Genomic DNA, 56,191 nt, shown 5'->3' with positions numbered 1-56,191 from the left:
GAAGTTGAACTTGGCCAGGCCGTAGCCGCCCAGAGCTGCGAGGAAGGTGGCGCCACCGGCGCCGACCACCACGTAGAGAACGGTGTTGCCGAACCAGCGCACGAAGACGCCGTCGTTGTAGGTGAGGGTGGCGACGATGTTGTCCCAGAGGGCGAAGTCACCCGAGAACCAGAGGCCGAACGAGTTGAGCAGCTCGGCCTGGGTCTTGGTGGAGTTCACGAACAGCCAGAACAGCGGCAGCAGGCTGTAGATCAGCAGGGCGCCCATCACGATGGTAAGGATGATGGACTTCTTGGTGTGCAGGCCCTGGTTGGACTTGCCGGCCTTCTTCTCGCTGGTGTAGCGGGACATCCGCGGGGCCTTGGCCTTTTCGGCGGTTGTCTGGGTCTGGTCAGTCGTCGACATGTCAGGCCTCCTTCCTGGAACCGGAGTTCTGCACGATGTAGGCGATGACGGCGGTGATGAGACCGACGATGATCGCGATGGTGGCCGAGTAGTTGTACTGCTGACCCGAGAACGACAGGTTGTAGGCGTACATGTTCGGCGAGAAGTAGGTAGAGATGGTGTTGGGCGCGAGCGACTGCAGGATGCTCGGCTCGTTGAAGAGCTGGAAGCTGCCGATCACGCTGAATATGCCGCCGATGACGATGGCGGGCCGCAGCGCCGGCATCTTGATGCTGCGGATGATGCGGAACGCGCCGGCGCCGTCGAGCGATGCGGCCTCGTAGAGGTCGGTGGGGATCACGCGGAGGGCGGCGTAGAACAGGATCATGTTGTAGCCGATGAACTCCCAGGTGACGATGTTGCCGATCGCGGCGAGCACCCAGGTGTTGCCCAGCGGGTTGGGGATCGCGATGGAGAAGAACTCGTTGAGGTTGCCGACTAGGCCGAACTTGGTGCCGTACATGAAGCCCCACATGAGGGTGGCGACCACGGCGGGCACCGCGTAGGGCAGGAAGATCGCGATGCGGAAGAAGCTGGACAGGTGCAGGCGCGCGCTGTCGATGGCGAGGGCGGCGAAGAGCGCGATGCCGAGCATGATCGGCACCTGCACGACGAAGAACAGGGTGACCCGGCCCATCGACTCCCAGAACTTCGGGTCGGTGAGCGCCTGGCCGTAGTTCTCGAAGCCGACGAAGGAGTTGCCGCCGACCAGCTGGTCCTTGAAGAAGCTGAGGTAGATCGAGTACAGCACCGGGGCGATCAGCACGAGGGCGAAGACGATCATGAACGGGCCGACGAACTTCCAGCCGGTCCAGTCGCGCTTTTGCACGTGCGGCTTGCGGGGCCTCGGCTGCGCTTGGGAACTGCGTGTCTGGCCACTAGGGGGGAGTGTTGACAGCGTCGTCATGCCTGTTTCTCTGGCTCTGTAGTGTGAAGCGATGGATGGTTAATCTTCAGCGTCATGTTTACGTAAACATGACGTGTAAGCACGCTAGCATGTTTACGTAAACATCCTGAAATCTTTTTTCTGGGACCCGGGAGGGCCACGTGGCACCGAACAGCCCGACCGATGGCGCACCGGCCGCTCCCCCGGCCCGCGCGCAACGCCAGCCGTCGATGGCGGATGTCGCCGCGCTCGCCGGGGTCTCGTCGCAGACCGTCTCCCGGGTGGTGAACGGTCGCAGCAACGTGGACACCCTCACCCGCGACCGGGTGCTCGCCGCTATGGACGAGATCGGCTACCGGCCCAACAGTGCCGCCCGGGCGTTGAAGTCCGGCCGGTTCAGCACCATCGGCGTGATCATGTTCGGCCTGTCCAGCTTCGGCAACATGCGCACCCTCGACGCCGTGGCCACCGCCTCCGCCCAGGCCGGCTACTCGATCACCCTGATCCCGGTGGCGCTGCCCACCCAGGGAGCTGTCGCCGGCGCCGTGAACCGGCTCGCCGAGCAGGCCGTTGACGGCATCGTGATCATCATGGAAGCGCACATCCTGGACCGGATCGACGTGACCGTGCCGACCGGGCTGCCCGTGGTGATCGTCGACTCCGACGCCGGCGCCCGGTACACGGTGGTCGACACCGACCAGACCGAGGGCGCCCGGCTGGCCACCCAGCATCTGCTCGACCTCGGGCACAAGACGGTGTGGCACATCGCCGGACCGGAGTCGTCGTTCTCGGCCGGGCGCCGCACGGCATCCTGGCGCGCCACCCTCAAGGCGGCCGGCGCCCCGGTGCCGCCCGTGCTCGAGGGCGACTGGAGCGCGCAGAGCGGCTACGTGCACGGGGTGGCGCTGGCCGCCGACCCAGCGGTGACCGCGATCTTCGCCTCGAACGACCAGATGGCCCTCGGCGTGATGCGCGCCATGCACGAGGCCGGCCGCTCGGTGCCGGCCTCCTGCAGCGTGGTGGGCTTCGACGATATGCGCGAGGCGGATGCCTTCTGGCCGCCGCTGACCACCGTGCACCAGGACTTCGGCCAGGTGGGCCGGCTCTGCATTGAGAAGCTGCTGCGCCAGATCGACTCGCCCGGCGCATCCGTGCCCGGCACCACCATCGTGCCCACGCACCTCGTGCTGCGCGCCAGCACCGCGCCGCCGCCCCGGTAGCCGGGTCGACGGCACCGCTCAGGCCCGCTGCCCCAACTCGGCCAGGAGCACGGGAAGCTCCGGCAGGAGTTCTCGCGCCAGGTACCCCGTCGGCCCCACTCGCGCGTTGAGCCGCTCTCCCGCGGCGGCGTGCAGGTAGGTGCCCCAGCACGCGGCTTGCTCGGGAGGGGCACCGCGGGCGAGGAGCCCGCCGATGGCCCCGGCCAGCACGTCACCGCTTCCCGAGGTTCCCAGACCACCCTGGCCGGTGCCCACCAGCCACCGCTGGCCGTCAGGTGCGGCGATCACCCCCTGGCAGCTCACCGTTGCCCCGAACCGGGCGGCGATGCTCAGCAGGTCCCGCTCGAGGTCCTCGATCTCGCGACCGAGCAGTATCGCCGCCTCCGCCGGATTGGGCGTGAGGACGAGTTTGTCGGCAGGGCTGAAGTCATCGCCCAGCCCCGGCAGGGCGCCGAGCGCGAAGGCGCCGAGCAGAAGCGACGTCGACGAGCCCAGTAGAGCGGGCAGCGCGGCCACCATGACCCCTGCCTGGTCGGCGTCGTCGAGGCCACTGCCGAGCACGACGGCATCGGCGTCGGCGAGTTCGCCGGCCAGCCTGTCGAGTTCGTCACCCCGCACGGCGCCTGCGGGCGTCTCGGCCAGCCCGACCACGCCGGCTTCCGGCACGGCAACGGCCAGCGGAACGGCCACCGACTCCCCCACGCCCATGGTGAGCCGCCCGGCCCCGACGCGCAGGGCCGCGGTTCCGGCCAGGAGGGCGCCGCCCGGTGCCAGGCGAGCGCCGCCGATCACGATGACCTGACCCCTGGCGTACTTGGAGTCTGCTCCGGAGGGAAGCGGCCACGCTCGCAGCTCTCCCGGAGTCAGGGTGATGGGGTCTCTACTCGGCTGCGGCATGGGGATCCTTCGCTGACGTGTGGGCGGTGACGCCGACTCCAGCCGAGACCAGATGGGACACGTCGTTATAGGTGTGCACCCGCCAGGGCGAGTGCCTGTCGTCCCGCACCAGGCGGGTGATCGAGGCGTTCAGCAGGGGCTCCGTGCCCGCCAGGCGCAGGGTCTCTGGCTCGGTGAGCCCCTCCGCGATCATTCGGAACAGCATGATCACCGCGTCGTGCGACACCACCAGAGCCGAGGGACCGACGCTGTCGGCGTCGAGTTCGGCCAAGAACGAGCGCAGGCGCAGGGCCACATCCGCCCAGGATTCGCCCCCAGGGGGGCGGTAGTAGAACTTGCCCAGGCGGTCGCGGCGGGCCGCCTCGCTCGGCAACCGGGCCCGGACTCCGCGGGTGGTCAGCAGGTCGAGGATGCCGAGTTCCCGGTCGCGCAGCCTCTCGTCGTGAACCTGGCGGGGACCGTTCGGCCGGCTCCCGAGCGCGATGCGGGCGGTCTCCGCCGCCCGCAGATAGGGCGACGCCCACACCGAGTCCGGGTAGGCCTGGTCCGGTTGGGCGTCGAGCCACCGACGGACGGCGTGTGCCTGCTCGGTCCCGGTCTCGGTGAGCGGAACATCCGCGTCGCGCAGAGGCATCACCACCACTTCGGCGGCGGCGGCCTCAGCCGCAGTGGCCGCAACGTTCGCCGCACTCTCCCCGTGGCGCACGAGAAGGATCGATATGACCCCTCCACCATGCCCCTGGCGCTGCTGCTGCCCGAGACCGGCCTCAGAAGCCACGGCCACCGGTGACGGGCACGACAGCGCCCGAGATGTACGACGCCTCCGGGGAGGCGAGGAACACGTACGCGGGCGCCAGCTCGGCCGGCTGACCCGCCCTGCCCAACGGTGTGTCCTGCCCGAAGGACGGCAGCTTGTCTGGCCACGAGGTCGCCGGGATCAGCGGAGTCCAGATGGGACCGGGCGCAACCGCGTTGACCCGCACGCCGGTGGAACCGAGCTGCTGGGCGAGCGCCTGCGTGAACGCCACCAGGGCGGCCTTGGTCATCGCGTAGTCGATGAGCTGCGGGGAGGGGCTTGAGGCCTGGATGGATGTGGTGGAGATGATCGACGATCCCGGTTGCAGGTGCGGGATGGCGGCCCTGGCAATCCAGAGCGTGGCATAGAGGTTGGTCTTGAAGACCCTGTCGAACTCCTTGGTGGAGACGTTCTCCAGGCCGTCGCGGTTCTCCTGGTAGGCCGCATTCAGTACCAGGATGTCCAGCCCGCCGAGTTCGCCGACGGTCTGGTTCACCAGCGAGATACAGTGTCCCTCCTCGGTGATGTCGCCCGGCAGCAGCAGAGCGGTGCGACCGGCGGCGCGCACCAGCGCCGCGGTCTCCTCGGCGTCCTCCTGCTCCTCGGACAGATACGAGAGTGCGACGTCTGCGCCCTCCCTGGCGTAGGCGATGGCGACTGCGCGGCCGATGCCGGAGTCGCCACCGGTGACGAGGGCGCGCTTGCCGGTGAGCTTGCCGCTGCCCTGGTAGGTGTCTTCGCCGTGGTCCGGGCGGGGCTCGGTGGCACCGGTGAGACCGGGCTGGTCCTGCTCCTGCTTGGGAAAGCCATCGGAGTGATACTTGGTCGTGGGGTCTTCGCTCTGGTTGCTCATGCGGGTTCTCCTTGAGGTTGTGGACCGTCGGATGCGGCTCTAAACGGAGTCGTCGCGCTCACGCGGGCGCTTTTCGTCGATTCCCGACTCGTCGAAGTCGATTTCTTCTTTGCGCACGTCTTCGGAGACCCGCTGGTCCTCGGTCACCGTCTCGGTTCCGAGGCGAACCCGCTCCACCGGAACTGTCTCCTTGTCCACCACGACGCGCTCCTCGGTGAGCTGGACTTCGTGCTCGTCCTCGGTGAGATCGGGGCCGGAGGTGGCGCTGCGGCGATTGGCGTCCGTGATGGGTTCGCGCTCGAGGGTGACCTCTTCGCGACTCACCGGCACCGTGACGGTCTGGTTCTCCGTCACCACGTGCTTGCGCAGCCGGGCGCGGCCGGCGGACACCCGCTCCGTGCCGACGTGCAGCTGCTCCTCGGAGCGGGTCATCGCGTCGTCCGTGCCGGCTCCGGCGGTGTCGTAGCCAGCGGTGCCGGTGCGGGCAGCGTCGGTTCCGGCAGTGTCGGTGCGGGCAGTGTCGGTGCTGGCAGTGTCGTACTCGTCCGAGCGACGGTCGCCGGCGCCGGTATCCATGCGGGTGTCAGCGGACGTGCCTGCGGAGCCGGCGCCTGGGCCGGCGTTCGACCCGGCGAGCCCGTAATACCTGTAGAGCGCGTCTTCATCGGCGCTCTCCAGCGAGCCGTCGGTGTCGATGCGGGGGGCATCCTTCACAAAATCCTTCTCGAAGCCGATGCGGAGTTCCTCGCCGGTCCAATCGGCGCTGTCGAGCGGAGCGAAGGATTCGCTGGTGCCGAACAGTCCGGTCTTGACCGTGACCCAGCTGGGCTGGTTGGTGGTCGAGTCCAGGTACACCTGGCCGACGGTGCCGACCTTGCGGCCTTCGGTGTCGACGACGTTGGCACCGATGAGGGAATCGATGTTGTTGGTGTTGATCATTGTCAGTTCTCTCTTCCTACTTCGCACGCCGAACGAGGTGCCCGGCGATGGTGGGGCGGTGGATCGAATTGAGGACCACGCTGGTGAGGGTCTGGTGAGGGTGCTGTGCGGGATCGCTAACGGCCGAGCCCGGCCTTGTCGACCTTGCGGTGGTAGCGCATGCCGGCGAGACCGCCGAGGATCGCGCCGCCGAGGCTGACGAGGGCGATCGCGATGGCGGTGATGATGCTTCCCAGGGCGAGATCGCCCTCGTTGATGGGAATGCGGGGGAAGCTGTTCAGGTCGGCCAGCGCGTTGAACTGGCTGCCCGCTATCGCGCCAACGATAGCCAGCACCACGGCGACGATCAATGCCCAGAGCCACACGGCGATCCCCTGCTTGGCACCGCTGAACCGGGCCATCCGGCCGGCGACGTAGCCGCCGCAGAAGTACGCCACGAAAACCACCACGCCCAGGGCGATCGCGCCGATCAGACCGACCGTCGCCGCGTTCTCGGCCGCGGCTTGGGTGGTCTGTTCAGGGTCGGCCTGATTTCCGAGTCCCACGGCAGCCCCGGCGCCGGCGACCAGCGCGGTGAGCAGCACCGCTGCCCCTGTGGCAGTGAGCCAGCCGAAGAAGGCTGTGAAGAACTGCATTCCGCCGAACTGGCTCTTCTCCCTGGCGACGACATCCTCGCGAACGGTGTGACCGCTGGTGGCCGCGTGGGCGACAGGTTCGGTGCCGTCCGCGACAGGGCGGGGGCTCTGAACTGGTTCGTTCTGCGCTGACGTCATGAGGTTCTCCTTCAAACGATGGTGCCGGGTTGGAACGATGGCGTGCAGCCGATCTGCGCGTCGGATACGACGTCCGGCCTACCTCGTAGACGAGGGAATCCGAGACAACGTCACGCTGTTCGTTGAACTTTTCTGCCGGAGTCGGCGGCGCAAAATACCCTCAATCCGGGGCTACCGCTACCCCCTCCGACGGCTCCGGGGCGATACCCCGAAAGCCTTAATAGACGGCGGAATCGCCTTTTCGTCACGAAAAAAAGCAATGTTCGCGGGTTCTCTCAGAGTGCTTGAAATTGGGCTATCGCCGCCAGAAGATATTTCCATCACGGCACAGACGTCGATGGTCGGCGTCTCACACACATCGATTTCTCAAGGAGAGTCATGTCGAACACCTATCCAACCTCCACACCCGGCACCCCAGATCTCGAGTCCGGCGCGTCGTCCGGCTCTGGCTCAGGCACCGCGTCCGGGACCGTGCCGTCGGAGCGCGCCGCCGAGGTCAAAGACACCTCCGTCGCCGCCGGCCAGCACGTTGCCGGCGTTGCCAAGGACGAGATTCACCGCGTGGGCAGCGAGACCAAGCAGCAAGCCAAGGATCTGTACCGGCAGACACAGGGCGAACTCGCCGACCAGGCGGCAACACAACAGAAGCGCGTCGCATCCGGCCTTCGCACACTCGGCGACGAGTTGGGCTCGATGGCAGATTCGTCCGAGACCCAGGGCGTGGCCAGCGATCTGGCCCACCAGGCGGCCTCTCGGGCCGCGGGAGTCGCAGACTGGCTCGACCAGCGCGATCCTGGATCACTCCTCGATGAGGTGAAGGGCTTCGCCCGTCGTCGTCCTGGCACGTTCATCGCCGTCGCGGCCGTTGCCGGGGTGCTGGCCGGGCGCCTGACCCGTTCAGTGGTCGCCGAGAGCAAGGAGTCCTCCGATGGCGGCGCATCCACGGGCAGCGGCGCTCCGACCGGGGTCGGTACCCCGACCGGCGGAGGCGCCCAGAGCGGCGTAGGCACTCCGACCGGCACCGGAATTCCGACGACCACCGGGATCCCGCCCGCTGCACCGACCGGCGTGGGGACCCCGCTCGCGGCGGACTACCCCGAATACCAGGAGAACCGCAATGAGTGACCTGCCCACCCCATCTGAACGCAAGGCGGCAGACACCTCGCTCGGCGACCTTCTCAGCGAGGTCACCCGCGATGTCTCCGTGCTGATGCGCCAGGAGGTCGAGCTGGCCAAGGCGGAGGTCAGGCAGTCAGCCACCCGCGCCGGCAAGGGCGCCGGGATGCTCGGCGGGGCCGGTTATGCCGGTCACCTCACCGTGCTCTTCCTGTCCTTCGCCGCGTGGTGGGGCCTCGGGCACGTCATCGACATCGCCTGGGCGGCCGTGATCGTCGCCGTCGTCTGGGGCATTGTTGCCGCGGTGCTCTTTGTTCTCGGCCGCAAGGAGATGAAGGCCATCAAGGGCGCGCCCGAGACCGTCGACTCCCTGAAGCACATTCCAGATGCACTGAAACGAAACGAGGAAAACCGATGAGCAACTACGACACCACAAGCTCCGACCCCGAGGTCCTGCGGGAGCAGATCGAACAGACTCGCCGTGGCCTGGGCGCCGACGTAGATGCCTTGGCCGACAAGGTGACGCCGGGCAAGATCATGGACCGCCAGAAAGACAAGGTCAAAGGCGTTTTCAACTCTGCGAAGGACAAGGTCATGGGCACAGCTTCAGACGTCGGCGACTCCATCGGCGGAGCGGCCGACGGCGTGTCGGGCAGCGCGCACAACGCGGTCTCCCAGGTCAAGGGCAACCCGCTTGCGGTGGGCCTGATCGCGTTCGGTGTCGGCTGGCTGGCGTCGTCGCTGCTCCCGGCCAGCACCGTCGAGAAGAAGGTCGCGGCCAACGTGAAGGAGGCCGCGGAGCCGCTGGTGAGCGAGGTCAAGGACGCCGCCAAGGACATGGGCGAGAACCTCAAGCAGCCCCTCGCCGACGCCGCCGACGCCGTCAAGGGCACCGCGACGGATGCCGCCGACACCGTGAAGTCCGAAACCACCTCGTCCGCCGACGAGGTGCGTGACGCGGCCAAGCACGCCGGCCAGGGCACCGTCTAACTGCGGAGCCTGCACCATCCGCACAACGAGAACGAGGAGATGTTCCGGTGGCCCGCAACGACACCCGTGAGAAGGACGCCCACGCTCCCTCGCCCGACGATCCCCGCAAGCCGGATTCGCCGGGCGAGGTGAGCAAGCCGTCCTGGAAGTACGCGCTGAAAAAGACTCAGCGCGAATTCACCGCTGACCAGTGCACCGATATCGCGGCGGCGCTGACCTACTACGCCGTGCTGGCGCTGTTCCCGGCGCTGATCGCGTTGATCTCGCTGCTGGGCGTTTTCGGCCAGGGCGAGCGGTCCGTGGACACCATTCTCAACCTCGTCAACCAGGTGGCTCCCGGCGGCACGGCCGACGTGCTGCGCGAACCACTCGAGCAGTTCAGTTCGTCGCCGTCCGCCGGGTTCGCCCTGATCTTCGGTATCGTGCTGGCCATCTGGTCGGCATCCGGCTACGTCGGCGCGTTCAGCCGGGCCATGAACCGGATCTACGAGATCGAAGAGGGCCGGCCGTTCTGGAAGCTGCGCCCGATGCAGCTGTTCGTGACGATCGTCACCATCCTCCTGATCTTGATCATGCTCGTGATCCTGATCGTGTCCGGTCCCGTCACGGATGCCGTGGGTAGCGCCCTCGGCCTCGGCGAGACCGTGCAGATCGTCTGGTCCATCGCGAAGTGGCCGATCCTGGCGCTGGCCGTAGTGCTGATCATCGCGATCCTCTATTACGCCACCCCGAACGCCAAGCAGCCCAAGTTCCGCTGGATCAGCCTGGGCGCGCTGCTCGCGCTGATCACCCTGGTGATCGCATCGTTCCTGTTCGGGCTCTACATCACCAACTTCTCCAACTACGACAGAACCTATGGGTCGTTGGCCGGCGTCATCGTATTCCTCCTCTGGCTCTGGATCGCCAATCTGGCCCTGCTCTTCGGCGCCGAGTTCGACGCTGAACTCGAGAGGGGCCGGCAGCTCCAGGCCGGCATCGCCGCGGAGGAGGACATCCAGCTGCCCCCGCGGGACACCCGCAAGAGCGACAAGGCCGCCGAAAAGGAACGGGCCGACGTGGCCGACGGACGACGGATCCGCACTCAAGCCGCCGAGAGCTCCACGAAGAAGCGCTAAGAAGCCGCTGAAGCAGCACCGCAATACCGCACAGCATCGACTCGCAACAACGACGAAGGGATCCCCTATGTATTTCCACGTGCAGCGACTCATCCATGACATCGCCCAGGACGAGCCGGACCCGGCAGCGGCCAACGCGTTGCAGGAAGGCCTCGGCGGACAATTCGGCGAGATGCGCACCATGATGCAGTACCTCTTCCAGTCGATGAACTTCCGCGGTCCCGCCGCGAAGCCGTACCGTGACCTGATCCAGGGGATCGGCACGGAGGAAATCAGCCACGTCGAACTCATCGGCACCACGATTTCCCGGCTCCTGGATGGGTCTCCGCGGTACAACGGCAAAGTCACCGATCCGCTCGACAAGGCCGGCTCCGGCGGGGCGATTCCGCTCGAGATCGCCCTCGACCACAGCAACATCCACCACTACCTCGTCGGTGCGCAGGGCGCTCTGCCTGTGGACGCCGTGGGCAACCCGTGGAGCGGCAGCTACGTCTACAATTCCGGCAATCTCGTGCTCGACCTGCTCTACAACCTGATGCTGGAGTCCACGGGCCGGCTGCAGAAGTGCCGCATCTACGAGATGACCGACAACAAGACCGCCCGCTCCACCCTGTCGTACCTGATCGTTCGCGACCAGGCCCACGAGAACGCCTACGCGAAGGCACTGGAGACCCTCGGCGTGCACTGGAACACCCTGCTGCCGATCCCCAAGACCAACGCGGAGAAGTTCCCGGAGGTGAAGAAGCTGCTCGATCTGAACCTGCACAGCAAGCAATACACCTTCGACCTCGCCGGCCAGTCCGAGGCAGGCAAGATCTACCAGGGCATGTCCCCCTCGAAGGACGGCACCAACCTCATCGCCGACGAACAGGCCCCAGAGGGTGTGCCCTCGACGATCGCCGGCGAGCGGATGGAGGAGTTCGCTCCCGGTCTGGACCCGGCCCTGATGGAACTGATCCAGGCCACCGCCGACATGGAGATGGCCGAGGTCGACGTGTCCTACGGGCCTGTCGCACCGAAATGAAGGCCCTCACCTGGCAGGGCAAACGGCGGGTGACCGTCGAGGAAGTGCCCGACCCCGTCATCCAGAAGCCGACCGACGTGGTCATCCGCATCACCTCGACGGCCATCTGCGGCTCCGACCTGCACCTGTACGAGATCTTCGGGCCGTTCCTGAAGCCCGGTGACATCCTCGGCCACGAGTCCATGGGCGTGGTCGAGGAGGTGGGATCTGCGGTGCAGACCCTGCAGCCCGGAGACAGGGTCGTCATCCCCTTCGTGATCGCGTGCGGCGAGTGCTACATGTGCGTGCGGGGCCTGACTACCCAGTGCGAGACCACGCAGAACCGCGCTCACGACAGCGGGGCTTCTCTCTATGGGTATACCGAGCTGTACGGCTCGGTGCCGGGTGGTCAGGCGGAGCGGTTGAGGGTGCCCCTGGCCGACTTCAACGCGCGAAAGGTCGGTCACGACCTGCCCGACGACCGCTACCTGTTCCTCAGCGACATCCTGCCCACTGCCTGGCAGGGAGTCGCCTATGCCAACCTGCCAGAAGACGGCGTTCTCGGCGTTCTCGGGCTGGGGCCCGTGGGTCAGTTCACCAGCAGGATCGGCCGGCACCTCGGCCACCGGGTGATCGCGGTCGACCCGGTCCCAGAGCGCCGCCTGATGGCCGAGCGCTACGGTGTTGAAACACTGGACCTCACGGAGGACGTGCTGGAGCAACTGCGGGAGCGTACCGACGGACGCGGTCCGGACTCCGTGGTGGATGCCGTCGGCCTGGAAGCCCACGGCTCCCCCGGTGCCGGGTTCGCCCAGGCGGCGGTCGGGCTGCTGCCGGATGCCGTGGCGCAGAAGGTCATGAACACCGGAGGGGTCGACCGCCTGAACGCCATGCACCTCGCCTTCGACGCGGTGCGCCGCGGCGGCACGGTGTCTCTGAGCGGCGTCTACGCCGGCGAGGCCGACCCCACACCGATGAAGTCGCTCTTCGACAAACAGGTGAGCATCCGGATGGGCCAGTGCAACGTGCAGCACTGGCTCGACGACCTGGTCCCCCTGGTCGAGGACCCGGCCGATCCGCTCGGCGTCGAGGACCTGGTGACCCACCGGGTGCCACTTCAGCGGGCTTCGGAGATGTACGACCTGTTCCAGAAGAAGGAGAAGGGATGCATCAAGGTGGTCCTGACCCCGTGAGGGAAGGACACCCAGGCGGATGAGTGCGTCGACCGAGGGCGCTCAGCTCCACCCCGGACCGCTTCGTCGGGTGAGCTCAGGAGTCCTTTTCCAGGAGAATGTCCTTGAGATGAGTCAGCGCGCGGAGGGCGCTGAGACCGACGACATCCTCGGGTGAACCTGAAAACGCGTAGGAGAATGTGCGCACAGTGCACCGGGAACCGACGCTGATGAAAACCGTCCCGGCAGGGTACCCCTCCTCGGGTCCCGGGCCACCGACACCGATCACCGACACGCTCACGTCCGCTCCGATGCTCTCCAGCACTCCCTTGGCCATCTGCTCCGCGCATTCACCCGAGATGACCGGCCCTGGATTGACGCCCAAGAGCCGGAACTTCGTGTTGTTCTGATACGCGATCACACCTCCGCCGAACCAGCCCGACGACGCCGGTGCTGCTCCGAGCGCCTGAGCGATCCGACCGGCCGTGAGAGACTCGGCCACGACAACCGTCGAACGATCGGCCGATGCAAGCTGCCCGATCCGTCGTGCCAGCTCGGTGATCTGGTCATCTCGTTCCTGTGCATCCGACATGGTCCGTGCCTCCCGTGTTCTCCACTGTGTTGCTGAGCCCTGACGGGTGGTGACCGAGAGTGTGTTCGTCGCGAACTGATTGGAATTCCCTGACAACCGGTCTCGCCCGGTTCTGTGCACGTCGGCCGCTAAGCGAGTCTCTTCGTTAAGTAAGACGCGTCTTTGCGGGAAACGTCATGGAGAACGGTGAACGATTCTTCTCCGCATCACTGGGAAGGCGTGCGGCGGCGAGCCAGGGTGTCGAGCGCGAAGATCGCTGCACCGACCGCGATGATGATCCCGCCCCGCAGCCATACCTCCGCGCTGAGCTGGGTGAACAGCACGATGCACGACAGCGCCCCGAGGACCGGGAGCACGGTCCACGCCGTGAAGTGTCGGTGTTGCACGCGTTCCCTGCGGAGCACCAGCACGGCGATGTTCGTGCTGAGGAACACGATCAGCAGCAACAGGACCACGGTCTCGGCCAGGGTTGCGATCGACCCGGTGACAGTGAGCACCATCGCGAGGGCGGTGGTCGCAACGATCGCCACCCAGGGAGTGCCGCGTTCGGGGAGGACTCGGCTGAAGACCGGGGGCAGCAGGCCCTGGTTGGCCATTCCGTAGGTCAGACGGCTGGACATGATCATGGTCAGCAGGGCACCGTTGGCCACGGCGACAAGCGCGATGGCGCTGAACAGCCAGTCCGGGATGGCCACCCCGGTGGCCTGGATGACGGTGAGCAGGGGTCCGCTCGAGTCCGCGAGCTCGTCGGCGGGTACCGCAATGGAGGCCGCGGTGCCGACCAACATGTACAGCACCCCAGCGGTGACGAGCGCGCCGAACAGGGCCCTCGGGTAGACCCGTGACGGATCCTTCACCTCTTCGATCACATTCGCACTGGTCTCGAATCCGACGAACGAATAGAACGCCAGCAACGCCGCTCCGAAGATGGCGACGACCGGGCTGTCGAGCTGGTCGAACCGGGCGGCACGGCCGACGTCGCCGCCGCCGTTGCTGAGGAGCACACCGACCGCGATGACCACGATGACGAGCCCGGTCGTCTCGATCATCGTCATCACCAGGTTCGCCCGCACCGACTCCTTGATGCCCCGCGCGTTCAAGGCTCCGATCAGCGCGAGGAAGATCACCGCTCCGAGCACAGGGGGAATGTCGATGAAGGTCCCCAGGTAGTCACCGGCGAATGCGAGGGAGAGGCCGGCGGCGCTCACCACGCCGGCGGAGAGCATGCAGAAGCCCACGAGGAACGAGATCGCCGGGCGCTTGTACGCTCGCTCCGCGAAGACGGCCGAGCCACCCGCCCGCGGATACTTGGTGACGAGCTCGGCGTACGACGCCGCCGTGAGTAGGGCGAGGCCCAGCGCCACGAGCATCGGCACCCAGGTGACACCGCCCACTTCTCCGGCGATCTGCCCCACGAGCGCATAGATTCCCGCGCCGAGCACGTCACCGAGGATGAAGAGAAAGAGCATCTTCCCGGTGATGTTGCGCTTCAGGTTTCCGGTCGTCGTGGCGCTGCCGGCCGGTTCCATCTCGGTGTCCACCTCACGTTTCATGCGACAAGCGTACAGAGTCGAGGCCTTCGTCGCAGGCGTCCAGGGGGATGAAAATAGGAGCCGTTCTGTCATAAAATATTCCTCCATTCTCCGAGGCGACCCGCCTCACGATCTCAGGGGGTAGACACGTGACCAGAGACAGCGACCAGACGAAAAAAGACACCAGCTACAGCCCGGCCAGCGAGGCCGAGACCGAGGCGAAACAGGACGATGCCGTGCCTTCGACGATCGATGCCGACGCCGCGGAACGCGTCAAGGTCGCCCCGGGAACCGGTGGCCCGGACGATTTCGGGGACATGGAGGTCAACGAGGAAGACATCACCCTGCCCCCGTTCGGCGACAACGAGACACCGGACTGAGCAACAGAGCGCCACTTCACCATCGGTCTCGAAGACGGAGGAACGACATGCCGAGCCCTACCGGCAACAGCCTGAAAAATCCCGAACTGTACGAAAAACTCCGCGAGCAGGGCGATTCGAAGCAGAAGGCCGCCCGAATCTCCAATGCCGCCGCCGCCCAAGGTGCCTCGGAGATCGGCCGGAAGGGCGGTGAATCGCCCTCCTACGAGGAGTGGACGGTGCCTGAGCTGAAGAAGCGTGCCAAGGAACTCGGTCTCACCGGGTACTCGTCGAAGACGAAACCGCAGCTGATCTCTGCGTTGCGCAATGGTTGACGGGCCTGCCCAGACCGTGTCGACGATGATGCCGAGTGACGTCGGCCAGCGCCAGCTCGAGGAAGAGAGCGACGGCGCGCTCGTCGACTTCGCCGTCGCGGGCAATCGCGCGGCGTTCGACGTCCTGGTTCGACGCCACAGATCCGCGATGCTCGCCCATGCCGCGCGCACGTTGGGCTCGTCTGCGGATTCCGACGATGTCGTGCAGGAGACACTCATCGTGGCCTGGGAAAAGCTCCCGACGGTCACGGACCCGGCACACGTGAAAGCGTGGTTGATGAGAGTCGTGCACAACAAGAGTGTGGATCGCCTGCGCAGGAGGGGCCCCCGGCCCGCCGTCCTGGACGAAGACACGCTGGCATCGGACGCATCCAGCCCGTTCGCCGTCGTCGAAACGCTGCTGCAGAACGAGGCGGTCGCACGCGCCCTCGCCGAGCTGCCCCATGATCAGCGCCGGGCCTGGCTCATGCGGGAGTTCTCCGGGAGCAGTTATGCGCTCATCGCGAGCGAACTCGGGGTGCCGGTCTCGACAGTTCGCGGCCTGCTCGCCCGGTCGCGCCGCACACTGGCCCAGGAGCTGATGGACTGGCGCTGACGGTGAGGCTGCCCGGGCGGAGCGGCACCACGGATTCGCTCAGGCGCGGCGCGCGCGGGCCTGGTCGAATTCGCCACCGCCCGTGGGAACGATCTCCTTGCCGAGCGGGGCGAGCGAGATGGGCACCATCTTGAAGTCGGCGATACCGAGCGGGATACCGATGATGGTGATGCACAGCGCGATGCCGGAGATGATGTGCGCGAGGGCCAGCCACCACCCGGCAAGGATGACCCAGATGACGTTGCCGAGGAACGAGAATGCGCCGCTGGAGGGCTTGTCGACGACGGTGCGGCCGAACGGCCAGAGCGCGTAGACGCCGATGCGGAACGACGCGATGCCCCAGGGAATGGTGATGATGAGGATGCAGAGTACGACGCCGGCAGCCACGTAGCCCAGGAAGAGCCAGAAGCCCGAGAGGACGAGCCAGATCAGGTTGAGGAGTGTGCGCACGCCAGGATTCTACTCGCGGCCGATGCTGGAGACCTGGGTACGGGGTCTCGACAAGCTCGACCAGCGGGGCTCGAGACCGGGTCGACCCGCTCCCGGACACTGAAATGCGGACATCCGGCCTTCGTTGTTGGGACGAAGGCTGGATGTCCGCAAATGAGCTGCTGCTGCGAGAGAGTCAGATGACCGCGCGGGTTTCGCGGGCGATCTCGAGCTCCTCGTTGGTGGGGATGACGAGCACGGTGACGCGCGAAGCATCCGTCGACACGACGCGGGCGACACGGGAGAACGGGTCGTTGCGAGCCGGGTCGATCTCGATGCCGAGACCCTCGAGGCCGCGCAGGGCGCCCTCGCGGATGATGCCGGAGTTCTCGCCGACACCGGCGGTGAAGACGATCACGTCGAGGCCGCCGAGCTGGGCCATGTAGTTGCCCACATAGCCGCGGATGCGGTGGTAGTAGACGTCGAGAGCGGCCTGCGCCACGGCGTCGCCGGCCACGGCGGCGTCTTCGACGTCGCGCATGTCACCGTTGCCGGTGAGGCCGAGCATGCCGCTCTTCTTGTTCAGCAGGGTGTCGAGCTCTTCGATCGACAGGCCGGCCTTGCGGTGCAGGTGGAACAGCACGGCGGGGTCAATGTCGCCGGAGCGGGTGCCCATGACGAGGCCCTGCAGCGGGGTGAGGCCCATCGAGGTGTCGATGGACTTGCCACCGTCGACGGCCGTGGCCGACGCACCGTTGCCGAGGTGCAGCACAATGGTCTTCAGTTCGGCCAGGGGGCGGCCGAGGAACTCGGCGGCGGCCTCGGAGACGTACTTGTGCGACGTGCCGTGGAAGCCGTACCGGCGGATGCTGTGCTTGGCGGCCAGCTCGGTGTTGATCGCGTAGGTGTACGCGGCCGGCTCCATGGTGAGGTGGAACGAGGTGTCGAACACCGCGACGTGGGGCACGTCGGGGAAGTTCGCGCGGGCGGCGACGATGGCCTGCACGTGGGCCGGGTTGTGCAGCGGGGCGAGGTCGGCGAGGTCGCTGATCTGCTGCTGCACGGCGTCGTCGATCACGGTCGGGCCGGTGAAGATGGCCCCGCCCTGCACGACACGGTGACCCACGGCGACGAGGTTGGCGTCACTGAGCTGCGGACCGTGCTCGGCGAATGCCGCGATCATCACCTCGAAGCCCGCGGTGTGGTCGGGGATCGGCAGGTTCGCCTCCTGGCGACCGGCGTCGGAGGCGGTGTTGGTGTGGCGGGCGTGGCCGCTGGCCTCACCGATGCGCTCGACGAGTCCGCCGGCCAGTTCGGTCTCGGTGTCGATGTCGATCAGCTGGTACTTGAACGACGAGGAACCGCTGTTGATGACGAGGATGGCGGTCATACCGCTGCCTCCACTGCTGCCAGCGATGCGGCCTGGATGGCGGTGATCGCCACGGTGTTCACGATGTCCTGCACGAGGGCTCCTCTGGAAAGGTCGTTGATGGGTTTGCGCAGGCCCTGCAGGACGGGGCCGATCGCCACGGCGCCAGCGCTGCGCTGGACCGCCTTGTAGGTGTTGTTGCCGGTGTTGAGGTCGGGGAAGATGAACACGTTCGCCTTGCCCGCAACGGCGGAGTCCGGCATCTTCGCGGCGGCCACGGCGGCATCCGCGGCGGCGTCGTACTGGATGGGGCCTTCGACGGCGAGGTCGGGGCGACGCTCACGCACGAGCGCGGTGGCCTCCCGCACCTTTTCGACATCCGCGCCGCTGCCGGAGCCGCCGGTGGAGTAGGAGAGCATCGCGATGCGCGGCTCGATGCCGAACTCGATCGCGGTCTCCGACGCCGAGATGGCGATGTCGGCGAGCTGGGCGGCGGTGGGGTCGGGGTTGACCGCGCAGTCGCCGTAGACGAGCACCCGGTCGGCCAGGGCCATCAGGAACACGCTGGAGACCACGGACACGCCGGGGCGGGTCTTGATGATCTCGAAGCTGGGTCGGATGGTGTGCGCGGTGGTGTGCGACGCGCCGGAGACCATGCCGTCGGCCAGGCCGAGCTGCACCATCATGGTGCCGAAGTACGAGACGTCGGTGACGACGTCGCGGGCCTGGTCGATGGTGACGCCCTTGTGGGCGCGGAGGCGGGCGTATTCCTCGGCGAAGCGCATCCGCAGCACGTCGTCGAACGGGCTGACGACGGAGGCCTTGGCGATGTCCAGGCCCAGGCCGATGGCGCGCGAACGCACCTCGAACTCCTCGCCGAGGATGATCAGGTCGGCCACGTCGCGGGCCAGCAGGGTGGCGGCGGCGCGGAGCACCCGGTCGTCGTCGCCCTCGGGCAGCACGATGCGCATGCGGTTCTGGCGGGCGCGCTCGAGCAGCGTGTACTCGAACATCAGCGGGGTTACCACGTCGGCGCGGCTCACCTTGAGCCGGTCGAGCAGGGCGGCACCGTCGACGTGCTGCTCGAACAGCGCCAGCGCGGTGTCGTGCTTGCGCTGCGAGTCGGCGGCCAGACGGCCTCGGGTGTGGGTGATGCGCAGCGCCGCCTCGTAGGAGGCCAGGTCGGTGCGGATGATCGGCACCGACGGGGCGAGGCCCTTCATGAGCTGCTCGATCGACTCGGGCAGCGCGAAGCCACCGACGAGAACGACACCGGCCAGCGACGGGAAGGTGGCTGACGAGTTGGCCATCAGGGCGGCCAGCAGCACCTCGGGGCGGTCGCTGGGGATGACGACGACGGAACCCTCGGTGAGGCGGGGCAGCACGTTGACCATCGACATGGCGGCCACGACCACGCTGAGCGCCTCGCGGGAGAGCAGTTCGGGGTCGCCCTGCACCAGGGTGCCGTGGGTGGCCTCGAGGATGGTCTTCATGCTCGGGGCCACGAGGAACGCGTCTTCGGGGATGGCCCAGACGGGCACGACGGCTGCGTGGGCATCCGACGGGTCGGGGGTGTTGTCGACGCCCTCGCGCACCGCGGCGATGAGGCCGTTGAGGTTGGCGGGGTCGGCGCGGTTGACCACGACGCCGAGCAGCGAGACGTGCTCGGAGGCGAGTTCGGTCAGGGCCACGTCGGTGAGCTGGCGGATGTCGTCACTCGAGCGCGGTTCGCTCTGGCCGAGCTGATCGCTCTGGTTGAGTCCCTCGCCCTGGCCGAAGGCAACCCGGCCGGCCAGCACCAGCAGCACCGGAACACCGAGGTTCGCGGCGATGCGGGCGTTGTAGGCCAGTTCGGTGGGGCTGCCCACGTCAGTGAAGTCACTGCCGATGACCACGACGGCGTCGCACTGCGCTTCGACGGCCTTGTAGCGGGCCACGATGCGGGCCAGTGCGGCATCCGGGTCGGCGTGCACGTCGTCGTAGGTGACGCCGACGCACTCGTCATAGCTGAGCGCGGGCTGGGCGACCGGGTGGTCGCCCACGGGCTTGCGCGCCTGCAGGTGGTTGAGCAGGAGTTCGAGCACATAGTCGGGCTTGTGCTTGGACCGAGCGATGGGGCGGAAGACGCCCACTCGCTCGATGGAGTGCAACAGGGTGTCGAGAACGCCGAGTGCGATAGTAGATTTGCCGGTATTTCCCTCGGCGGAGGTGATGTAAATGCTTCGAGCCACGGTTATACGTTATCCCCGCCGGTGGTGTCCAGTGTGCGCGCGGCGGCTGCCGCGGCATCGTTCCCAGCCCATACCCAGTCGGTCACCTCGGGAATGTCTTCCCCGTGATCGCGGGTGTACTGCCGGGCACGCAGGCGGGCATCCTGCATCTGCTGGCGAAGCAGTCCGGCACGGGCTCCGAGTCCGGGTACCCGGTCGATGACATCCATCACCAGGTGGTACCGGTCGAGGTCGTTGAGCATGACCATGTCGAACGGCGTCGTCGTCGTTCCGTTCTCCTTGTACCCGCGGGCGTGCAGGTTGGAGTGGCCGTGGCGCTTGTAGGTGAGCCGGTGGATCAGCCACGGGTAGCCGTGGTAGGCGAACACGATGGGCTTGTTGGCGGTGAAGTAGGCGTCGAACTCCCGGTCGGAGAGCCCGTGCGGGTGGTCGTCCTCGCTCTGCAGGCGCATCAGGTCGACCACGTTCACCACGCGCACGCTGAGGTCGGGCATGGCCTCGCGGAGGATCTTGGCGGCGGCGAGCACCTCGAGGGTGGGCACCTCGCCGGCGGCGGCGAGCACCACGTCGGGTTCGGTGCCGGGGGTCTCGGTGCCGGCCCACTCGAAGATGCCCAGGCCCCGCTCGCAGTGCGCGACGGCCTGGTCCATGGTGAGCCAGTTCGGTGCCGGCTGCTTGCCGGCGACGACCACGTTGACGTAGTCGACGCTGCGCAGGCAGTGGTCGTAGATGGAGAGCAGGGTGTTGGCGTCGAACGGCAGGTAGACGCGCACGACGTCGGCACTCTTGTTCACGACGTGGTCGATGAAGCCCGGGTCCTGGTGGCTGAAGCCGTTGTGGTCCTGGCGCCAGACGTGTGAGGAGAGCAGGTAGTTCAGGCTCGAGATGGAGCGGCGCCACGGGATCTCGCGGGTGACCTTGAGCCACTTGGCGTGCTGGTTGAACATCGAGTCGATGATGTGGATGAACGCTTCGTAGCAGTTGAATAGGCCGTGACGGCCGGTGAGCAGGTAGCCCTCCAGCCAGCCCTGGCACTGGTGCTCGCTGAGCATCTCCATGACCCGGCCGGCGCGGGCGAGGTTGGTGTCTTCGGGGACGTACTCGGCGTTCCACTGCTTGTCGGTGGCGGCGTAGACGGATGGCGCGAGCCGGTTGGACGCGGTCTCGTCGGGTCCGAAGATGCGGAAGTTGTCCGGGTTGTCGCGGATGACGTCGGCGAGCCAGATGCCGAGCACCTTGGTGGCCTCGTCGATGGTGGCGCCGGGGGACGGCACATCCACCGCGTAGTCGCGGAAGTTGGGCAGTTTGAGCTCGCGGCGCAGCAGGCCGCCGTTGGCGACTGGGTTGGCGCTCATCCGCAGGTCGCCGTGCGGGGCGAGCGCGGTGATGTTCGCGGCCGGGGCGCCGGCCTCGTCGAAGAGCTCCTCCGGACGGTACGAACGCAGCCAGGATTCGAGCACGTCGGTGTGCGACTGGGTGTCGCGGGCGTTGACCAGCGGCACCTGGTGTGAGCGCCAGGAGTCTTCCACCTGCACGCCGTCGATGACGGGCGGGCAGGTCCAGCCCTTGGGGGTCTTGAGGATGATCATCGGCCAGCGCGGCCGGCTGGTGTCGCCGGCGAGGGCGGCGCGCTTGATCGCGGCGATCTCGTTGAGCACCTCGTCCATGGTCTGCGCCATGCGCTGGTGCACGGCCAGGGGGTCTTCGCCGTCGAAGCCGCCGGAGACGATGTGCGGGTTGTGGCCGTAGCCGCGCATCAGCTCGAGCAGTTCGCTCTCGGGGATGCGGGCGAGAATGGTGGGGTTGGCGATCTTGTAGCCGTTGAGGTGCAGGATCGGCAGCACGACACCGTCTTCGAGCGGGTTGACGAACTTGTTGGAGTGCCAGCTGGTGGCCAACGGGCCGGTCTCGGCCTCGCCGTCGCCGATGACGGCCGCCACGAGCAGGTCGGGGTTGTCGAACGCGGCGCCGTAGGCGTGGCTGAGCGCGTAGCCGAGCTCGCCGCCCTCGTGGATCGAGCCGGGGGTCTCGGGTGAGGCGTGGCTGGGGATGCCGCCGGGGAAGGAGAACTGGCGGAACAGGCCCTTGACGCCGTCGACGGTCTGGTCGATGCCTGAGTAGATCTCGGAGTAGGTGCCGTCGAGGTAGGCGTTGGCGACCATGCCGGGCCCGCCGTGGCCGGGGCCGGTGATGTAGAGGGTACTGATCTCGCGTTCGCGGATGACCCGGTTCAGGTGCGCGTAGAGGAAGTTGAGGCCGGGCGTGGTGCCCCAGTGGCCGAGCAGGCGCGGCTTGATGTGCTCACGGGTGAGCGGCTCGCGCAGCAGAGGGTTGTCGAGCAGGTAGATCTGGCCGACCGAGAGATAGTTGGATGCGCGCCACCAGGCGTCGACGCTGGCGAGAGCTTCGGTGCTCAACGCGTGCGGCAGGCGGCTGGGCCAGGTGAATGCGGTGGGAGTTGCGGACGAGTCAGCCATGACCATCTCCAGGGTTTGAGGGCGGCAGTTGCGCCGTTCAAGCTTAGGAGCGGGGTGTGGGCCAGGAAGGGGACGTTAGTCCCTGTGAGCCTCCCGCGACAGGTCTAGGCTTCCGGGTTCGAGGTTTCGCCAGGATCCCCCCGTCAGCGGGGCGAGCGTGACCAGGGCGTACACGACGCCGACGGCCAGCAGAACCGGGACTAGGCCGGCCGCCGTCACCGCCAGTCCGGCGCCGAGACTGCCCAGCGGCAGGCCGAGCGACACCCCGGTGGTCATCGCGCCGAGCACCCGGGCGCGCAGCTGCCGCGGCACCCGCTCGTAGAGCACCGTTGTGATGAGCGGGTTGATCGACCCGGCCGCCAGACCGGCGACGGCGAGCACGGCCAGAAGCACCGGCACGGGTACGGCGGCGGCCATGGCGAGGTAGGGCGGGGCGCCGGCGAGCAGGAAGGAGACGACGAGCACCGGTCGGCGGGGCCACCGCTGGCCGAGCCAGGTGAACAGTCCGGCCCCGGCGAGCGCACCGCCGGAGAACACGGCGACCATGACCCCGAAGATCGCGCCGTCCGCGCCAACGGTGCTGGCGTAGGCGGGCATCAGCACGGTGATGCCCGCGGCGTCGAAGCAGTTGGTGACCACGATCATCAGCACGAGGTTGCGCAGCAGCGGGCGGTGGTAAAGGAACCGGACGCCGGCGGCGAGGTCGGTCCAGTAGGCGTGCCGGGTGGTGGACTCGGCGGGCCGGGTGGCGGACGGGTCGGCGAGATTGGAGGACGTGATCGGAGCGCCGTCCCCGTCAGGGCCCGGGCGGGCATCCGCGTGCCTGGGCACGCCCACCCAGAGCACCAGTGCGGACACCGCGAAGGTGGCCGCGTCGATGACCAGCGCGTTGAGCGGGCCCAGCCAGACCACGCAGACCGCGGCCACCGAGGCGCCGATCATTGCGGCGCTGCGCGACACGGCCGAGTGGATGCCGGTGGCCCTGGCGACGCTGAGACCGGCGCCCTCGGCCAGGTCGGGCACCAGCGCCGACTTGGCGGTGTTGCCGGGGGTGTCGAGCAGTCCGCTGAGGAAGACCAGGGTGAGCAGCACCGGGAACGGCAGACCGGTGGTGGCGGCGAGCACCGGGATGAGCAGGATCGTGGCCCCGCTGGCGAGGTCGGCCACGATGGCGGCGGCGCGGAAGCCGATGCGGTCCACGAGGACGCCGCCGAGGGCTCCCCCGACGATCACGGGCACCGTCGCGAACACCCCGGCGACCCCGGTGGCGAGCACCGAGCCGGTGTCGTGCAGCACATAAAGGGGGACGACGATGACGGTGATGACGTTGCCGAGCAGGGAGAGTCCGTGGCCGCCGAGCAGGGTGATCAGCGCCAGCAGCCCCCTGGTCGAGCGTGTCGAGATCCCGTTGGTCGAGCTCGTCGAGACCCCACTGGTCGCGCTCGTCGAGACCCCACTGGTCGCGCTCGTCGAGGCCCCACTGGTCGCGCTCGTCGAGGCCCCGTGACCCCGCTCGCCTGCGCTCACGGGCGCCGGCTCGCGTGCACGATGAACTGCACGGCCTCCGCGCCCGGCCTGCCGCGATCCCCCGCGGTGTGCCACTTGTGCAGCACGGCCTCGAGTTCGGCGCTGGCTTCGACGAGCTCGGCCACGGTGAGGTAGGCCACGGTGTCGCCGCCGGTGCTCGCGTCCACCCAGTCGCGGGGCTGCACCTGCTGCGCGTCGACCGCGGCGTGCAGCGCGGCCGCGTACACATCGGCCACCTGGTGCAACATCGCGGCGGAGGCCAGGCGCTCCTCGGCGGACGCATCCGCAGCACTCGGGGTGATGCGGGTGGCGTCGTGGGCGGCCCGCCACCAGTGCTCGCGGCGGTCCGTGGCGAGCTCGGGCGCCTCCTCGACGAAGCCGAATTCGGCGAGCTTGCCCAGGTGGTAGCTCAGGGTGCCCGGCGCCTCGTCCACGAGGTCGGCCAGGGCGCCCACGGTGCGCGGACCATTAATGCGCAGTTCGCCGAGAATCCGCAGCCGCAGCGGATGCGCGAGGGCGCGCATCTGCTTGGCGCTCGTGAGCGAGACGACCGAGGAGTCCGGCAGGGCATCGGGGGTGGGCATGCTCTGAGTGTAGATGCACAAGAACTCTTGTGCAATGACTCTTGTGGGATTGCGTCCGGGCAAAGTAAAACTCCTCGCGCACCCACCAGAGCCCAGTTACCCTTGCTACGTTTCCGTCCTGGGGGAGTTGGCTGAGATAGCGCCACGCGAGGAGCCATGTCCAGTTTAGGGCGTGCAGGCCTCGCGCCCAAACCCGGCTCCGGCACACCGTGTCACTTCGCACCCCCAGAAGCAGGTAAGATTTTCTCTGGTCGTTGTCTTCACGAATCGATCGGCTTAGGAGAATTCGCCTAGTGGCCTATGGCGCACGCTTGGAAAGCGTGTTGGGTGAAAGCCCTCGGGGGTTCGAATCCCCCATTCTCCGCCAGTTGTAAGCGTGTTGGGTGAAAGCACAATGCCCACGCGCGGGGTTCGAATCCCCCATTCTCCGCCACTGAAACGCCCGCTCTCATGCGGGCGTTTCCGAGTTAACTCAGTCGCCTGCCTCAGTCATCCCCCGCGTAAGGGCGGACTTTTTGGCGACACGCCGTGTGGGCGGGCCGCCGAGACGGCGTGTCGCGAAAAACTCCGCCTTTAGTCGGGCCGGCGGGAGGTTCTCGTTGACCTCAAGCGCGGTTGAGGTCCTACTATCGCTCTCGTGCCCCTCCCCTCCCCGCCGTCTTCGGCCCCGCCCCGCCCGGCCTCCATCTTCGGCCGGCAGTACGTCTGGGTCACCGTCGGCATCCTCGCGCTGATCTTCCTGGCCGCGTTCGAGGCGTTGGCCGTGACCACCGTGATGCCCATCATCAGCGCGGCGCTTGACGGCGACTCGCTCTACGCGCTCGCGTTCTCCGGTCCGCTCGCCGTGGGCGTGGTGGGGATGGTCGCCGCGGGCAACTGGTCGGACCGTTCCGGGCCGGTGCCGGTGGTGCTGACCGCGGTGGTGCTCTTCGTGGTGGGGCTGGTGATCGCCGGCACCGCCGCATCAATGCCCGCCCTCATCGTGGGCCGCCTGGTGCACGGTCTCGGCGGCGGGGCGCTGAGCGTGTCGCTGTACGTGGTGGTCGCGCGGGTGTACCCGCAGCGGATGCATCCGGCGATCTTCGGCGCCTTCGCCGGGGCCTGGGTGGTGCCGTCGTTGATCGGGCCGTTCATCGCGGGCCTGGTGGCCGAGTACACCAGCTGGCGGTGGGTGTTCCTCGGCGTGGTGGTGCTGGTGCTCGCCGCGATGGGGATGCTGCGGCCCGGGCTGGCGTCGATTGCGGCGGCGGAGCGGGAACGGCCGGTTGGGGTTCGGGAACCGTGGCGGCTGTCGCGCACACTGTGGTCGCTGGGCGCGGCGGCGGCGGTGCTCTGCGCGTCGATGGCGGCGCAGCTGCCGGGGGCCCTGTTGTGGGTGGGCACCGGGGCAGCGTTCGTGCTGGCCGGGGTGGCGCTGCGCCCGCTGTTGCCGGCGGGCACCCTGAGCGGCCGGCGGGGACTGCCCGTGGTGATGACCATTCGCGGGTTGGTCTCGGGGGCGTTCCTCTCCACCGAGGTGTACCTGCCGGCGTTGCTCACCGGCGAGTACCGGCTCTCCCCGGTGCTGGCCGGGCTGGCCTTGAGTTGTGCCGGCATCACCTGGGCTCTGGCGTCCTGGTTGCAGGGGCGCTATGCCACGGTGCTGAGCGATGCGGGAAGCATGCTGCTGGGCAGCGTGTTGCTGCTGATCGCGGTCGCCGCGTCGGCGGCGACCAGCGCGCTGGGGCTGCCGCCCGCGGTCGCGATCGCCGGCTGGGCCGTCGCCGGGGCGGGCATGGGCACTCTCGTGCCACGGCAGAGCGGCCGGGTGCTGCGGCTGTCGGCGCCGGAGCAGCAGGGCTTCAACTCGTCCGCGCTGCTGATCGCCGACTCCATCGGCGCGGCGCTGGCCCTGGCCGCCACGGCCGTGGTGTTCGTGGCTTTCGCGCCGCTGGGCGGCACCGCCACGTACACGGCCTCGTTCACGCTCTCGGCGCTGCTCGCCGTCGGCGGCCTGCTGCTGGTGGGCCGCGTCGGCCACGACGCCCCACCCGCGGCGGCGGCCTGAACCGCGTCACCCGCGGCGCTCAGGTCACCCGCCGACGAACTGTTCCCGAAGCGGACTTCTGCGCCCGGCACGCCGAGCTCAAGTGTGCACACGGGCAACAGTTGCGGCCACGGATGCAGCCGGGATGTCGATTTCGGACTGGCTGGGTCGTCATAGGGGTGTCAGTATCCGATAAACGTGGAAGGACAGATCATGCAATATTCACTTCTCGTCATCAGCCAGGAGTCCGGGGACGCCGGGATCACCGAAGAGGACATGGAATGGGGACGGGCCGCGTTCGACGCCTACGCCAAGTCGCTTGATGCGGCGGGCGTGCTCGTGTCCGCCGACATCCTGCAGCCCGTGGCCACCTCGACGACGGTGTCGCTGCGGGACGGTGCCCTGCAGATCCAGGACGGCCCGTTCGCCGACACCAAGGAACGCCTCAACGGCACCTTCGTGATCAATGTGCCCGACCTCGACGCCGCACTCGAGTGGGCCGGCAAATGCCCCGCCGCCCAGTACGGCGCGATCGAGGTGCGTCCATCGGCGATCATCTTCACCGACGGCCAGTGGCGCCAGGTGGCGTGAGCGCCCGGGCGCGGGCGGAGCTCGCCGCCCGCGCCTCCTACGGGCGCCTGGTCGCCGTGCTCGCCGCGCCCACCGGCGACATTGCAGCCGCCGAAGACTCCCTCTCGGATGCCTTCGAGCGCGCCCTGAGCACCTGGCCGCGCGACGGCGTTCCCGACAATCCGGAGGGATGGCTGCTCACCGTGGCACGCAACCGGCTGAAGGACCTGTGGAAGTCGGCGGCCGTTCGGCTGCGGGCCCCGCTGGACGACAGCAGGCTCACCGGCGACGCGGCCGACCGGCGGGGCAGCACCGACGGTAGCCGAGAGCCGGCGGCCGACGGATGGGACCGCGCCGCGGCCGCCGGCCCGGTGGGACTCGACCCACTGGACGCACTCGACGCCCTCGACGCCGAGGCCATTCCCGACAAGCGCATCGAGTTGCTCTGCGCGTGCGCGCACCCGGCTATCGACCCGGGCATCCGCACCCCGTTGATGTTGCAGACCGTGCTCGGCCTCACGGCGGCGGACATCGCGGCAGCCTATGCCGTGCCGGAGAGCGTCATGGCCCAACGCCTGGTGCGGGCCAAACGGCGCATCCGTGCCACGCGCATCCCGTTTGTAGTGCCATCGCTCGCCGACCTGCCTCAGCGATTGCCCGCGGTGCTCGAGGCCGTGTACGGCGCCTACGCGATCGATTGGGCCGGCGCCGACCCGGATGCCCGCGCCGCGCCGGACTCGCTGGCGGGCGAGGCGCTGTACCTGGCCGAGACCCTTGCCGCACTGCTGCCCGAGGAGCCGGAGGTGCTCGGCCTCGCCGCCCTGCTCGCCCTCTCCATCGCCCGACTGCCGGCCCGCACGAGCAGCGCGGGTGAGCTCGTCGCTCTCGACGACCAGGATCCGGCGCTCTGGGACGCCGTGCTCATCGCACGCGGGGAGCGTTACCTGCGGCGCGCCCGGTCGCTGGGCCGGATCGGCCGGTTCCAGCTGGAGGCGGCGATCCAGTCCGTGCACTGCGATCGGGCCCGCTCCGGTGTCACCGACTGGCGGGCCTTGCAGACCCTGCACACCGCGCTGGTGCGCCTCTGGCCCACCGTGGGCGCCCGGGTGGCGCTGGCGGCGGTCACCGGTGAGGTCGAGGGGCCGGTGGCGGGGCTTGACGCGCTCGATGCACTGGCCGGGGACCGGGCTGCGGCGTTCCAGCCGTACTGGGCCACCCGGGCGCACCTCTGTGCCGAGGCGGGGCGGGTGGCGGATGCCCGCGGCGCGTACGAGCGCGCAGTGGAGCTCGCCGGTGACGAGAGGCTGCGCGCCGCGTTGCGGCGCCAGGCCGGGGCCCTGCCACCCGGCTGAGCCTGGAGGAACCCGCTGGCCGCGCGGTTGAGCGCCAACTGGTGCCGAAGCGGACTTCTGCGCCCGGTACGCCGGACGCAATTGTCCGCACGGGCAACAGTCGCGGCTGGCGGGCCGGCGGACGGGCGAACGGGCGGGCCGGCGGGCCGGGCGCGGCTAGTCGCCGACGTGGCGGCGGGGGCGGGGGGCCGGGGCCGGCGGCACCTCTTTGGCGGCGACGACCTCGGCGAGCGCGAGCTGAACCGTGCCGCGCTTGGTTTCCACTGTGCAGTTCGCGGAGTCGCAGGAGCGCAGGTAGCCGAGGGCATCCGTGTAGCCGCCGGCGATGCGGGTGCGCACCACGACCCGGGTGCCCAGGGCGGCGCCGGTGAGGAACTCGACGGGGCCCGTCACGGCAGCCGGCTGAACGACTCGACGCGCTCGGTCTGGCCGGCGACCAGGACGATGTCGCCCTCGAGGATCACGGTCTCCATGGTGGCGTAGCTCCAGCCCTGGCCGGCCCGGTGATACGCGGTGACGGTGACCCCGTGCACGGTGCGCACCTTGGTCAGGCTCAGCGGCTTGTCCAGGATCTCCCGGGGCGGCGCGGTCTTCACCAGGGCGAAGTCCTCGCCGATGTCGATGTAGTCCTGCATCACGCCGCGCACCAGATGGGCGACACGGCGACCCATGTCCTTCTCCGGGTAGATGACGTGCTTGACGCCCAGCTGGCGCAGGATCTCGCCGTGCGGTTCGCTCACCGCCTTGGCCCAGATGTTGGGGATGCCCAGTTTGATCAGCAGCGACGCCGTGAGGATGTTGGCCTGGATGTCACCGCCGATCGCAACCACCACGCTGCTGAACTCCGGCACCGACAGCTGCCGCAGGGTGTCCTCCTTGGTGGAATCGGCCCGCACCACGTGGGTGAGCAGCCGGTTGTGCGCCTGCACGATCTCCTCGTCACCGTCGATGCCCAGCACCTCGGTGCCGCTCTCCATCAGCTCCAGGGCGAGGGCACTGCCGAAGCGGCCCAGGCCGATCACCACGACGGAGTCCTCCTCGGCCAGGCGGGCGGGCTGCCGTTGACCGAACAGGGAGAACGATGACGACCTGAATTTAGCCAATGATGGGCCTCTCCTTCGGGAGTTCGTACGCGACGGGGTGCTCGCGCAGGGCGAGGGCGGATGCGAAGGTGATCGGTCCGAGCCGGCCGATGAACATCAGCAGGATCAGGATGACCTGGCCGGCCGGCGGCAGGTCGGCCGTGATGCCGGTGGACAGCCCGACGGTGCCGAACGCGGAGATGGTCTCGAAGAGCAGCACATCGAGGGTGAGGTCGGTGAGCACCATCAGGATGGCCGTGGAGACAACGACCACAAAAACGGCCATGAGCACCACCGAGATGGCCTGCCGGTGCACAGCCCTGGACAGTCTCTTGCCGAACACGTTCACCACGCCGTCGCCGCGGACCTCGGCGACGAGGATGAAGTAGAGCACGGCGAAGGTGGTGATCTTGATGCCGCCGGCGGTGCCGGCCGGCCCACCGCCGATGAACATCAGCACATCCATGCCGAGCAGGCTCGCGGAGTCCATCGCCCCGATGTCGACGCTGTTGAAGCCCGCGGTGCGCGTCTGCACCGATTGGAAGAAGCCGGCCAGGATCTTCGCCGGCCAGTCCATCGGGCCCAGCGTGGCCGGGTTGGACCACTCGACGGCGGTGATGTAGACCGTGCCGGCCACCAGCAGGGTGACGGTGCCGGCCAGCACGATGCGGGTGTTCATGCTCCAGAGCAGCGGCGACCGCAGGTGCTTCCGCAGCTGCACGATCACCGGGAAGCCGAGCCCGCCCAGGATCACGGCGGCCGCGATCGGCAGGCAGATGAACGGGTCGACGGCGTAGCCCATCAGGTTGTCGCTGAACAGGGCGAACCCGGCGTTGTTGAATGACGACACCGAATGGAACACACCGAGCCAGATGGCCTGCCCGACCGGCTCGCCGTAGCCGAACAGGAACCGGAGGCTCAGCAGCACCGCCACGACGCCCTCCACGATCAGCGAGATGGTGACGACTCCGAGCACCAGGCCCTTGACGTCTTCCAGGCCCACACTGCGCACTTCGGATGCCGCTGTGACCCGGGAGCGCAAGGACAACCGGCGCACCACGGCCAGGCCGATCACCGACGCGAAGGTCATCACGCCGAACCCGCCGATCTGGATGAGAAGCAGGATGACCACCTGTCCGAACGGGGTCCAGAAGGTGGCCGTGTCGACCACGGTGAGACCAGTCACGCAGACCGCGGACGTGGCCGTGAAGATCGCCTCGGCGAAGGAGGCCCCGCCTGGGCCGACCTTCGCGATCGGCAGCGAGAGCAGCCCGGCACCGAGCAGCACGGTGACGGCGAATCCCGCGGCCACGGCTTGGGCGGGGTGCAGGCGGAATCGCCGCCGGCCCAGCCCCGGCCCCGTCGTTGCCCGCGAGTTCACTTTGACACTCTACGGCCGAGCGGCCCGGAGTCTGGAGTTTCCCGGCCTGTCATTTTGCGTAATGGCCCCCGAAAGGTGTCTACCGAGGGGACTGACCATGCGGCATACTCTGTAATACACCGGGTGAGGGGGACACAGGGGTGGCGAAAATCACGGGCACGGCTCTGCGTGCGCACGTGCTGAGACCGCACGGCCATTTGCTGCGCCAGTCGACGCTGTCGGTTCTGGCGTTCTTCGCGCCAGTCTTCGCTGTGCTCTACTGGCTCACCGTTCCCCTCGACGAGTGGGTTCCGGTGCTTATCGCCCAGCTGATCGTGATGCTCGCGGCCATCCTGGGTATCGTCGGGTTCCTCCGCACCTGCGTCTGGGTGGACGACACCGGCATCTCCGAACGCGGCTTCTTCGGCCAGGTCACCAGCTTCCCGGCCGAACAGGTCGCCAGCGTCGTGGTCCTCGAGCTGTACCAGAGCGGCGCGATCGACACGCATCCGCAGCTCTTCGTGACCGACGCCGACGGTCAGCTGCTGGTGCGGATGCGCGGCCAGTTCTATTCGCGCGGCGCGATGGAGACCGTCGCGGACGAGCTGGGCGCCCCCGTTGTGCGGGTGCCCGACCCGATGACCCTCACCGAGCTCAACCGGCTCCGTCCCGAACTGCTGTACTGGTTCGAACGCCGGATCACCGGCCGGGTCCAGCACGACCCCGAGGCGGACTCGGGCCTCGGTCGCTGACTGCGCCAGTCGCGCGGCCCTAAGACCCAACCTCGGTTAGTTGACGCGGTCGCTGGGGTCGGTCGTGAAAACGTAGTCGTTGCCAGCCGTCAGCTCCGGCCGGAGCCCCCGGCCCAGTGCCGCGGAAAAGACCAGCCGGGATTCCTCCCGGCGGCGGGCGGCGGCCACCGGATCGTCGGCCCGCAGCTGCTCGAAGTCCACATCCAGCGGCCAGCGTGCAAGGTCGGTCCAGGCCGGGGGCGGTTGCCCGGCGAGCGCCCGCAGCACCCGTGGGGACGTCAGGCTCCAGCGCACCTCGAACCTGTCGCTGCGGTCGCTGCCCGAGATCACGTCGTCGAGCCGGCCGTAGAAGTCCGGCAGGAACCCGGTCACTTCCGCACCGAGCTTGGCCAGGTTGAAGTGGGCGTTGCGGCGGATCAGCGGATCGAAGGTCCAGCGCATCTCGGTGATGCCCTGCTCGAGGCAGAGTGCGCGCTGGAAGAGCTTGAGGGCGTGGCCGACACCGCCGCCCCGGTGCCAGGGCACGACGGCCGCCATGTGCGAGTGCAGGTGCACGCCGTCGGTCCAGCCCAGGAACCCGAGCGTCGCGCCGACCGGCTTGCCGTTCTGGGTGGCTAACAGCACGGTGTTGCCCGCGTAGTCGAGCGCGAGCAGCATCGCGCGGTCGGGGCTGCGCCCCAGGCCCCAGGTGCGTTCGAAGAGCCCGATCACGCCGGCGAGGTCCCGCGGTTCCGCCGCCCGCACGGTCACCGCGGCCGACGCCGCGGCCACGGTTGCCAGCCGGTACGCCTCGGTCACGGTCTGCTCGTCAACGCCCATGCCACGAGTACACCACACGACACGGCCCGAATCGAGGGTGCGCCCCGGTTGGGCGCGGCGGGGCGGATGTGGCGGAGCGGGCGGGAACGTAAAGGCGGAGAAATTCGTGACACGCCGCGTTGCCGGGCCGGGCGCCCCGGCGTGTTCCGAGTTTCTCCGCCTTAACGCACGCGGCCAGGGCGCGCCGGGCTAGTGGCCGCGGCCGGAGACCTTGTCGGCGAGGGTGGCCAGGGGCGAGGTGGTGGTGCGGCGGGCGAGTTCGGCCCGGTCGGCGCGGGTATAGGCCTGGTACAGGGCCGTCACGGCCAGCCAGCGCAGCGGTTCCGGTTCCCAGTTGCGCACCCGGTGGTTCACCCAGGGCAGCACGGTGAGCGCACTCTCCCGGCCCAGGATCAGGTCGGTGAGGGTGCGGCCGGCCAGGTTCGTGGTGGCCACCCCTGTGCCCACGTAGCCGCCAGCCCAGGCCAGGCCGGTCCGCGGGTCGAGGCCCACGGTGGCGGCCCAGTCGCGGGGCACGCCCAGCACGCCGCTCCAGGCGTGCTCGATCGCGGCATCCGCCGTGCCGGGGAAGAAACGGTGCAGGATGCCGCGGAGCGCCTCGACGGTACTCGCCGGGGTGCGCCCGTCGGAGTCGGTCTGGGACCCGAACCGGTACGGCACCCCGCGCCCGCCGATCGCTATGCGGTCGTCGGCGGTGCGCTGCGCGTACATGTAGGCGTGCGCCATGTCGCCCAGAGTTGCCCTGCCCTGCCAGCCGATGCCGGCCCACACATCGGCGCCGAGCGGTTCGGTGACGATCAGCGACGAGTTCATCGGCAGCCAGGCCCGGTGCAACCCGGCCAGGCCCGCGGTGAAGCCCTCCGTGGCGCGCACGATGAACTCGGCCGACACGGTGCCGCGGGCGGTGAGCGCGGCGTGCGGGGTGATCTCGGTGACTCGGGTGTCGTCGTAGATCTCCACCCCGAGCGCCAGAACGGCCCGGGTGAGCCCGGCCACGAGTTTCGCGGGCTGGATGCGCGCGCAGTGCGGGTGCCACATCGCGCCGGTCGAGCCGGCCACGTTGATCTGCGCGGTGGCGTCGGCGGCGCTGAACAGCTGCACATCCGTGTGCGGCCAGGCCTGCTCGGCACGCACCGCGGCCTCGAGCCGGCGCTGCTGCGGCCTGTCGTAGGCCACGGTGAACTCGCCGCCCTTGACGATGTCGGCGTCGATGCCCTCCACCGCGGCCACCCGGATCACCTCGTCGACGGTGTCGTTCATGGCCAGCTGGAAGGCGGCGGCCGCATCCCGGCCGTGGCTCGGGAGGTACTGCTCACGGCCGCCGGTGACCGAATTGGTGAGCCAGCCGCCGTTCCGTCCGGAGGCGCCGTAGCCGGCGAAGCGTTGCTCCAGGATGAGGATGCGCAGCTCTGGGGCAGCCTTCTTGAGGTAGTACGCGGCCCAGAGGCCCGTGAAGCCGGCGCCGACGATGCAGACGTCCGCGTTGGTGGAGCCGGGCAGAGGGGCGCGCGGGGCGGGCCGGCCGATCTGGTTCCACCAGAAGGAGACGTCTCCGTTGATCATCGCTGCCCCGTCCGTCGTCACCATCGGTACGGCGAGCATAACTCCTGCAGAATCCTGGTCGCGCGGCTGCCGGCCGCGTGAATCCGGCATCCGCCCTGGTCGGCCTGGGGAAGTGCAGGAGTCATGCCGGGGCGACGGTGCCGGGCACGCGGCGAGCGATAGCGGCGAGCCCGGTTCGGTCCTTCGGCATGCCGAATGCCTTCACGGCCGCCTCGCCCATCGGCAGCCGGGACTCCTGGAGGATCCAGCCGGCCAGCGGGATCACTGCACTGTGCGGCTTGGCGTGTCCCCCTTGACTGAGCCGAACCCCGAGCCTGGCGAACCGCCTAGCGCAGGCCCGTTCCTTGGAAGGTGAGTCCAGGCGCCTGCCGGGCCACATCGAACCGGGCGCCGGCGGAATTGCTGGGCAGGAGCGTGAAGACCAGCAGGATGATCGCGCCCACGCCAGGGATCAGGCCGAGGAAGACGAACCAGCCGGAGAAGTTCGCGTCGTGCAGGCGTCGCACGAGCACCGCCAGGCTCGGGAGCAGTACGCCGATGGCCACGATCGGGGCCGCGAGCATGAAGACGACCTCGAAATTATGCGAGGGGTAGCCGTTGCGGTCGGTGCCGGTCGGGATCAGCTGGAGCAACGCGAGGGCCCCGAACACGGCCCAGATCAGCAGAGCGAACCACCAGTATTCGCTGCGTGGCGCCCGGCCGGTGAAGTCGGCGTACTTGCGAAAAACGGATGCGATCGCCGCGGCAGGTGTCAGCATGGGGTCTCTTTCGTCGGCTCTGGTGAGTCGGCGCAGGCCGACGGAGGCCTCGCCCCCTCGATCAGGGTACAGGGGGCGCGCACGCCTCCGGCCCAGCGAAGCCTACTGAAAGAGGAACAGGAGCGATGTGGCGCCGACCGTGATGGCGATCAGGGACAGGATCAGCACCCAGGTGAGCCCCTTGAGCCCGCCGCGCATCTTGCCCATGAAACCGACCGGGCGGCTGTCGTAGTCGTCGTAGTCATCCATGCTGCGACTCTAGCGCCGCCGGTCGGGAGCGGGCTGTGCGGGTGGCGGCGGCCGGCTACTCCGCCCAGGTCGACTGGGTGAGCACGGTGGTGCGGATGTCGAGCACGCTGGAGGCGGGTACCGTGAGTTCATACACCCCGGCGTCCACCTTGGTCAACCGCAGCCCCTCGGCGAGGTCGGCATTGTGGTCGAGGTAGGAGCCTCGGTAGAGCGTCGTGCCGTCGGTGTCAGTGAACTCGTCGACGATCCGCAGGTTCAGGCCGTTCCAGTTCGCCTCCATGTCGAGTTCGATGATCCCCTGGGCTTCCTCGAACGGGATCTCGAACTTCCACATGCCGCGGCCGGTGCGCACAAAACGCTCGTCATCTGGCTTCGTGTCCGTCGCGAGCACGATGCGGCGGCCGTGGTCGATCACGTCGGCGGTGAGGTGCATCCCGCTCCACTCGGCGAGTGTGCCGCTGTAGCGGGAGAACGGGGTCGACCGGCCCACGGATTTGCCGTCGACCATCCAACCGTCGGCGATGTTGGGGAACACGGCGAGGAGCTTCGAACTGCCGTCGGCGAACACCCGCACCAGCTCAGTGCCGGGAGCGAGCCGGGTGTGCCGCATCCACCAGACCGGCACGATGTGCCCGGGAGCCGGAGCGAAGCCGGTGCCGATGAACGGCGGCCGGTCCACGAACGGGCCGCCGGTGAGCGCCCGGGTGGCCTGGTCGGTGCCGCCGATCGCGTTCTCCAGCCGCATCGATGCCCTGGCCGGGAACCGGATCACGTCGACATACGGGTCGTCGCGGGAGAACGGCGACGCCGGGAAGCCCAGGGCGTGCACGTCGAAGAGCTGGGCGGGCGTGGTGGCGAACGCCGCGTCGGGCACCGTGACCACGAAGCCGTACACCCGGTCGAAACCGGCGGTGAGATAGGCGTTGCTGGTCTGCGGGGTGATCGCCTTCTGCAGAATTGTCATGAGAGTCCTTGGATGGTTGTGGTCCGACGAGGTCAGGAGAGGGTCTGGCTTGGCTTTTGGGCCGGCGTGGCACTGCCGGTGTACGGGACCGCGTCGAAACGGGCACCGGCCGGCTGGCTGGGCAGCAGGGCGAAGATCAGCACGACCAGGACACCGGCGTAGGGGATGCAGGCGAGAAAGTAGAGCCAGCCGGAGAAGTCGCCGTCGTGCAGACGGCGCACGTAGAGCGTGACGTTCGGGACGGCCAGACCCAGAGCCAGGAGCAGGATGACGCCGATGGCGATACCCATCGACACGGGCATCTCGCCGCGCGCTGGTGTGCCGATGCCCAGAGCGCCGAGCAGCAACACGACGGCGAACAGCACGACCTGGAACAGCGCGAACCACCAGAACTCGCTGCGCCGCGCCCGCCCGGACAGGGTGGCGTAGTTGCGGAATACCGACTTGATCGCCTCTTGCGGAGTCAGCATAGTGTTCTCAAATCCCCCATTTGATGGGCCGCCAAGAGCGCGACCGCAGGGGTTCACCCTAGCAGCGGGGTCATTCGGACCCATGGGCTTGAGCGCGGCCGGACGGCCTACCTGGTTAAAAAGAGTTATCCACAATCTGATATTTACTCACACACAGCTTCGAGATCGGGCTACTCTCACTGCATGGCAACCATCGTATATACATCCGCCCCCGCCGCCTCGCGTGGCGGCGGGCTGTCTGCTGATTCCTTGGCTGCCGCGGCCCACGCCGTGGAGGGGTTGGGGGCCTGCAGCACCGACTACGACGCGCTGACGGATGCCGAGCTTCTCGCCGGTCAGCGTAACCTCGCCCGGCTGCGTGGCCTGGTGGAAACCCGGTCGGTGTGGATGGCCAAGACGCTCGCACATCGCTCCCGGCCCGAGCTGGGCCAGAACGGGTTGGCCGCGCGGCAGGGGTTCACCTCGCCGGATGAGCTGATTCAGGACATGACCGGGTCGACCCGCAAAGACGCCCTCAAACTCGTGGATGTGGCCCGGATGCTGGGCGACGCCGAGGCCGCCCAGGCACACCAGGCAGAAGCAGACGCGGAGGGGGCGCTCAGGCTGCTCGAGGTGGCCGGCCGAGGGCTGCACGACTCCGACGGATCACACGAGACTGGCGAGACAGACTGGGCGGGCGGGGCGGGTGGCCTGTTCGACGACGAGAGCTTCGTCGAGCACCCCGCCGCACTGCCGTGGCATTCCCCGATCTCGTCGGCCGTGAATGCCGGCACTTTGTCGGTGGCCGCGGCACATGCGATCCGCACCGGCCTGGGTGATGTGGATTCGGTCGTCACCGGCAGGGCGCTCGCCGACGCTGTGAACACGCTCCTGGGCGAGGCGAAGCGGATGAACGTGGACCAGCTGCTCAGGCGGTCCCGGCGGATGCGGGACAGCCTCGACGAGGCCGGCATCGCCACGCGAGAGAAGAAGGCCTGGGACGACAGGTACCTGCGGGTCTGGAAGTCCGATGCCGGTCAGGTGCACATCCACGGGCTGTTCCCGCCGGAACAGGGCGAATTCATCCTGTCCGTCTATGACAGTCTCACCGGCCCGCGCCGCGGCGGAGTCCGCTTCGTCGACCCGGACCGGGCCGCGTGGGCTCGGGCCGTGCAGGACGACCCGCGCAGCACCGGGCAGATCGCCGCGGACACCTTCCTCGACCTGCTCAAGGCCGGCAGCGAGGTGAACCCTGGCCGGATGCTCGGCGGTCGCCTCCCCGCCGTGCGGGTGTTGGTCACCGAGCCCACCCGGCGCCCGGCCGGGAACCCCGACCGCGTCGGAACTCCCGCTCCGGAGGGGACCGAGGTGCTCGTGCCGATCCCCGATGGCACCGGGCACGGCTTCATCGAGGGCAACCTGGCACCGGTGTCCCGCGAGACCATTGGCAGGCTGATCTGCACGTCCGGCACTGTCGAGGTCGCCCTCGACGCAGACGGACAGCCGCTGAATCTCGGCCGGGAAGAGCGGATATTCAGCCAGGCTCAACGCATCGCCATGGCCGCTCGCGACGGTGGCTGTCGGTGGGGCGACTGCGACAGACCTCCGTCCCGTACCGAAGCGCATCACCTCGAGGAATGGGTACGCGACCACGGGCTGACCGACATTCGCCTGGGCATTCTGCTCTGCGGCCCGCACCACCGGTTGCTGCACAACCAGGGCTGGCAGATCTTCGAGAATCGAGGCCGGTACTGGCTGCGGCCACCGGCAGCCGTCGATCCAGGTCAAACCCTCATCGAGATGCGCGGCAAGAGCGCGGCCGCCGGCGAGCAGCATGCAGCGCACGGGGTCTCGACGGGCTGACCAACGGGGGGGGTCGACGAGCTCGACCAACGGGGGGTCTCGACAGGCTCGACCAACGGGGGGCTCAACGAGCTCGACCGGCGGGGTCTCGACAGGCTCGACCAACGGGGGCGGGGTGCGGGCGTAGTCCCGGCCGGGTCAGCTGGCGGCGGCGGGGGTGCGTTCGTCCAGGCCCCAGGGCTGGCCGTAACCGGCCGGCTCGGGGGCGGCCATCAGGTCGAGGTAGGGCTTCGCGTCGAAGGCCTCGGGGCCGAGCACCCCGGTGCCGGCCCACACTCCGGTCGCCAGGAGCTCCAGGGCGATCGCGGGGTTCAGCGCGGTCTGCCAGACCACGCACTGGGCGTCGTACTCCGCCATCGTCCACTCGTTGTCGCTCACGTGATAGAGGTAGACCTCCCGGGGCGCACCATCCGTACCGAGGCCGGTCACCCAGACACCCGCGCAGGTCTTGCCCGTCATGCGCGGCCCGATCGTGGCCGGGTCGGGCAGGCTCGCCGCCACCACGTCACGCGGTGCGACCATCGCCGGGCCGTCCGCCGTGCGCACCCGAACCGGGTTCACGCTGTCCAGGCCGAGCAAGTGCAGCGTCCGCAGCACCCCGATGAACTCCTCGCCGAGGCCGTACTTGAACGTGACCCGCTTCGCATCCAGCCAGCGCGGCATCAGCAGCACCTCTTCGTGCTCCACGTTCACGCACTCCACCGGGCCGATGCCCTCGGGAAAATCGAACACCTCAGGCTCGCTGAACGGAGCCGTGGTGAACCAGCCGCGGTCCTTCTCGAAGATCACCGGCGGGTTCAGGCACTCCTCGATGGTGGTCCAGATGCTGAACGACGGCGCGAAAATCTCGTTACCGGCCTCGTCGCGCACGACCAGATTGGCGCCATCCCGGGTGCCGAGCTCGTCGATCTCGCTGAACAGGTGATCGGACGCGTACCGGGCGAACACATCGCTGAGCCCCGGCTCCACACCCATTCCCACCAGGGCGAGGCGCCCACTGGTCTCCCAGTCGCCGGCCTGCTCGAACTGGTCGTCGCCGAGCTTGATGCCGGTCTCGGTGTGCGGCTCGGTCGGGTGCGGCTCGCTCAGGCTCATCGCCATATCGAGGTAGTCGGCGCCCGCGGCGAGCGCGCCCGCGAAGATGCTCTGCACGAACTTGGGTTCCACGGCGTTCATCACGTGCGTGACCGAGTGCTCGCGGGCGACTCGAGCCACGACCTCCGGGTCGGATGCGTCGATCTGCGCCGCTGTGAACCTGGCGGCGGTCTCCGCGCCGTGTCTGGTTGCGATCGACGCGATCGTGCGCTCTGCCCGGCCCAGGTCGTAGTCGCTCACCACCACATGCTCATAGAAGGAACGGCGGGCAATGATCTTCGCGAAGGCGTCACCGACGCCACCGGCACCAACGAGGAGGATTCTCATGACCCGACGCTAGCGCGCACCCGCCGCGAATGTCAGCCCCGCAGCCGACATCCGTGAACGGTGAGCCCCACGATTACCAATGAATGCTGTCCACGGGCAGCGCGTCCCGCTCGACCGGCCGCACCGAGTAGACGAGCGGGGTGGTCTCGTGCACGTCAACCGCGCTGCGATTGAGGTACACCTGCGCCGTCTTGTCGTTGACACCCTCGACGGCGTAGGTCTCGCCCTGCCAGGTGGTCGTCGCGGTGATCTGCCTGAGGTCGGTCACCTCGCTCTCGTCCACTGTCACCCGCCAGTCCCAGAAGTGCGGGCTCCGCTCGACGAGGACGAAATCATCGGTCACCGTGTCGCCCCTGGCCTTCTTGATGATGACCGCGCTGCCCGGGGCAGGCACCGGTTCCTCGCCGGCCACGTGCGGCCCCGCCACTCGCGCCATCAAGGCGGTGCGGCCTCGCAGCACGCCCACGCAGGTGGCCACCGCGCCGACGCCCAGCGGGCTCTCGGTGAAGGTCCACCCGCGCAGGCTCAGCTGCTCCAGCGGCACCACGGCGGACCAGCCGCTGGTGCGGCGGTCTCCACCGGGCACGACCTCGGGCGCGCCGAGCGGCGGCTCTCCTTTTCTCCCGGGGAAGATCACCGCCCGCCCGCCGCGGATCGTCGCGATCTGCACGGTGAAATCCCGCCAGATCGCCGTCCACTCCACCCGGCGCACCGCGGCGACAAGGCTGCGGTCCACGAGCTTCGTGAATGCCCCGTACCCATCCGGCACCCACCCCGTGCCGTCGGGCTCGGCCGCGCCCAGCCAGATCAGTTGCAGCTGGGGCACCCCGGCCGCGCTGACGGTGCCGCCGGTGTCGACCAGGCCCACCCTCAGCCCGTCGATCTCTGCCAGCAGCCCGGGCTGCGGTGTGCTGTCGTCGATCACCTCGAAGGTCGACGTGCGGGTCAGCCAGAACCGGCTCAGCCAACCGAAGTCCACCTGACCGAACACCCCATCTATTCGCGGGTCGTCGTGCCTGCCGTACACTCCGTGCGGCGGGAGGTCGCCGAACACCGAGACCCGGCCGTCCCTGCTTGCGCCGTCCACCCGTACCCGCACCGTCTGGAACGTTGCGAAGCCGCCGACCTGCACTCGGCCGCCGGGGATCGCGCGCTCCCGCAGGGCGTAGAGGCCGGGCGGATCGGTCAGAGCCGGGTCGTCCTCCGCCGAGTAGGATTCGGCATCGGTCACCGGTGTGGCCCACCGGCCATCTTCGACGCCGCTCGCCGTCTGGCTATGGTGTTCTCGCCGTCGAGTTTGGCCGCGAACGGTGCCCACAGCACGATGACCACGCCCGCACCCAGCAGCAGGCCGCCGATGGTGTCGGTGAGCCAGTGCGCACCGAGGTAGGTTCGGCTGACCATCATCGCCACCGTGTACACGGCGCCGGCGATCCACACCCAGAGCCACGGGAAGATGATGCCGAGCGCCACCGCCATGGTGGCGGCGTTGGCGACGTGACCGGAGGGGAACGAACCGAAGTCGGAGGTGATCAGCATGTCTTCGGGGCGGGCCCGGCCGAACAGGGTCTTCAGCACCTGCACGAGGCCGGCACTGACGACCGTGGCGATCACGAAGTAGAGCGCCGCCCACGGCCGGCGCAGCACCAGGAGGAGCACGACGATCGCGATCGGGATCACGAACACCCCGGCGATGCCCGCGCCGAGGAAGTTCATCACCAGCGCCGGGACCTCCCAGACCGGGGATCGGTGCTCGAGGATCTCCTCCATCCACTCGACGTCGGCCTCGATCGGGCGGCCATTGCCGCGCAGCAGGATCAAGGCGCCGAGCAGGAACGCCAGGAGAACGGCGACAGCGCCGCTGATCAACGGCCAGCGCCGGGCGATTCTCCTGGCGGGCGCATCCGCCGCCATGTTGGCGCGGCTGGTCTCGGGTGGAGTGGGCTCAGTCTCGGGGTCGCGGGAGGGGTCCATCAGCCCATGCTAGATCGACCGCCTCCGGACTTGCCCCGTGACTGGCCGGTGGGGCGAGGGGTCAGGCGGTGCGGAGGGTGTCGCGACCGGTCAGTGCGAGAGCGCCGCGACCGAGCGCGGCCGCACGATGAACCAGAGGCTGAGCAGCGAAATGATGGCGGCGACGCCCATGACCGAGGCCATCGGCACCGCAGTTCCGACGCCGAGCAGGCCCACGACCGGGGAGATCAGCCCGGCGATGCCGAAGTTGGCTGCGCCGAGCAGGGACGCGGCGGTGCCGGCCTCGCTGCCGTGAGCGTTCAATGCGATGACTTGCACGGTGGGGAAGGTGAACCCGCAGGACGCGATGAAGAACCACAGCGGGATCAGGGTGCCCCAGAGGCCGGCACCCAGCAGGTCGAGGGTGAAGATCGCCGCGGAGGTGAGCACGAGCATCGTGGTGGCACCGATCAGGATGTTCTGCGGTCCCACGTTGTAACGGTGCATCAGGCGTGAGCTGGTCTGCACACCCACGACGATGCCGAGGGAGTTGACCGCGAAGAGCAGGCCGTAGCCCTGGGCGCTGAAGTCGTAGACCTGCTGGAACAGGAACGGTGAGGAGGAGAGGTAGGAGAACAGACCGGTGAAGGTCATCGCGCCGATGATGAGCACACCCACGTAGGTGCGGTCACTGAGCACGGCGCGGTAGCGCTGGCCGAGGCTCGAGTGGCCGGGCACGGTGCGGCGGCTCTGCGGCAGGGTCTCGACAATCCAGATCGCGACGGCCACCATCACGACGACGCCGTATCCGGCGAGGACCCAGAAAATGCCGCGCCACGGCATCACGAGCAGGAGTTGGGAGCCGATGACCGGGGCGAGCACCGGCGCCAGGCCGCTCACCAGGGCCAGGCGGGAGAGCATCTTCACCAGCGGCTTGCCGCCGAAGAGGTCCCGAACCATGGCCATCGCCACGACGGCGCCGGCCGCGGCGCCGAAGCCCTGCAGCACCCGGAAGATCCCGAGCGTGACGATGTCGCTGGAGAGCGCCGCACCCACGCAGGCGAGCACGTGGAAGCCCGTGGCGAGCAACAGCGGCAGCCGGCGGCCGACCTTGTCACTCCACGGCCCCACGATCAGCTGGCCGAAGCCGAAGCCGATCATGGTGCCGGTGAGGGTGAGCTGGATGGCGGCGGCCGAGACGCCGAGTTCGCTCTCGAGGGTGGGGAACGCCGGCAGGTACAGGTCGATGGTGAACGGGCCGAGAGCCGTCAGCGCGCCGAGGATGATGATGTAGACCACACGCTGTCCACGGGACAGTGCGTCTCCGGGGTGCCGGGCGGTCGAGTGCAGTTGGGCCTCGGTGATGACGGGGATGACGGCGGTAGTCACGTAAAAGAGTCCTCGGTCGGGGTCGTGCTCAGGGGATGCGGGCGATCGCCCAATTGGAAAAAGCGTACGCTGGTCGGTTCTATTCCCCGGCCGGGGCATCCCGGCAAAGATTGCGCGGATCCGGCATTTTCTGCACGTTTCACACCAGCCACAACCCGGCGACAGGCCTGGCGGCGCTGGATGCCGGGGTGCTACGGAGCCGCACTGAGCCGCTTCTGGATGCTCTGCCGGCTCAGGTGCTGACGGCGCCCGGCCCGGCGGGTAGCTCGGCCGGATCGTCGAGCAGCCCCTCGAAGGCCAGCTCGGCCGCGCCGATCATCAGCAGGTTGGAGCCGAGCTCGGCGGCGCTGAGCCGCACGGTGCCGAACGCGGCGCCGAGCGAGTGTGAGGCGACGGCGGAGCGCAGCCGGTCGGCATCCACCGCCAGCAGCGCGGCGAGAAAACCGCCGAGCACCACCAGCTGCGGGTTGAGGATGTTGATCGCCCCGGCCAGCGCCACCGCGAGGTGGTCGATCTGCCGGTTGACCTCGGCACGCACCGCCGGAGAGGTGGACGCCAGTAGCGCCTGCTCGAGTTCGTCGGCATCCGCCCCGGCCAGGCCGAGCACCTCGAGGAGTTCGCGCCGGGTGACCTCGGCTTCGAGGGTGCCGCGGAGGCCGGCGGAGTCGACCCGGTTGCTGTCGCTGACCCTGGTGTGGCCGAACTCGCCCGCGTAGCCGGCGATGCCACCGGCCGCGGCTCCACCCACGATCATGCCGCCGCCGATGCCGCTGGCGCCACCGTTGAGGTAGATGAGGTCGGTGATGCCTTTGCCCGCGCCGAAGAACCGCTCGGCCATGGCACCGAGGCTGGCGTCGTTGGCGGCGAGCACCGGGTAGCCGGTGGCGGCTTCGAGCATCTCGGCGAGGGGTTCGTCGAGCCAGCCCAGGTGCGGCGCGTGCCGCACGAGGCCGTCGTGGGCGCGCACCAGCCCGGGCACGGCCACGCCGATGCCGACCACCTTGAACTTGGCCTCGAGCTCGCCGCGCATGCCGTCGATGACGGCGGCGGCGATGTTCACGGCCTCGAGCACGCTCGGGGACTGGTCGGTGGGGTAGCGCACCCGGCGGTGCACCTGGCCGTCGAGGCCGACGATGCCGATCGTGACGGCGTCGATCTCGGGGTTCACGGCGAGCGCCACGACCTGCTCGCTGACACTGACGATCGGGCTGGGCCGGCCGACCTGGTTGGTGGAGCTCGGTTCGCGCTCGACGACCAGCCCGCGGTCGACCAGTTCGGCGACGAGGGCGGCGATGGTGGACCGGTTCAGCCCGGTGGCCCTGGTGAGCTGGGAACGCGACGCCGCACCGCTGCGGTGCACGAGTCGCAGAACGACCGATAGGTTGTGTCGGCGCACGTCGTCATGGCTGCTGCCCTGCACGGTTCCTCCGTCTGGCTGACGCCCGTTCACTGAGCGCGAGTCACTCTGAACCCCAGAATACCCGGCAACGGTCCCACCCGTCCGTGATACGTTGCAGAACGCTACAAATCGAGTCGAACCCGGGCGCAGTCACGCCCCAGACAAGGATGTCCATGGAATTCCCCAGCATGAGAATCGCCCTCACCGGCGGCAGCGGCAAGCTCGGCAAGACCGTGCTCGCCCGGCTCCGCGCCGAGGGACATCAGGTGATCAACTTCGACCTGGCCGGCAGCCGGGAATCGGGTTTTGTTCGCATCGACCTCACCGACTACGGCCAGGTGGCGGACGCCTTCGCCGGTGTCAACGACCAGGCCGACGGCTTCGACGCCGTCGTGCACCTCGGCGCGATTCCCGCGCCGGGCCTGGTGCCCGACGTCGCCACCTTCCACAACAACATGCTCTCCAGCTACAACGTGTTCCAGGCAGCCCGGCGCAACGGCATCAAGCGCATCGTCTACGCATCCAGCGAGACCGTGCTCGGCCTGCCGTTCGACACCGACCCGCCCTACATCCCGGTCGATGAGGAGTACCCGGCGCGGCCGGAGAGCACCTACTCGCTGGTGAAGCACCTCGAGGAGCAGATGGCGATCGAGCTCGTGCGGTGGGACCCGGAGCTCTCGATCACGGCGCTGCGCTTCTCCAACGTGATGGACCCGGAGGACTACGACAGGTTCGAGAGCTTCCAGGCGGATGCGACGCTGCGCAAGTGGAACCTTTGGGGTTACATCGACGGCCGCGACGGCGCCCAGGCGGTGCTCAAGGCGCTGCAGAGCGCCCCGCCGGGCTTCGAGCGCTTCATCATCGCCGCCGCCGACACCGTGATGCGCCGCCCCAGCGCCGACCTCGCAGCCGAGGTCTTCCCCGGTGTGCGGCTCACCCGCGAGGTGCCCGGTACCGAGACGTTGCTCGGCATCGACAAGGCCCGCCGCCTCCTGGGCTACTCGCCCGAGCACTCCTGGCAAGACCCCCGCTGACCCCCTCGCGAACTGAGAGGAAAGCACCGAAAACTCGAGGTTTTGAGTGCTTAGCTCACGGTTCGCGGATGGGGGCGGGGCCCGTCGAGCCGCGCTCGACGTAGCGGGGCGGCAAGAGATCGACGTGCGGGGTGCGGTCGCCGTTGATCTGGCGGATGGTCAGTTCCACCGCGCGAGTGCCGGAATCCTCCGCGGACAACGGGATCTCGTCGAGCGGCGGGGTGAACTCGGACGTGTCGAAGACCGCGCAGGCCGAGATCACCGAGAGCTGGCCGGGTATCGAGATCCCCCGAGCGGCCAGGATCTCCAACACCGTGGTCTGCACCGATTCGCCGGCGTGCATGACCAGGGCCGTCATGTTCGGCAGGGTGCTGAAAAGTTCGTCGAGACCACGACGGATGCTGTCCATGTCCGACGCCGGCATCACCATCGCCGCATCGATGTCACGCTCCGCCACCGCGCCGAGAAAGCCGTCCCGGAACCGCAACGGGTAGTTCGCACCCCAGTCATAGGTGATTCGGGGCAGGCCGAGCAATCCGATTGAGCGGTGACCGAGGTCGGCGAGCCGGCTGACGGCCAGGTGCGCGGCCCGCTCGAAGTCCAGGTCGACGCAGACCAGCCCCTCGGTGTCTGCCGGTACGCCGATGACGGTGGCGGGGATGTTGAGCGCGCGCAGCAGCGACATCCGTTCGTCGTCCAGAGACACGTCCAGCGCGATGATGCCGTCGGCCAGCCGGCTCGAGGTCACCCGTTCCAGCCCGGTGGATGCCTCATCGGCGGTGAGCAGCAGCACGTCATAGTCGATTTTGCGGGCCGCCGTGGCCACCGCGAGCACGAACGACATCAGCACGCCGGCCTGGGTGTCCGGGCGCACCGGCGCGGTCAGGGCGAAGATGCGGGTGCGGGTGCCGGCAAGCATCCTGGCCCCGGCATTGGGCCGGTAGCCGAGCTCCTGGATGGCCGTGACCACCCGGTTCCTGGTCGACTCGGCAATGGAGCGGTTGCCGCTGAGCGTGTAGGACACCGTGCTGATCGACACCCCGGCGAGTCGTGCCACATCGTTGATAGTTGCCATGCGTCCTCTGATACCTGCGTGGAGCCGCCAGTGCGGGTCACCGCTAAGAATACCCAGCACCCGGCCGGGCATCGACCGGGTGCTGGTGCGTCCGGATCAGCCCTTGACGGCGCCGATCATGACCCCGGAACTGATGTGCTTTTGCAGGAACGGATAGATGATCAGCACCGGTACCAGCGCGATGATCACGACGGCCATCTGCACCGCCAGCGTGGCCACCTCGCCGCTGCCGACACTCACCTGTCCGGGCACCGACACCCCCTGCAGAACGTAGGAGCGCAGGATCACCTGAAGCGGGAGCTTCTCACTGTCGTTGATGTACAGGGTGGCGTTGAAGAACGCGTTCCAGTAACCGACGCCGTAGAACAGGCCGATCACGGTGATCACCGATTTTGACATCGGCAGCACCATCGTGCTCAGGATGCGCCAGTCGCCGGCGCCGTCGATGCGCGCGCTGTCGAGGATGGATTGATCGATCCCCATGAAGAAGCCGCGCAGCAGGAAGATGTTGAACACGCTGATGCAGCTGGGCAGGATCAGCGACCAGTAGGAGTTGATCAGGCCCAGGTTGCTCACCAGCAGGTAGCTGGGGATCATGCCCGCACCGAAGAACATTGTGATCAGCAGGAAGAACAGGATCGGCCGGTGGGCGAACGAACCGGGCCTGGAGAGGCCGTAGGCCGCCATCACCGACACCACGAGGCTGATTGCGGTTCCCACTGTGGTGATGCCGACGCTCACCAGCACGGCGCGGGTGACCACACCGCCGGAGAGGATCTGCTCGTAGGCTGCGAAGGTGAGTTCACCGGGCACGACGACCATGCCGCCGGCGGCCGTGATGGTGGCCTGCGACGAGAAGCTGGTGAGCACCACTATGTAGAGCGGCACGACGATCAGGGCGGCCATACCGAAGAGCACGATGGCGCGGGCGCCGGCCTCGAGTGGGGCGCGGGGCTCCTCCCAGGCGGGCCGCACGACCTTGGACGTGCGCGGGTGTGACGAATCGATGGGTCTGGTGGTGATACTCATGATTTCTGGTAAACCCCGGCTTCTCCGAATAGGTGCGCGAGTTTGTTGGCGCCGAGCACGAGGATCACGCTGATCACACCCTTGATCAGCCCGGCGGCGGCGGCGTAACTCCAGTCGCCGTTCTGGATACCCGAGTAGTAGACAAACGTGTCCAGCACCTCTGCGGCTCCGGCGCCGACGGCGTCGCGTTGCAGAAGGAGCTGCTCGAAGCCCACGCTGAGCGAGTCACCCAGACGCAGGATGAGCAGCAGGATGATGATCGGGCGCAGCGCCGGCAGGGTGATGTGCCACATCCGTTTGAGTCGCCCTGCGCCATCCATCGCCGCCGCCTCGTACTGGCTCGGGTCGATGGCGCTGAGCGCGGCGAGGAACACGATGATTCCCCAGCCGGCGTCCTTCCAGAGCGCCTGGGAGGTGACCAGGATCAGGAAGGTGTCGGGTTGGGTCATCAGGTTGACCGCTTCGATGCCGTTGTCACGCAGGAACTGGTTGAGCAGCCCTGCCCCGCCCAGGATCTGCTGGAAGATCGAGATCACGATCACCCAGGACAGGAAGTGCGGCAGGTACACGATCGACTGGAACAACGACCGGATGCGGGGGCTGAGCAGCCCCTGCAACAGGATCGCCATCATGATCGGTACCGGGAAGAAGAACACGAGCTGGAACGCCGTGATGGTCAAGGTGTTGCGCACCGCGGACCAGAAGGCCTCGTCGTTCAGGACGCGTTCGAAGTTGGCGAAGCCGACCCAGGGATTCTCGAAGGCGCCCACGTACGGCGAGTAGTCCTGGAAGGCGATGGCGTTGCCGATGATCGGCACGTAGGCGAACAGTGCGGTGAGCAGCAACGCGGGCAGCACCATGAGCAGCAGGGTGCGGTCCCGGCGGAACAGCGCCCGACGTTTGCGGTTTTTGCGCGCCGTGGCGGCTTTGTGGATGGCTGGGTCTGCGGGCGGCGCCTCCGGGGTGGGGCGCCGCTCGTCGAGTGCGGTCATCGGCCGGGCCTACGCGTCCAGGTACTTCTGGTAGAACTTGCGCAGTTCGTCGCCGCCATTGGATCTCCAGGTGGCGATGGCGCCGTCCAGCGCCGACAGTTCCTTGCGTCCGTTGGCCACGTCGGCCTTGAGGTCGTCGAAGGGGGTGGCGAGCGAACCGAACTTGGCCGGCTCCTGAATCTGCACGCCGTACAACACCGGGTCGGTGGCGAAGGCGCTCATCCGGGCGCTCCAGTTGCAGTAGTCGTTCACGAACTGCGGGTTCTCCACGTGCGCTTGCACGATCGGCGGGTGCACCAGGAACGAGTAGGTGGACGTGACCTCGGCCTGGCCTTTCTCGTTCAGCACCGGGGCACCGTTGGCATCCAGGTCGTAGTGGGTGTCTTTCACGCCGGAGTTGAGAAGCTGGTATTCCGCGGTGCCGAACGGCGCGGCGGCGAAGTTGGCGACGGCGAGCATCTCCTTGATGGCTGCTTCGTCGGCCTTCCGGTTGATGAAGCTGAAGATGCTGGCCGGGCTGCCCTTGTAGAGGACGGGGTCGCCGCCGTCAGCCGCGAAGTAGTCCATGGCCTGGGTGTTGTACATGGGGTTGGACGGCAGCACCCGGGCGAGCGACTCTGCCCAGCCACCCACTCCATCGCTCTTGACCAGGGTATTGCCGGCCTCGTAGCGACTGTTGGCCTGCTGGTTGTTTCCGGCCATCGCGTCCGGGTGCACCGCACCTGATTTGTACAGGCGGGTGAGCCAGTCCAGCGCCGCCCGAAACTGCTCGGTCTCGAACTTGTGCACAAGCTTGCCGTTGATTTCGGTCCACTTGTCCGGCACACCGAACATGATCTGGCCGGCGTTCCACAGGTCATCGGAACCCCAGCGGTTCTTGGACGGGTCCGTCGCCTCGGTGAGGATCTCGATCATGGTGTCGGCGCTGGTGGGGACCTCGAGGCCGAGCTCGTCGAAAATGTCCTTGCGGTAGAAGAACGCATTCTGGATGACCTCACCCGGGTAGGGCAGCCCGTAGAGCTTGCCCTGGAAGACCGAGTACTTCCACGAGTCGGTGGGGATGTTGGCGAGGTTGGGGTAGTCCTTCACCTTGTCGCCGGCGAGGAACGGGCTGAGGTCGGCGAACAGGGAACCGACGGCCTGGTCGAACTTGGGCGGGAGGTTCCAGGACGGGATGACGACCATGTCCGGCACGTTGTTGGGTGAGGCGAGAACGGCCTGGATCTTCTCCCCGTAGGTGTTGCCGTCGGACACCTGGAACTTGATGTCGGCGCCCAATTCCTTGTTCACGGCCTTGAAGTAGTCGTTGTTCGCGCTCGGAATCGTCCACCAGGCCGGGCTGAGCGCGGTGTAGGCCCCGCCGGACCCCGGCACCTTCGGCACCGACTTGCGCAGGGTGGCCGGCACGGTGAGGAAGCCGGCGGTGGAGCCGGCGACGCTGACCAGGTCGGGGACGGCGTAATCCACCGGATAGTAGTTGGGGATGACGCCGGCGATGTCCTTGGCGGTGAAGATGCCACCCGAGGTGGTGGCCGTTCCAGTGCTGCAGCCGGCGAGGGCGGCCGCGGCCGCTCCGGCGCCCACGAAGCCCAGGAAGGACCTCCGGTTCAGCGGCTTCTTGGCGAATGCTCTCAGATCAGAACTGGCCGTTTGGATGCTCATGCTGCCTCACTTCTTCGTAAGTTGCGTTGCTTGCCGAGGCCGTGAGCAGCACGATGCGCCCCCGAGTCCGGCTCCCTGCGGAAGCGCTTCGACAATCGGGAGTGTACAGGGCCGAATTACGCGGATGCAACCACAAATCGCAGAGTGTCACCTAGACTCGGCACGTCGACGTAGTTTTTACGACAACTATCGAAACGCTTCGATAGTTCTTCAATCGGGAAGTTTTTGATGACGCACGGCACCGACGCCGCAACGGCACTCCGCCTGCTCGACCAGCTCACGGTCGAGGAGAAGCTCAGCCTGCTGCATCAGGCCAATCCGGCCATCGAACGGCTAGGGCTCGCCGCCTTCCACACCGGCACCGAGGCCCTGCACGGACTGTCCTGGCTGGGCGAGGCCACCCAGTTCCCGCAGGCCGTCGGACTGGCCGCCTCCTGGGATCTCGATCTGATCCGCCGGGTCGGCGAGGCCGTGGGCACCGAGGTGCGCGGCAAGCACGCCGACTCCCCCGAGGTGAGCCTGAACGTGTGGGCGCCGGTGGTGAATCCGCTGCGGCATCCGCTCTGGGGACGCAACGAGGAGGGTTATTCCGAGGACTCCTTGCTCACCGGCCGGATGGGCTGCGCCTACTCCTGGGGTTTGCGCGGCACCGACCCGGTGCGCTGGCGCACGGTGCCCACCCTCAAGCATTTCCTCGGCTACAACAACGAGGTCGACCGCTCCACGACCAACTCCCAGCTGCGCCAGCGGGTGCTGCACGAGTATGAACTGCCGGCCTACCGCCCGGCCATCGAGGAGGGCGCGGCCGGCGCGGCCATGCTCTCCTACAACCTGGTCAACGGCCGCCCGGCCCATGTGTCCGACCTCGTGGCGACGCACCTGCGCAGCTGGGTCGCCGACAGCGCCGAGCTGCTCATCGTGAGCGATGCGGCCGCGCCCAGCAACCTGTTCGGGTCTGAGGAGTTCTTCGACGGGCCGGTGGCCGCCCACGCCGCGGCCCTCGCCGCCGGCGTGGACAGCTTCACCGACAACGACACCAATGCCGAGCCCACGATCTCCGCCCTGCGGCACGCCCTCGCCGACGGTCTCATCAACATCGGGCAGGTGGATGCCGCGGTGCTCCGCCTATTGACGGCGCGTGCGCGCACCGGTGAGTTCGACACGGAGCCGCATCCGTACGCCTCCGTCACGGCCGACGTCATCGGTTCACCGGCCCACATCGACCTGGCCAGGCAGGCCGTGGCCGCGGGCACCGTGCTCCTGAAGAACGATCCCACCCGGGGCCTTCCCCTCCTGCCGCTGGCGCCGGCCACGCGGGTAGCCGTGCTCGGCCCGCTCGCCGACCGGGTGCTCACCGACTGGTACAGCGGCAGCCTGATCGCCCCGGTGAGCCTCAGCGACGGCCTGGCGGATGCGCTCGGCGCATCCGGTGGCAGCGTCACCGTCGCCAGCGGCAGCGACCTCATCGCGCTCCGCGATCCGCGCACCGGCCGGTACCTCACCTCCGGCGGCGCGACCGGCGGGCGCGTGCACGCCGCGAGCGACACCGTCGGCGACGCACAGACCTTCGAGCTCACCGAGTGGGGCCACGGCCACGCCACGCTGCGCAACATCGCCAGCGACCGCCTGGTCACCCGCGGTCCGCACGGCTACCTCGAGGACACCGCCACCCGGGTGGGCGGCTGGGTGGCGCAGGAGGCTTTGCGTCTGCTGCGTCACGACGACGGCAGTGTGTCGGTGCAGCACCGCGGCTCCGGCCTGTGGCTGCACGCGGACCTCGGCAACGGGTCGATCCTGGCCGTACCGGCCACCGAGGCCACCGCCGACAGGTTCGGGCTGCGGGTCCTGCGATCCGGTCTCGCCCACGCGGCGGCGGTGGCAGCGGAGGCCGACACCGTGATCGTGACGGTGGGCAACGACCCCCACCTGGGCGGACGGGAGACCGAAGACCGGCCGGTGCTCGCCCTGCCGGGTCACCAGGCCGAACTGGTCAGCACCGTCGCCGACGCCAACAACAACGTGGTCCTGCTGGTCATCTCGTCGTATCCGTTCGCCCTCGGAGCGGCCATCGAGAAGGCGCCCGCCATCGTGTGGTCCTCACATGCCGGAGAACAACTGGGCCACGGCCTGGCCGACGTGCTCACCGGCGCGGTCGAACCCACCGGCCGGCTCGCCCAGACCTGGTGGGCCGGCGAAGCCGACCTCGCCGGCGTGCTCGACTACGACATCATCACCAGCCGCAGCACCTACCTCTACTCCACGGCCGAACCCGACTTCCCCTTCGGCCACGGACTCGGCTATGCGCGTGCCACGGTGCCGGCCGCGACCCTGGCCGAGTCCCGGCTGAGCTGGACGGGCGAAGCCGGGCCGGCGCATCCGGTCACCGTCACGGTCACCGTGGCCGGTGCCGCGGACCCCGGCAGGCCGGCTCGTGCGGCCGTCGCGACCGTGCAGCTCTACGTGAGCGCACCCGCGCACCGGCTTCCGTTCCCCCGCCGTCGCCTGGCCGGGTTCGGCCGGGTGCGAGTGGCCGCGGGCGAAAGCGCGGAATTGACCATCACCCTCGATCCGGCCGCCCTGACGGTCTGGGACGTGACCACGGGGCGCCTGATCGTGGAGTCCGGGGACTACGAGGTGCTCGTCGGGCAGTCGGCCGAGGCCATCGAACACACGCTGGTGCTGCACGTGGACGGCGCCACGGTCGCCCCGCGCGATCCGGTGGCGGGGTTCGGCGCCGACAGTTTCGACGAAACCGGCGCCAGCGCCTCGGTGGGCAGCGAACTGGTGGTCTACTCGCCGCTGGTCGGCACGGCGGTGGCCGTCGCGCCCACCGCACGGTGCGCCCGGCTGGTCTATCTCGACGTGGATCTCGGGGCACTGGCCGGCACGCTCCGGCTCGAGACCCGAGGCGCCGGCCGGATCGATCTTGAGTGCCGCCGGGGCGGTCTCTGGTCTGTACTGGGCAGCGCCGACGTCACGTCGCCGGCCTGGAGCGCCGTGCTGGTCCGGTTCGATGCCGCGGGGTCCCGCCCCGGCACGGCCGACCTCCGCGTGACGCTGCCCCGCGGGGTGCAGCTCGCCGTCATCGGCGGGGACTCCCCCACCGCCGTCCAGGCCTCCTCGTAACGACCGGCTCTGCGATTCGCACGGTTATCTTCCGCTCCATCGGCACCACCGACAAGACAGGACATCATGCTCAGCAACTTGACCGGATGGCATTTCCTCATCATCCTCTTCGTCGTGCTCCTGCTCTTCGGCGCGCCCAAGCTGCCCACCCTGGCGCGCAGCCTGGGGCAGTCGATGAAGATCCTGAAGACCGAGCTGTCCCCCTCCGACGACCACCCGGCCGATCCGGCGGATCCCGCGGGCACGGCCAAACCGCCGGCCTGATTTCCCCCCACCGCCACCCTTCCGCGAAAGCGGCCATGTGGCTGCTTCGGCACCAATGAAGCAGCCACTTCGCCGCTCTCGCGGGATGGGGATGGTCAGCGGCCGGGCCGGTCCACGCGGGTGGGCCGGCCCGGCCGCACGCGGATCTCGACGATGGTCGCGGCCCCGCCCGGCCGGGCCACACGCACCAGGCGACTGCCGGCCCGGGTGCCCGGCCGCGCGGTGAACACGGCCGTCACGACCTCGCCGTCTGCCCAGTCGAGGTCGACGAGCAGACCGCCGCGCACCGCCAGGCCGGTCACCCGGCCGTTCTCCAGCCCCGGCGGCAGCGCCGGCAGCAGGTCGATGACGTCGGTGTGGGACTGCACGAGGCATTCGGCAATCGCCGCGACGAAACCCAGGTTCCCGTCGATCTGAAACGGCGGATGCGCCGCGAAGAAGTTGGGATAGAGGCCGCCGGCGTGCGCGCCGGATTCGGTGCCGGCCGGCCTCAGCACGTAGCCGAGCAGGTCGCCCACCCTGCCGGCCTGGCCGAGCCTGGCGCGCAGGCAGAGCTTCCAGACCAGGGACCAGCCGGTCGAGTCGTCGCCGCGCCGGTCGAGGGTGGCGCCGACCGCGGCGTGTTGGGCTGCGGGCAGGCCGTCACCCGGGTACAGGCCGACGAGGTGGGAGAGGTGCCGGTGCCCAGGGTCGTCCTCCACCTCGTCGAGGCCCCACTCGGCCACCCGGCCGTCGGCGTCGATACGCACCCCGTCGATGCGGTCCAGGGCGGCGGCAACCTCGGCCAGGACCGGATCGTCGGCGTGCCCGGAGTCGGCGGCCAGCGCCGGCAGCAGGGTGAAGAGCTCGCGCAGCAGTGTCCGGTCCATGCCGGAGGCGGTTCCGACGGCGACGCCGGCCTGGCCGCGGCGGTAGCGGTTCTCCGGCGACGTCGACGGCCGGGTGCCCAGGCGACCGTCGGGCAGGGCGATGGCAAAATCGAGGCAGAAGCGCGCGCATCCGGCCGCGACCGGCCACAGCCGGGCCAGGTAGCCGGCGTCGGCCGTGCCGAAGCGGCGGGGCTCGTCGAGTTGACGCACCAGCCACGGTCCGGCCATCGGCCATTGGGCCCAGGAGGCGTCGCCGGTCACGGGTGAGCTGAACGCCCAGGCATCCGAGTTGTGGTGGGCCACCCAGCCCCGGCAGCCGTAGAGCCGCTCCGCCGTTTCCGCACCGCGGGCGGCCAGGGCCTCCACGAGGTCGAGCAGGGGCAGGGCCGTGTCGTCGAGTTGCACAACCTGGGCCGCCCAATAGTTCATCTCGGTGTTGATGTTCAGGGTGTAGTTGCTGCTCCACGGCGGCCGCATTGACGCGTTCCAGAGGCCCTGCAGCGTGGCCGGGAGGCCGGCGGGTCTGGAGGAGGCGATGAGCAGGTACCGGCCGTAGTCGAAGAGCAGCGCCACCAGTCCGGGGTCGGCTTCCGCGGCGGGAATCCGGGCGGCGGCGGCCTCGCTGAGACGCTCAGCGGTGGGCAGGCCGGCCCGGTCGGACGGCCCGGTCAGCTGCAGCGAGACCCGGTCGTAGAGGGCACCGTGGTCACGCCGGTGCCTGGCGGCCAGCTCGGCCACCGACAGCGGCGCGAGGCCGTCGATCCGGTTTCGGGAGCGCTCCGCCGCGTTGTCGGCGGTGCCCGCCGGCGCACACCCCAGGCCCACGAAGGTGGTGTCCGTGGCCACCAGGACCACGACCTCGCTCGCGCCGACCACCCTCAGGGCCCCATCACCGCCCGGTTCGAGCCGCCCGTCGTGCCGGATCGACACCGTCAGCGCGCCCTGCACCGGGGTGATGCCGTCGGAGTCCCACACGAGTGCGGCACGGTCGGGGCGGTGGCCGGGGGCGACATCCGCCGGCAGCCGCAACCGCACGGTCAGGCCGGTGTCGTCGATGGTCCTGGCCAGTTCGTGCAGCGGCGTGCTCACGGCGACCGTCACATCGACGCCGGCGGGGCCCGTGGCCGTGAGCCTGTGCACGAGCACCCCGTCGGCGGCACTGACGAAACTGGTCTGATCGATGCCCGTGCCGCGGATGTGGTGGGTGGCGGTGGCCAGGTCCAGCCACCGCTCGGAGACCGCGTGGCCGGCCGGCAGGGTGATCTGCAGCCGGCCGAACGGCAGGTAGGCCTGACTGTATTCGGCGGTGAGAGCGGCGAGTTCCCGTTCCGCCTCGACCGGTCGGTCATTCTCGATCAGGTCGCGGGCGGCGGCCAGGGCGGATGCGGCGGTGGCGGCATCCACCCGGCCGCCGTGGTGTTCACTTGCGACCGACCCCGACCAGGCGGTCTCGTCGTTCAGGTGCACCAGGGTGCACAGGTCCGTGGCTTCGACCATGGCACCGATGCGCCCATTGCCGAGCGGCAACGCGTCGAGCCAGCCGTCGCTTGCCGTGCGGTAGTGCAGTCTGCTCATGCTCAGAACCGCACCCCGCCGGGGCTGAGCAGTTTGAGGGCGATCGAGAAGACCGCGCGCCACTCGCTGGCCCCGTTGAGCCTGGCGGCCTCGAGCAGCTCCATCGGCATCGCCGACCGCGCGAAGGCCGTCATCGGCATCCTTTCTGGGTTGGCCACGGGGTACGGCAGTGCCGTGCGGTTCGGCTTGAGAACCGCGTCGGCCGGGTCAGGGGTGGAGCGGGACGGCCGGCAGGGCATCCTCGCGGAGAACGAACGAGGCGGCCGGAGCCAGCTCGATGTCGCCGGTGAGGTGCGCGCCGGTGAGCAGGTCATAGCCGTTCAGGGCGACCGTGCGTGGGCGCTCTCCGTGGTTGAAGACG

The 56,191-nt window shown here is 68.6% G+C and carries 55 protein-coding genes, 1 tRNA gene and 1 other RNA gene (2 of these 57 only partly in view); 19 read left to right on the top strand and 38 right to left on the bottom strand.

Annotated features, from left to right (window positions below):
* A protein-coding gene (locus E3T61_RS10455) for a carbohydrate ABC transporter permease (protein ID WP_420898480.1) crosses the window boundary here: on the bottom strand, positions 1–267 show its start. The gene continues 543 nt to the left of window position 1, outside the view; only the first 267 of its 810 coding nucleotides appear in the window; the start codon lies at positions 265–267; the stop codon falls past the left edge of the window.
* Positions 268–406: 139 nt separating this feature from the next.
* Positions 407–1,351: a carbohydrate ABC transporter permease gene (locus E3T61_RS10450; protein ID WP_134640793.1), complete on the bottom strand. Its 945-nt coding sequence runs from the start codon at positions 1,349–1,351 to the stop codon at positions 407–409.
* Positions 1,352–1,560: 209 nt separating this feature from the next.
* On the opposite strand from E3T61_RS10450, the gene E3T61_RS10445 reads away from it, so the two are divergent.
* On the top strand, positions 1,561–2,550 hold the full coding sequence (locus E3T61_RS10445) for a LacI family DNA-binding transcriptional regulator (protein WP_134640813.1): 990 nt from the start codon (positions 1,561–1,563) through the stop codon (positions 2,548–2,550).
* Positions 2,551–2,568: 18 nt separating this feature from the next.
* Here the strand turns inward: E3T61_RS10445 and E3T61_RS10440 are convergent, their stop codons facing one another.
* The 5 genes from E3T61_RS10440 to E3T61_RS10420 form a co-directional block, all read right to left on the bottom strand.
* Positions 2,569–3,447 (bottom strand): NAD(P)H-hydrate dehydratase, encoded by an 879-nt coding sequence (locus tag E3T61_RS10440; RefSeq protein ID WP_134640792.1) that lies wholly within the window; start codon positions 3,445–3,447, stop codon positions 2,569–2,571.
* Positions 3,431–4,225, bottom strand: coding sequence for a histidine phosphatase family protein (locus E3T61_RS10435; protein WP_134640791.1), 795 nt, complete (start codon positions 4,223–4,225; stop codon positions 3,431–3,433). The genes E3T61_RS10440 and E3T61_RS10435 overlap by 17 nt, the downstream gene beginning before the upstream one ends.
* Entirely contained in the window at positions 4,215–5,096 is an 882-nt protein-coding gene (locus E3T61_RS10430) for an SDR family oxidoreductase (protein ID WP_134640790.1), read from the bottom strand. Before E3T61_RS10430 ends, E3T61_RS10435 begins: the two co-directional genes overlap by 11 nt.
* Before the next feature lie 39 nt (positions 5,097–5,135).
* Entirely contained in the window at positions 5,136–6,035 is a 900-nt protein-coding gene (locus E3T61_RS10425) for a DUF2382 domain-containing protein (protein WP_134640789.1), read from the bottom strand.
* 116 nt (positions 6,036–6,151) lie between these two features.
* Positions 6,152–6,808: a hypothetical protein gene (locus E3T61_RS10420; RefSeq protein WP_134640788.1), complete on the bottom strand. Its 657-nt coding sequence runs from the start codon at positions 6,806–6,808 to the stop codon at positions 6,152–6,154.
* 378 nt (positions 6,809–7,186) lie between these two features.
* Here E3T61_RS10420 and E3T61_RS10415 point away from each other — a divergent pair, with 378 nt between their 5' ends.
* The 6 genes from E3T61_RS10415 to E3T61_RS10390 all read left to right on the top strand — a co-directional run bounded on the left by E3T61_RS10415 (position 7,187) and on the right by E3T61_RS10390 (position 12,225).
* Complete coding sequence (locus E3T61_RS10415; RefSeq protein WP_134640787.1) at positions 7,187–7,933, top strand: hypothetical protein; 747 nt, start codon at positions 7,187–7,189, stop codon at positions 7,931–7,933.
* Positions 7,926–8,342, top strand: coding sequence for a phage holin family protein (locus tag E3T61_RS10410; protein WP_134640786.1), 417 nt, complete (start codon positions 7,926–7,928; stop codon positions 8,340–8,342). Before E3T61_RS10415 ends, E3T61_RS10410 begins: the two co-directional genes overlap by 8 nt.
* Positions 8,339–8,914 carry a DUF3618 domain-containing protein gene (locus tag E3T61_RS10405; RefSeq protein WP_134640785.1) on the top strand — a complete coding sequence of 192 codons (576 nt, stop codon included), beginning with the start codon at positions 8,339–8,341 and terminating at the stop codon, positions 8,912–8,914. Before E3T61_RS10410 ends, E3T61_RS10405 begins: the two co-directional genes overlap by 4 nt.
* A 47-nt stretch (positions 8,915–8,961) precedes the next feature.
* On the top strand, positions 8,962–10,029 hold the full coding sequence (locus tag E3T61_RS10400; RefSeq protein ID WP_134640784.1) for a YihY/virulence factor BrkB family protein: 1,068 nt from the start codon (positions 8,962–8,964) through the stop codon (positions 10,027–10,029).
* 67 nt (positions 10,030–10,096) lie between these two features.
* Entirely contained in the window at positions 10,097–11,053 is a 957-nt protein-coding gene (locus E3T61_RS10395) for a manganese catalase family protein (RefSeq protein ID WP_134640783.1), read from the top strand.
* A complete protein-coding gene (locus E3T61_RS10390; protein WP_134640782.1) occupies positions 11,050–12,225 on the top strand; it encodes a zinc-dependent alcohol dehydrogenase in 1,176 nt (391 codons plus the stop codon). The genes E3T61_RS10395 and E3T61_RS10390 overlap by 4 nt, the downstream gene beginning before the upstream one ends.
* Before the next feature lie 76 nt (positions 12,226–12,301).
* On the opposite strand, the gene E3T61_RS10385 is transcribed toward E3T61_RS10390, so the two are convergent.
* Positions 12,302–12,796 (bottom strand): CinA family protein, encoded by a 495-nt coding sequence (locus tag E3T61_RS10385; protein ID WP_134640781.1) that lies wholly within the window; start codon positions 12,794–12,796, stop codon positions 12,302–12,304.
* Positions 12,797–13,002: 206 nt separating this feature from the next.
* Entirely contained in the window at positions 13,003–14,349 is a 1,347-nt protein-coding gene (locus tag E3T61_RS10380; RefSeq protein ID WP_198418671.1) for an APC family permease, read from the bottom strand.
* Positions 14,350–14,477: 128 nt separating this feature from the next.
* Here E3T61_RS10380 and E3T61_RS10375 point away from each other — a divergent pair, with 128 nt between their 5' ends.
* The 3 genes from E3T61_RS10375 to E3T61_RS10365 are packed head-to-tail and all read left to right on the top strand — an operon-like array spanning position 14,478 to position 15,617.
* A complete protein-coding gene (locus tag E3T61_RS10375) occupies positions 14,478–14,708 on the top strand; it encodes a hypothetical protein (RefSeq protein WP_241992500.1) in 231 nt (76 codons plus the stop codon).
* A 47-nt stretch (positions 14,709–14,755) separates the two neighbouring features.
* Positions 14,756–15,022, top strand: a complete 267-nt coding sequence (locus E3T61_RS10370; RefSeq protein WP_134640779.1) for a DUF7218 family protein — start codon at positions 14,756–14,758, stop codon at positions 15,020–15,022.
* Complete coding sequence (locus E3T61_RS10365; protein ID WP_134640778.1) at positions 15,015–15,617, top strand: RNA polymerase sigma factor; 603 nt, start codon at positions 15,015–15,017, stop codon at positions 15,615–15,617. The genes E3T61_RS10370 and E3T61_RS10365 overlap by 8 nt, the downstream gene beginning before the upstream one ends.
* 39 nt (positions 15,618–15,656) lie before the next feature.
* On the opposite strand, the gene E3T61_RS10360 is transcribed toward E3T61_RS10365, so the two are convergent.
* The 7 genes from E3T61_RS10360 to ffs all read right to left on the bottom strand — a co-directional run bounded on the left by E3T61_RS10360 (position 15,657) and on the right by ffs (position 24,393).
* On the bottom strand, positions 15,657–16,067 hold the full coding sequence (locus E3T61_RS10360) for a YccF domain-containing protein (protein WP_134640777.1): 411 nt from the start codon (positions 16,065–16,067) through the stop codon (positions 15,657–15,659).
* A 175-nt stretch (positions 16,068–16,242) separates the two neighbouring features.
* On the bottom strand, positions 16,243–17,436 hold the full coding sequence (locus tag E3T61_RS10355) for an acetate/propionate family kinase (protein ID WP_134640776.1): 1,194 nt from the start codon (positions 17,434–17,436) through the stop codon (positions 16,243–16,245).
* Positions 17,433–19,646, bottom strand: coding sequence for a phosphate acetyltransferase (gene pta / locus E3T61_RS10350; RefSeq protein WP_134640775.1), 2,214 nt, complete (start codon positions 19,644–19,646; stop codon positions 17,433–17,435). Before pta ends, E3T61_RS10355 begins: the two co-directional genes overlap by 4 nt.
* Before the next feature lie 2 nt (positions 19,647–19,648).
* Positions 19,649–22,129, bottom strand: a complete 2,481-nt coding sequence (locus E3T61_RS10345) for a phosphoketolase family protein (RefSeq protein ID WP_134640774.1) — start codon at positions 22,127–22,129, stop codon at positions 19,649–19,651.
* A 69-nt stretch (positions 22,130–22,198) separates the two neighbouring features.
* Positions 22,199–23,650: an MFS transporter gene (locus tag E3T61_RS10340; RefSeq protein WP_166793204.1), complete on the bottom strand. Its 1,452-nt coding sequence runs from the start codon at positions 23,648–23,650 to the stop codon at positions 22,199–22,201.
* Positions 23,647–24,234, bottom strand: coding sequence for an ArsR/SmtB family transcription factor (locus E3T61_RS10335; RefSeq protein ID WP_134640772.1), 588 nt, complete (start codon positions 24,232–24,234; stop codon positions 23,647–23,649). The genes E3T61_RS10340 and E3T61_RS10335 overlap by 4 nt, the downstream gene beginning before the upstream one ends.
* Before the next feature lie 62 nt (positions 24,235–24,296).
* Positions 24,297–24,393, bottom strand: an RNA gene (gene ffs, locus E3T61_RS10330) — signal recognition particle sRNA small type.
* Between the two features lie 120 nt (positions 24,394–24,513).
* On the opposite strand from ffs, the gene E3T61_RS10325 reads away from it, so the two are divergent.
* From E3T61_RS10325 to E3T61_RS10310, 4 genes are all read left to right on the top strand, one after another.
* Positions 24,514–24,601 (top strand) — tRNA-Ser (locus tag E3T61_RS10325).
* Between the two features lie 270 nt (positions 24,602–24,871).
* On the top strand, positions 24,872–26,281 hold the full coding sequence (locus tag E3T61_RS10320) for an MFS transporter (protein WP_174777004.1): 1,410 nt from the start codon (positions 24,872–24,874) through the stop codon (positions 26,279–26,281).
* A 192-nt stretch (positions 26,282–26,473) separates the two neighbouring features.
* Positions 26,474–26,851, top strand: a complete 378-nt coding sequence (locus E3T61_RS10315; protein ID WP_134640771.1) for a YciI family protein — start codon at positions 26,474–26,476, stop codon at positions 26,849–26,851.
* Positions 26,848–28,182 carry an RNA polymerase sigma factor gene (locus tag E3T61_RS10310; protein WP_241992499.1) on the top strand — a complete coding sequence of 445 codons (1,335 nt, stop codon included), beginning with the start codon at positions 26,848–26,850 and terminating at the stop codon, positions 28,180–28,182. Before E3T61_RS10315 ends, E3T61_RS10310 begins: the two co-directional genes overlap by 4 nt.
* A 156-nt stretch (positions 28,183–28,338) precedes the next feature.
* On the opposite strand, the gene E3T61_RS10305 is transcribed toward E3T61_RS10310, so the two are convergent.
* Genes E3T61_RS10305 through E3T61_RS10295 form a run of 3 tightly spaced genes read right to left on the bottom strand, consistent with a single transcriptional unit; the run spans position 28,339 to position 30,645 of the window.
* Entirely contained in the window at positions 28,339–28,575 is a 237-nt protein-coding gene (locus E3T61_RS10305) for a putative acetyltransferase (RefSeq protein WP_134640769.1), read from the bottom strand.
* On the bottom strand, positions 28,572–29,285 hold the full coding sequence (locus E3T61_RS10300; RefSeq protein WP_198418670.1) for a potassium channel family protein: 714 nt from the start codon (positions 29,283–29,285) through the stop codon (positions 28,572–28,574). The genes E3T61_RS10305 and E3T61_RS10300 overlap by 4 nt, the downstream gene beginning before the upstream one ends.
* The gene (locus tag E3T61_RS10295) at positions 29,278–30,645 is read right to left on the bottom strand and encodes a TrkH family potassium uptake protein (protein WP_134640768.1); all 1,368 of its coding nucleotides are present in this window, start codon (positions 30,643–30,645) and stop codon (positions 29,278–29,280) included. Before E3T61_RS10295 ends, E3T61_RS10300 begins: the two co-directional genes overlap by 8 nt.
* A 140-nt stretch (positions 30,646–30,785) precedes the next feature.
* Between E3T61_RS10295 and E3T61_RS10290 the strand changes: the two genes are divergently transcribed.
* Positions 30,786–31,376, top strand: coding sequence for a hypothetical protein (locus tag E3T61_RS10290; protein WP_134640767.1), 591 nt, complete (start codon positions 30,786–30,788; stop codon positions 31,374–31,376).
* Positions 31,377–31,412: 36 nt separating this feature from the next.
* Here the strand turns inward: E3T61_RS10290 and E3T61_RS10285 are convergent, their stop codons facing one another.
* From E3T61_RS10285 to E3T61_RS10265, 7 genes are all read right to left on the bottom strand, one after another.
* Positions 31,413–32,195 (bottom strand): GNAT family N-acetyltransferase, encoded by a 783-nt coding sequence (locus tag E3T61_RS10285; protein ID WP_134640766.1) that lies wholly within the window; start codon positions 32,193–32,195, stop codon positions 31,413–31,415.
* A gap of 189 nt (positions 32,196–32,384) precedes the next feature.
* A complete protein-coding gene (locus tag E3T61_RS10280; protein ID WP_134640809.1) occupies positions 32,385–33,758 on the bottom strand; it encodes an NAD(P)/FAD-dependent oxidoreductase in 1,374 nt (457 codons plus the stop codon).
* A gap of 121 nt (positions 33,759–33,879) precedes the next feature.
* Positions 33,880–34,023, bottom strand: coding sequence for a hypothetical protein (locus E3T61_RS22200; protein WP_206751527.1), 144 nt, complete (start codon positions 34,021–34,023; stop codon positions 33,880–33,882).
* Between the two features lie 61 nt (positions 34,024–34,084).
* Positions 34,085–34,516 carry a DUF805 domain-containing protein gene (locus E3T61_RS10275; protein WP_134640765.1) on the bottom strand — a complete coding sequence of 144 codons (432 nt, stop codon included), beginning with the start codon at positions 34,514–34,516 and terminating at the stop codon, positions 34,085–34,087.
* 102 nt (positions 34,517–34,618) lie between these two features.
* Positions 34,619–34,765, bottom strand: a complete 147-nt coding sequence (locus E3T61_RS21910) for a hypothetical protein (RefSeq protein WP_166793203.1) — start codon at positions 34,763–34,765, stop codon at positions 34,619–34,621.
* Between the two features lie 55 nt (positions 34,766–34,820).
* Positions 34,821–35,729: a hypothetical protein gene (locus E3T61_RS10270; RefSeq protein WP_134640764.1), complete on the bottom strand. Its 909-nt coding sequence runs from the start codon at positions 35,727–35,729 to the stop codon at positions 34,821–34,823.
* Between the two features lie 32 nt (positions 35,730–35,761).
* Positions 35,762–36,199: a DUF805 domain-containing protein gene (locus E3T61_RS10265; protein ID WP_166793202.1), complete on the bottom strand. Its 438-nt coding sequence runs from the start codon at positions 36,197–36,199 to the stop codon at positions 35,762–35,764.
* Positions 36,200–36,382: 183 nt separating this feature from the next.
* On the opposite strand from E3T61_RS10265, the gene E3T61_RS10260 reads away from it, so the two are divergent.
* Positions 36,383–38,041, top strand: a complete 1,659-nt coding sequence (locus E3T61_RS10260; RefSeq protein WP_134640762.1) for an HNH endonuclease signature motif containing protein — start codon at positions 36,383–36,385, stop codon at positions 38,039–38,041.
* 138 nt (positions 38,042–38,179) lie between these two features.
* On the opposite strand, the gene E3T61_RS10255 is transcribed toward E3T61_RS10260, so the two are convergent.
* The 5 genes from E3T61_RS10255 to E3T61_RS10235 all read right to left on the bottom strand — a co-directional run bounded on the left by E3T61_RS10255 (position 38,180) and on the right by E3T61_RS10235 (position 44,225).
* Positions 38,180–39,463 carry a saccharopine dehydrogenase family protein gene (locus E3T61_RS10255; RefSeq protein WP_134640761.1) on the bottom strand — a complete coding sequence of 428 codons (1,284 nt, stop codon included), beginning with the start codon at positions 39,461–39,463 and terminating at the stop codon, positions 38,180–38,182.
* A gap of 73 nt (positions 39,464–39,536) precedes the next feature.
* A complete protein-coding gene (locus E3T61_RS10250) occupies positions 39,537–40,694 on the bottom strand; it encodes a hypothetical protein (RefSeq protein WP_134640760.1) in 1,158 nt (385 codons plus the stop codon).
* Positions 40,691–41,437, bottom strand: coding sequence for a phosphatase PAP2 family protein (locus E3T61_RS10245; RefSeq protein WP_241992498.1), 747 nt, complete (start codon positions 41,435–41,437; stop codon positions 40,691–40,693). Before E3T61_RS10245 ends, E3T61_RS10250 begins: the two co-directional genes overlap by 4 nt.
* A 90-nt stretch (positions 41,438–41,527) precedes the next feature.
* Positions 41,528–42,766, bottom strand: coding sequence for a multidrug effflux MFS transporter (locus tag E3T61_RS10240; protein ID WP_420898479.1), 1,239 nt, complete (start codon positions 42,764–42,766; stop codon positions 41,528–41,530).
* Between the two features lie 271 nt (positions 42,767–43,037).
* Positions 43,038–44,225: an ROK family transcriptional regulator gene (locus E3T61_RS10235; RefSeq protein ID WP_134640758.1), complete on the bottom strand. Its 1,188-nt coding sequence runs from the start codon at positions 44,223–44,225 to the stop codon at positions 43,038–43,040.
* Between the two features lie 167 nt (positions 44,226–44,392).
* Here E3T61_RS10235 and E3T61_RS10230 point away from each other — a divergent pair, with 167 nt between their 5' ends.
* A complete protein-coding gene (locus E3T61_RS10230) occupies positions 44,393–45,238 on the top strand; it encodes an NAD-dependent epimerase/dehydratase family protein (protein ID WP_134640807.1) in 846 nt (281 codons plus the stop codon).
* A 55-nt stretch (positions 45,239–45,293) separates the two neighbouring features.
* Here E3T61_RS10230 and E3T61_RS10225 read toward each other — a convergent pair whose 3' ends face one another.
* The 4 genes from E3T61_RS10225 to E3T61_RS10210 all read right to left on the bottom strand — a co-directional run bounded on the left by E3T61_RS10225 (position 45,294) and on the right by E3T61_RS10210 (position 49,996).
* On the bottom strand, positions 45,294–46,313 hold the full coding sequence (locus E3T61_RS10225; RefSeq protein ID WP_166793201.1) for a LacI family DNA-binding transcriptional regulator: 1,020 nt from the start codon (positions 46,311–46,313) through the stop codon (positions 45,294–45,296).
* A gap of 96 nt (positions 46,314–46,409) precedes the next feature.
* Positions 46,410–47,342, bottom strand: coding sequence for a carbohydrate ABC transporter permease (locus tag E3T61_RS10220; protein ID WP_134640756.1), 933 nt, complete (start codon positions 47,340–47,342; stop codon positions 46,410–46,412).
* Complete coding sequence (locus E3T61_RS10215) at positions 47,339–48,334, bottom strand: ABC transporter permease (RefSeq protein ID WP_134640755.1); 996 nt, start codon at positions 48,332–48,334, stop codon at positions 47,339–47,341. The genes E3T61_RS10220 and E3T61_RS10215 overlap by 4 nt, the downstream gene beginning before the upstream one ends.
* Positions 48,335–48,343: 9 nt before the next feature.
* Positions 48,344–49,996: an extracellular solute-binding protein gene (locus E3T61_RS10210; RefSeq protein WP_134640754.1), complete on the bottom strand. Its 1,653-nt coding sequence runs from the start codon at positions 49,994–49,996 to the stop codon at positions 48,344–48,346.
* Positions 49,997–50,224: 228 nt separating this feature from the next.
* Here E3T61_RS10210 and E3T61_RS10205 point away from each other — a divergent pair, with 228 nt between their 5' ends.
* On the top strand, positions 50,225–53,122 hold the full coding sequence (locus E3T61_RS10205; protein WP_134640753.1) for a glycoside hydrolase family 3 C-terminal domain-containing protein: 2,898 nt from the start codon (positions 50,225–50,227) through the stop codon (positions 53,120–53,122).
* Positions 53,123–53,188: 66 nt separating this feature from the next.
* Positions 53,189–53,386 carry a twin-arginine translocase TatA/TatE family subunit gene (gene tatA / locus E3T61_RS10200; RefSeq protein WP_134640752.1) on the top strand — a complete coding sequence of 66 codons (198 nt, stop codon included), beginning with the start codon at positions 53,189–53,191 and terminating at the stop codon, positions 53,384–53,386.
* Positions 53,387–53,481: 95 nt separating this feature from the next.
* On the opposite strand, the gene E3T61_RS10195 is transcribed toward tatA, so the two are convergent.
* The 3 genes from E3T61_RS10195 to E3T61_RS10185 all read right to left on the bottom strand — a co-directional run.
* On the bottom strand, positions 53,482–55,830 hold the full coding sequence (locus tag E3T61_RS10195; RefSeq protein ID WP_134640751.1) for a glycosyl hydrolase family 95 catalytic domain-containing protein: 2,349 nt from the start codon (positions 55,828–55,830) through the stop codon (positions 53,482–53,484).
* A gap of 2 nt (positions 55,831–55,832) precedes the next feature.
* A complete protein-coding gene (locus E3T61_RS10190) occupies positions 55,833–55,964 on the bottom strand; it encodes an ABC transporter permease subunit (protein WP_134640750.1) in 132 nt (43 codons plus the stop codon).
* Between the two features lie 73 nt (positions 55,965–56,037).
* Positions 56,038–56,191 carry the 3' end of a beta-galactosidase gene (locus E3T61_RS10185; RefSeq protein WP_198418668.1) on the bottom strand. Its footprint extends 1,874 nt past the window's final position, so the window shows 154 of its 2,028 coding nt (coding positions 1,875–2,028); its start codon lies beyond the right edge, outside the window — the gene reads right to left on this strand; the stop codon is at positions 56,038–56,040.

The sequence above is a fragment of the Cryobacterium lactosi genome, assembly GCF_004403945.1.
In the GTDB taxonomy this organism is placed as follows: domain Bacteria; phylum Actinomycetota; class Actinomycetes; order Actinomycetales; family Microbacteriaceae; genus Cryobacterium; species Cryobacterium lactosi.
This window is presented reverse-complemented; position numbering and strand designations above follow the sequence as displayed.

Excerpts from the sequence above, each read along its gene's own strand:
- E3T61_RS10450 (WP_134640793.1), bottom strand. The coding sequence starts at position 1,351 with ATGACGACGCTGTCAACACTCCCCCCTAGTGGCCAGACACGCAGTTCC.
- E3T61_RS10445 (WP_134640813.1), top strand. The coding sequence starts at position 1,561 with ATGGCGGATGTCGCCGCGCTCGCCGGGGTCTCGTCGCAGACCGTCTCC.
- E3T61_RS10440 (WP_134640792.1), bottom strand. The coding sequence starts at position 3,447 with ATGCCGCAGCCGAGTAGAGACCCCATCACCCTGACTCCGGGAGAGCTG.
- E3T61_RS10430 (WP_134640790.1), bottom strand. The coding sequence starts at position 5,096 with ATGAGCAACCAGAGCGAAGACCCCACGACCAAGTATCACTCCGATGGC.
- E3T61_RS10425 (WP_134640789.1), bottom strand. The coding sequence starts at position 6,035 with ATGATCAACACCAACAACATCGATTCCCTCATCGGTGCCAACGTCGTC.
- E3T61_RS10420 (WP_134640788.1), bottom strand. The coding sequence starts at position 6,808 with ATGACGTCAGCGCAGAACGAACCAGTTCAGAGCCCCCGCCCTGTCGCG.
- E3T61_RS10415 (WP_134640787.1), top strand. The coding sequence starts at position 7,187 with ATGTCGAACACCTATCCAACCTCCACACCCGGCACCCCAGATCTCGAG.
- E3T61_RS10410 (WP_134640786.1), top strand. The coding sequence starts at position 7,926 with ATGAGTGACCTGCCCACCCCATCTGAACGCAAGGCGGCAGACACCTCG.
- E3T61_RS10405 (WP_134640785.1), top strand. The coding sequence starts at position 8,339 with ATGAGCAACTACGACACCACAAGCTCCGACCCCGAGGTCCTGCGGGAG.
- E3T61_RS10395 (WP_134640783.1), top strand. The coding sequence starts at position 10,097 with ATGTATTTCCACGTGCAGCGACTCATCCATGACATCGCCCAGGACGAG.
- E3T61_RS10390 (WP_134640782.1), top strand. The coding sequence starts at position 11,050 with ATGAAGGCCCTCACCTGGCAGGGCAAACGGCGGGTGACCGTCGAGGAA.
- E3T61_RS10385 (WP_134640781.1), bottom strand. The coding sequence starts at position 12,796 with ATGTCGGATGCACAGGAACGAGATGACCAGATCACCGAGCTGGCACGA.
- E3T61_RS10380 (WP_198418671.1), bottom strand. The coding sequence starts at position 14,349 with ATGAAACGTGAGGTGGACACCGAGATGGAACCGGCCGGCAGCGCCACG.
- E3T61_RS10370 (WP_134640779.1), top strand. The coding sequence starts at position 14,756 with ATGCCGAGCCCTACCGGCAACAGCCTGAAAAATCCCGAACTGTACGAA.
- E3T61_RS10365 (WP_134640778.1), top strand. The coding sequence starts at position 15,015 with ATGGTTGACGGGCCTGCCCAGACCGTGTCGACGATGATGCCGAGTGAC.
- E3T61_RS10355 (WP_134640776.1), bottom strand. The coding sequence starts at position 17,436 with ATGACCGCCATCCTCGTCATCAACAGCGGTTCCTCGTCGTTCAAGTAC.
- E3T61_RS10345 (WP_134640774.1), bottom strand. The coding sequence starts at position 22,129 with ATGGTCATGGCTGACTCGTCCGCAACTCCCACCGCATTCACCTGGCCC.
- E3T61_RS10335 (WP_134640772.1), bottom strand. The coding sequence starts at position 24,234 with ATGCCCACCCCCGATGCCCTGCCGGACTCCTCGGTCGTCTCGCTCACG.
- E3T61_RS10315 (WP_134640771.1), top strand. The coding sequence starts at position 26,474 with ATGCAATATTCACTTCTCGTCATCAGCCAGGAGTCCGGGGACGCCGGG.
- E3T61_RS10285 (WP_134640766.1), bottom strand. The coding sequence starts at position 32,195 with ATGGGCGTTGACGAGCAGACCGTGACCGAGGCGTACCGGCTGGCAACC.
- E3T61_RS10280 (WP_134640809.1), bottom strand. The coding sequence starts at position 33,758 with ATGATCAACGGAGACGTCTCCTTCTGGTGGAACCAGATCGGCCGGCCC.
- E3T61_RS10275 (WP_134640765.1), bottom strand. The coding sequence starts at position 34,516 with ATGCTGACACCTGCCGCGGCGATCGCATCCGTTTTTCGCAAGTACGCC.
- E3T61_RS21910 (WP_166793203.1), bottom strand. The coding sequence starts at position 34,765 with ATGGATGACTACGACGACTACGACAGCCGCCCGGTCGGTTTCATGGGC.
- E3T61_RS10270 (WP_134640764.1), bottom strand. The coding sequence starts at position 35,729 with ATGACAATTCTGCAGAAGGCGATCACCCCGCAGACCAGCAACGCCTAT.
- E3T61_RS10265 (WP_166793202.1), bottom strand. The coding sequence starts at position 36,199 with ATGCTGACTCCGCAAGAGGCGATCAAGTCGGTATTCCGCAACTACGCC.
- E3T61_RS10260 (WP_134640762.1), top strand. The coding sequence starts at position 36,383 with ATGGCAACCATCGTATATACATCCGCCCCCGCCGCCTCGCGTGGCGGC.
- E3T61_RS10255 (WP_134640761.1), bottom strand. The coding sequence starts at position 39,463 with ATGAGAATCCTCCTCGTTGGTGCCGGTGGCGTCGGTGACGCCTTCGCG.
- E3T61_RS10245 (WP_241992498.1), bottom strand. The coding sequence starts at position 41,437 with ATGGACCCCTCCCGCGACCCCGAGACTGAGCCCACTCCACCCGAGACC.
- E3T61_RS10230 (WP_134640807.1), top strand. The coding sequence starts at position 44,393 with ATGAGAATCGCCCTCACCGGCGGCAGCGGCAAGCTCGGCAAGACCGTG.
- E3T61_RS10225 (WP_166793201.1), bottom strand. The coding sequence starts at position 46,313 with ATGGCAACTATCAACGATGTGGCACGACTCGCCGGGGTGTCGATCAGC.
- E3T61_RS10220 (WP_134640756.1), bottom strand. The coding sequence starts at position 47,342 with ATGAGTATCACCACCAGACCCATCGATTCGTCACACCCGCGCACGTCC.
- E3T61_RS10215 (WP_134640755.1), bottom strand. The coding sequence starts at position 48,334 with ATGACCGCACTCGACGAGCGGCGCCCCACCCCGGAGGCGCCGCCCGCA.
- E3T61_RS10210 (WP_134640754.1), bottom strand. The coding sequence starts at position 49,996 with ATGAGCATCCAAACGGCCAGTTCTGATCTGAGAGCATTCGCCAAGAAG.
- E3T61_RS10205 (WP_134640753.1), top strand. The coding sequence starts at position 50,225 with ATGACGCACGGCACCGACGCCGCAACGGCACTCCGCCTGCTCGACCAG.
- tatA (WP_134640752.1), top strand. The coding sequence starts at position 53,189 with ATGCTCAGCAACTTGACCGGATGGCATTTCCTCATCATCCTCTTCGTC.
- E3T61_RS10195 (WP_134640751.1), bottom strand. The coding sequence starts at position 55,830 with ATGAGCAGACTGCACTACCGCACGGCAAGCGACGGCTGGCTCGACGCG.
- E3T61_RS10190 (WP_134640750.1), bottom strand. The coding sequence starts at position 55,964 with ATGACGGCCTTCGCGCGGTCGGCGATGCCGATGGAGCTGCTCGAGGCC.